The sequence below is a fragment of the Bradyrhizobium sp. STM 3566 genome (assembly GCF_045571445.1).
Lineage (GTDB): Bacteria > Pseudomonadota > Alphaproteobacteria > Rhizobiales > Xanthobacteraceae > Bradyrhizobium > Bradyrhizobium vignae.
Genome location: NZ_CP120692.1, coordinates 1,648,484 through 1,703,108 on the forward strand (window position 1 = coordinate 1,648,484; position 54,625 = coordinate 1,703,108).

At 62.7% G+C, this 54,625-nt stretch carries 62 protein-coding genes and 1 pseudogene (1 of these 63 only partly in view); 35 read left to right on the top strand and 28 right to left on the bottom strand.

What is annotated here, in order from left to right:
• Positions 1-371 precede the first annotated feature (371 nt).
• From P6U27_RS07880 to tnpC, 6 genes are all read left to right on the top strand, one after another.
• Positions 372-1,415 carry an alpha/beta hydrolase gene (locus P6U27_RS07880; RefSeq protein ID WP_407193834.1) on the top strand — a complete coding sequence of 348 codons (1,044 nt, stop codon included), beginning with the start codon at positions 372-374 and terminating at the stop codon, positions 1,413-1,415.
• Between the two features lie 195 nt (positions 1,416-1,610).
• Positions 1,611-1,763: a hypothetical protein gene (locus P6U27_RS07885; RefSeq protein WP_122401587.1), complete on the top strand. Its 153-nt coding sequence runs from the start codon at positions 1,611-1,613 to the stop codon at positions 1,761-1,763.
• Positions 1,764-2,061: 298 nt separating this feature from the next.
• The gene (locus P6U27_RS07890; protein ID WP_407194421.1) at positions 2,062-2,484 is read left to right on the top strand and encodes a helix-turn-helix domain-containing protein; all 423 of its coding nucleotides are present in this window, start codon (positions 2,062-2,064) and stop codon (positions 2,482-2,484) included.
• 248 nt (positions 2,485-2,732) lie between these two features.
• A complete protein-coding gene (tnpA, locus tag P6U27_RS07895; RefSeq protein WP_283809960.1) occupies positions 2,733-3,110 on the top strand; it encodes an IS66-like element accessory protein TnpA in 378 nt (125 codons plus the stop codon).
• Positions 3,111-3,206: 96 nt separating this feature from the next.
• On the top strand, positions 3,207-3,452 hold the full coding sequence (gene tnpB, locus P6U27_RS07900; RefSeq protein WP_407193835.1) for an IS66 family insertion sequence element accessory protein TnpB: 246 nt from the start codon (positions 3,207-3,209) through the stop codon (positions 3,450-3,452).
• Positions 3,453-3,506: 54 nt separating this feature from the next.
• Positions 3,507-5,135, top strand: a complete 1,629-nt coding sequence (gene tnpC / locus P6U27_RS07905; RefSeq protein WP_164937306.1) for an IS66 family transposase — start codon at positions 3,507-3,509, stop codon at positions 5,133-5,135.
• On the opposite strand, the gene P6U27_RS07910 is transcribed toward tnpC, so the two are convergent.
• Both P6U27_RS07910 and P6U27_RS07915 read right to left on the bottom strand, forming a co-directional pair.
• On the bottom strand, positions 5,136-5,573 hold the full coding sequence (locus P6U27_RS07910; protein WP_061882017.1) for a hypothetical protein: 438 nt from the start codon (positions 5,571-5,573) through the stop codon (positions 5,136-5,138).
• Between the two features lie 61 nt (positions 5,574-5,634).
• Positions 5,635-5,862 carry a hypothetical protein gene (locus tag P6U27_RS07915; RefSeq protein ID WP_129144697.1) on the bottom strand — a complete coding sequence of 76 codons (228 nt, stop codon included), beginning with the start codon at positions 5,860-5,862 and terminating at the stop codon, positions 5,635-5,637.
• 74 nt (positions 5,863-5,936) lie between these two features.
• Between P6U27_RS07915 and P6U27_RS07920 the strand changes: the two genes are divergently transcribed.
• Together P6U27_RS07920 and P6U27_RS07925 are read left to right on the top strand one after the other, a co-directional pair.
• The gene (locus P6U27_RS07920; RefSeq protein ID WP_129144696.1) at positions 5,937-6,428 is read left to right on the top strand and encodes an MFS transporter; all 492 of its coding nucleotides are present in this window, start codon (positions 5,937-5,939) and stop codon (positions 6,426-6,428) included.
• A gap of 109 nt (positions 6,429-6,537) precedes the next feature.
• Positions 6,538-7,014 carry an Lrp/AsnC family transcriptional regulator gene (locus P6U27_RS07925; RefSeq protein WP_129144695.1) on the top strand — a complete coding sequence of 159 codons (477 nt, stop codon included), beginning with the start codon at positions 6,538-6,540 and terminating at the stop codon, positions 7,012-7,014.
• A 22-nt stretch (positions 7,015-7,036) separates the two neighbouring features.
• Here P6U27_RS07925 and P6U27_RS07930 read toward each other — a convergent pair whose 3' ends face one another.
• From P6U27_RS07930 to P6U27_RS07955, 6 genes and pseudogenes are all read right to left on the bottom strand, one after another.
• Positions 7,037-8,698 carry an ABC transporter ATP-binding protein gene (locus P6U27_RS07930; protein ID WP_129144694.1) on the bottom strand — a complete coding sequence of 554 codons (1,662 nt, stop codon included), beginning with the start codon at positions 8,696-8,698 and terminating at the stop codon, positions 7,037-7,039.
• Positions 8,695-9,549 (bottom strand): ABC transporter permease, encoded by an 855-nt coding sequence (locus P6U27_RS07935; protein WP_407193836.1) that lies wholly within the window; start codon positions 9,547-9,549, stop codon positions 8,695-8,697. The genes P6U27_RS07930 and P6U27_RS07935 overlap by 4 nt, the downstream gene beginning before the upstream one ends.
• Entirely contained in the window at positions 9,546-10,496 is a 951-nt protein-coding gene (locus P6U27_RS07940; RefSeq protein WP_122401690.1) for an ABC transporter permease, read from the bottom strand. The genes P6U27_RS07935 and P6U27_RS07940 overlap by 4 nt, the downstream gene beginning before the upstream one ends.
• Positions 10,497-10,583: 87 nt before the next feature.
• A complete protein-coding gene (locus tag P6U27_RS07945) occupies positions 10,584-12,191 on the bottom strand; it encodes an ABC transporter substrate-binding protein (protein ID WP_122401691.1) in 1,608 nt (535 codons plus the stop codon).
• 271 nt (positions 12,192-12,462) lie between these two features.
• Positions 12,463-12,738: pseudogene (locus P6U27_RS07950) on the bottom strand (aspartate aminotransferase family protein); the annotation flags it as partial.
• A 168-nt stretch (positions 12,739-12,906) separates the two neighbouring features.
• Positions 12,907-13,746, bottom strand: a complete 840-nt coding sequence (locus tag P6U27_RS07955; protein WP_122401693.1) for a GNAT family N-acetyltransferase — start codon at positions 13,744-13,746, stop codon at positions 12,907-12,909.
• Positions 13,747-13,921: 175 nt separating this feature from the next.
• On the opposite strand from P6U27_RS07955, the gene P6U27_RS07960 reads away from it, so the two are divergent.
• A complete protein-coding gene (locus tag P6U27_RS07960; protein ID WP_407193837.1) occupies positions 13,922-14,590 on the top strand; it encodes a haloacid dehalogenase type II in 669 nt (222 codons plus the stop codon).
• 16 nt (positions 14,591-14,606) lie between these two features.
• On the top strand, positions 14,607-15,881 hold the full coding sequence (locus tag P6U27_RS07965; RefSeq protein ID WP_407193838.1) for an NAD(P)/FAD-dependent oxidoreductase: 1,275 nt from the start codon (positions 14,607-14,609) through the stop codon (positions 15,879-15,881).
• A gap of 50 nt (positions 15,882-15,931) precedes the next feature.
• Here the strand turns inward: P6U27_RS07965 and P6U27_RS07970 are convergent, their stop codons facing one another.
• From P6U27_RS07970 to P6U27_RS07990, 5 genes are read right to left on the bottom strand one after another with little or no spacing between them, the layout of a single operon-like run.
• Positions 15,932-17,389, bottom strand: coding sequence for an NAD-dependent succinate-semialdehyde dehydrogenase (locus tag P6U27_RS07970; RefSeq protein WP_122401695.1), 1,458 nt, complete (start codon positions 17,387-17,389; stop codon positions 15,932-15,934).
• A gap of 17 nt (positions 17,390-17,406) precedes the next feature.
• A complete protein-coding gene (locus tag P6U27_RS07975) occupies positions 17,407-18,450 on the bottom strand; it encodes a tartrate dehydrogenase (RefSeq protein ID WP_122401696.1) in 1,044 nt (347 codons plus the stop codon).
• Positions 18,447-19,922: an aldehyde dehydrogenase gene (locus P6U27_RS07980; RefSeq protein ID WP_122401697.1), complete on the bottom strand. Its 1,476-nt coding sequence runs from the start codon at positions 19,920-19,922 to the stop codon at positions 18,447-18,449. Before P6U27_RS07980 ends, P6U27_RS07975 begins: the two co-directional genes overlap by 4 nt.
• The gene (locus P6U27_RS07985) at positions 19,919-20,212 is read right to left on the bottom strand and encodes a cupin domain-containing protein (RefSeq protein WP_407194422.1); all 294 of its coding nucleotides are present in this window, start codon (positions 20,210-20,212) and stop codon (positions 19,919-19,921) included. The genes P6U27_RS07980 and P6U27_RS07985 overlap by 4 nt, the downstream gene beginning before the upstream one ends.
• A gap of 47 nt (positions 20,213-20,259) precedes the next feature.
• Complete coding sequence (locus tag P6U27_RS07990; RefSeq protein WP_129144689.1) at positions 20,260-21,204, bottom strand: glyoxylate/hydroxypyruvate reductase A; 945 nt, start codon at positions 21,202-21,204, stop codon at positions 20,260-20,262.
• Positions 21,205-21,442: 238 nt separating this feature from the next.
• Between P6U27_RS07990 and P6U27_RS07995 the strand changes: the two genes are divergently transcribed.
• Positions 21,443-21,847 carry a hypothetical protein gene (locus P6U27_RS07995; protein ID WP_209295684.1) on the top strand — a complete coding sequence of 135 codons (405 nt, stop codon included), beginning with the start codon at positions 21,443-21,445 and terminating at the stop codon, positions 21,845-21,847.
• On the opposite strand, the gene P6U27_RS08000 is transcribed toward P6U27_RS07995, so the two are convergent.
• From P6U27_RS08000 to P6U27_RS08040, 9 genes are all read right to left on the bottom strand, one after another.
• Positions 21,818-22,066, bottom strand: a complete 249-nt coding sequence (locus P6U27_RS08000; protein WP_129144687.1) for a hypothetical protein — start codon at positions 22,064-22,066, stop codon at positions 21,818-21,820. The two genes, P6U27_RS07995 and P6U27_RS08000, sit on opposite strands and share 30 nt — an antisense overlap.
• Positions 22,067-22,094: 28 nt before the next feature.
• Positions 22,095-22,883: a 3-hydroxybutyrate dehydrogenase gene (locus P6U27_RS08005; RefSeq protein ID WP_122401701.1), complete on the bottom strand. Its 789-nt coding sequence runs from the start codon at positions 22,881-22,883 to the stop codon at positions 22,095-22,097.
• A gap of 67 nt (positions 22,884-22,950) precedes the next feature.
• The gene (locus tag P6U27_RS08010; protein ID WP_122401702.1) at positions 22,951-23,742 is read right to left on the bottom strand and encodes an acetoacetate decarboxylase; all 792 of its coding nucleotides are present in this window, start codon (positions 23,740-23,742) and stop codon (positions 22,951-22,953) included.
• A 29-nt stretch (positions 23,743-23,771) separates the two neighbouring features.
• Complete coding sequence (locus P6U27_RS08015; RefSeq protein WP_407193839.1) at positions 23,772-24,944, bottom strand: DUF3734 domain-containing protein; 1,173 nt, start codon at positions 24,942-24,944, stop codon at positions 23,772-23,774.
• Positions 24,945-24,983: 39 nt separating this feature from the next.
• Positions 24,984-25,583: a PepSY domain-containing protein gene (locus tag P6U27_RS08020; RefSeq protein ID WP_122406475.1), complete on the bottom strand. Its 600-nt coding sequence runs from the start codon at positions 25,581-25,583 to the stop codon at positions 24,984-24,986.
• Positions 25,584-25,587: 4 nt separating this feature from the next.
• A complete protein-coding gene (locus P6U27_RS08025; RefSeq protein ID WP_129144686.1) occupies positions 25,588-25,902 on the bottom strand; it encodes a hypothetical protein in 315 nt (104 codons plus the stop codon).
• A gap of 40 nt (positions 25,903-25,942) precedes the next feature.
• A complete protein-coding gene (locus tag P6U27_RS08030) occupies positions 25,943-26,161 on the bottom strand; it encodes a hypothetical protein (RefSeq protein ID WP_129144685.1) in 219 nt (72 codons plus the stop codon).
• 21 nt (positions 26,162-26,182) lie between these two features.
• Complete coding sequence (locus P6U27_RS08035) at positions 26,183-26,338, bottom strand: hypothetical protein (protein ID WP_164937056.1); 156 nt, start codon at positions 26,336-26,338, stop codon at positions 26,183-26,185.
• Complete coding sequence (locus P6U27_RS08040; RefSeq protein WP_122401706.1) at positions 26,335-26,535, bottom strand: hypothetical protein; 201 nt, start codon at positions 26,533-26,535, stop codon at positions 26,335-26,337. Before P6U27_RS08040 ends, P6U27_RS08035 begins: the two co-directional genes overlap by 4 nt.
• Positions 26,536-26,685: 150 nt before the next feature.
• Between P6U27_RS08040 and P6U27_RS08045 the strand changes: the two genes are divergently transcribed.
• The 3 genes from P6U27_RS08045 to P6U27_RS08055 all read left to right on the top strand — a co-directional run bounded on the left by P6U27_RS08045 (position 26,686) and on the right by P6U27_RS08055 (position 28,115).
• Positions 26,686-26,940, top strand: a complete 255-nt coding sequence (locus P6U27_RS08045) for a hypothetical protein (RefSeq protein ID WP_122406476.1) — start codon at positions 26,686-26,688, stop codon at positions 26,938-26,940.
• A 79-nt stretch (positions 26,941-27,019) separates the two neighbouring features.
• Positions 27,020-27,457 carry a hypothetical protein gene (locus P6U27_RS08050; protein ID WP_122401707.1) on the top strand — a complete coding sequence of 146 codons (438 nt, stop codon included), beginning with the start codon at positions 27,020-27,022 and terminating at the stop codon, positions 27,455-27,457.
• A 4-nt stretch (positions 27,458-27,461) separates the two neighbouring features.
• Positions 27,462-28,115 (top strand): TetR/AcrR family transcriptional regulator, encoded by a 654-nt coding sequence (locus P6U27_RS08055; RefSeq protein WP_122401708.1) that lies wholly within the window; start codon positions 27,462-27,464, stop codon positions 28,113-28,115.
• Positions 28,116-28,164: 49 nt separating this feature from the next.
• Here the strand turns inward: P6U27_RS08055 and P6U27_RS08060 are convergent, their stop codons facing one another.
• Positions 28,165-28,815, bottom strand: a complete 651-nt coding sequence (locus P6U27_RS08060) for a TetR/AcrR family transcriptional regulator (RefSeq protein ID WP_122401709.1) — start codon at positions 28,813-28,815, stop codon at positions 28,165-28,167.
• A 195-nt stretch (positions 28,816-29,010) separates the two neighbouring features.
• On the opposite strand from P6U27_RS08060, the gene P6U27_RS08065 reads away from it, so the two are divergent.
• From P6U27_RS08065 to P6U27_RS08100, 8 genes are all read left to right on the top strand, one after another.
• Positions 29,011-29,880, top strand: a complete 870-nt coding sequence (locus P6U27_RS08065; RefSeq protein ID WP_244607923.1) for a sensor histidine kinase — start codon at positions 29,011-29,013, stop codon at positions 29,878-29,880.
• Entirely contained in the window at positions 29,877-30,992 is a 1,116-nt protein-coding gene (locus P6U27_RS08070; protein WP_122401711.1) for an efflux RND transporter periplasmic adaptor subunit, read from the top strand. Before P6U27_RS08065 ends, P6U27_RS08070 begins: the two co-directional genes overlap by 4 nt.
• Positions 30,989-32,065, top strand: coding sequence for an efflux RND transporter periplasmic adaptor subunit (locus P6U27_RS08075; protein ID WP_129144682.1), 1,077 nt, complete (start codon positions 30,989-30,991; stop codon positions 32,063-32,065). The genes P6U27_RS08070 and P6U27_RS08075 overlap by 4 nt, the downstream gene beginning before the upstream one ends.
• A complete protein-coding gene (locus P6U27_RS08080; protein ID WP_407193840.1) occupies positions 32,062-35,208 on the top strand; it encodes an efflux RND transporter permease subunit in 3,147 nt (1,048 codons plus the stop codon). The genes P6U27_RS08075 and P6U27_RS08080 overlap by 4 nt, the downstream gene beginning before the upstream one ends.
• Before the next feature lie 50 nt (positions 35,209-35,258).
• On the top strand, positions 35,259-35,549 hold the full coding sequence (locus tag P6U27_RS08085) for a DUF3551 domain-containing protein (RefSeq protein WP_122406477.1): 291 nt from the start codon (positions 35,259-35,261) through the stop codon (positions 35,547-35,549).
• Positions 35,550-35,594: 45 nt separating this feature from the next.
• Entirely contained in the window at positions 35,595-35,825 is a 231-nt protein-coding gene (locus tag P6U27_RS08090) for a hypothetical protein (protein WP_122401714.1), read from the top strand.
• Between the two features lie 544 nt (positions 35,826-36,369).
• Entirely contained in the window at positions 36,370-37,494 is a 1,125-nt protein-coding gene (locus tag P6U27_RS08095) for an AI-2E family transporter (RefSeq protein ID WP_122401715.1), read from the top strand.
• A 242-nt stretch (positions 37,495-37,736) separates the two neighbouring features.
• Positions 37,737-38,057: a potassium channel family protein gene (locus P6U27_RS08100; RefSeq protein ID WP_312016196.1), complete on the top strand. Its 321-nt coding sequence runs from the start codon at positions 37,737-37,739 to the stop codon at positions 38,055-38,057.
• A gap of 58 nt (positions 38,058-38,115) precedes the next feature.
• Here the strand turns inward: P6U27_RS08100 and P6U27_RS08105 are convergent, their stop codons facing one another.
• Positions 38,116-38,799, bottom strand: coding sequence for a helix-turn-helix domain-containing protein (locus P6U27_RS08105; protein ID WP_122406478.1), 684 nt, complete (start codon positions 38,797-38,799; stop codon positions 38,116-38,118).
• A gap of 306 nt (positions 38,800-39,105) precedes the next feature.
• Here P6U27_RS08105 and P6U27_RS08110 point away from each other — a divergent pair, with 306 nt between their 5' ends.
• The gene (locus P6U27_RS08110) at positions 39,106-39,729 is read left to right on the top strand and encodes a response regulator transcription factor (RefSeq protein WP_129144679.1); all 624 of its coding nucleotides are present in this window, start codon (positions 39,106-39,108) and stop codon (positions 39,727-39,729) included.
• Positions 39,730-39,929: 200 nt separating this feature from the next.
• The gene (locus P6U27_RS08115; protein ID WP_312016197.1) at positions 39,930-40,169 is read left to right on the top strand and encodes a response regulator; all 240 of its coding nucleotides are present in this window, start codon (positions 39,930-39,932) and stop codon (positions 40,167-40,169) included.
• Between the two features lie 86 nt (positions 40,170-40,255).
• On the opposite strand, the gene P6U27_RS08120 is transcribed toward P6U27_RS08115, so the two are convergent.
• Positions 40,256-40,837 (bottom strand): invasion associated locus B family protein, encoded by a 582-nt coding sequence (locus P6U27_RS08120; protein ID WP_122401718.1) that lies wholly within the window; start codon positions 40,835-40,837, stop codon positions 40,256-40,258.
• A 24-nt stretch (positions 40,838-40,861) separates the two neighbouring features.
• Positions 40,862-41,746 carry a S9 family peptidase gene (locus P6U27_RS08125; protein ID WP_129144678.1) on the bottom strand — a complete coding sequence of 295 codons (885 nt, stop codon included), beginning with the start codon at positions 41,744-41,746 and terminating at the stop codon, positions 40,862-40,864.
• Between the two features lie 312 nt (positions 41,747-42,058).
• Between P6U27_RS08125 and P6U27_RS08130 the strand changes: the two genes are divergently transcribed.
• The 6 genes from P6U27_RS08130 (at position 42,059) to P6U27_RS08155 (ending at position 50,138) form a co-directional block, all read left to right on the top strand.
• The gene (locus tag P6U27_RS08130; RefSeq protein ID WP_129144700.1) at positions 42,059-42,739 is read left to right on the top strand and encodes a YoaK family protein; all 681 of its coding nucleotides are present in this window, start codon (positions 42,059-42,061) and stop codon (positions 42,737-42,739) included.
• Positions 42,736-44,439: a SulP family inorganic anion transporter gene (locus tag P6U27_RS08135; protein WP_122401720.1), complete on the top strand. Its 1,704-nt coding sequence runs from the start codon at positions 42,736-42,738 to the stop codon at positions 44,437-44,439. Before P6U27_RS08130 ends, P6U27_RS08135 begins: the two co-directional genes overlap by 4 nt.
• A 133-nt stretch (positions 44,440-44,572) precedes the next feature.
• Complete coding sequence (locus P6U27_RS08140; RefSeq protein ID WP_122401721.1) at positions 44,573-47,323, top strand: decarboxylase; 2,751 nt, start codon at positions 44,573-44,575, stop codon at positions 47,321-47,323.
• A gap of 17 nt (positions 47,324-47,340) precedes the next feature.
• Positions 47,341-49,041, top strand: a complete 1,701-nt coding sequence (locus tag P6U27_RS08145; RefSeq protein ID WP_122401722.1) for an aspartate:alanine exchanger family transporter — start codon at positions 47,341-47,343, stop codon at positions 49,039-49,041.
• A 17-nt stretch (positions 49,042-49,058) separates the two neighbouring features.
• Positions 49,059-49,499 carry a hypothetical protein gene (locus P6U27_RS08150; protein ID WP_122401723.1) on the top strand — a complete coding sequence of 147 codons (441 nt, stop codon included), beginning with the start codon at positions 49,059-49,061 and terminating at the stop codon, positions 49,497-49,499.
• Between the two features lie 189 nt (positions 49,500-49,688).
• Positions 49,689-50,138: a hypothetical protein gene (locus P6U27_RS08155; RefSeq protein ID WP_122401724.1), complete on the top strand. Its 450-nt coding sequence runs from the start codon at positions 49,689-49,691 to the stop codon at positions 50,136-50,138.
• Positions 50,139-50,180: 42 nt separating this feature from the next.
• On the opposite strand, the gene ppk2 is transcribed toward P6U27_RS08155, so the two are convergent.
• Complete coding sequence (ppk2, locus tag P6U27_RS08160; protein WP_122401725.1) at positions 50,181-50,981, bottom strand: polyphosphate kinase 2; 801 nt, start codon at positions 50,979-50,981, stop codon at positions 50,181-50,183.
• Between the two features lie 16 nt (positions 50,982-50,997).
• Positions 50,998-51,450: a hypothetical protein gene (locus P6U27_RS08165; RefSeq protein WP_025035470.1), complete on the bottom strand. Its 453-nt coding sequence runs from the start codon at positions 51,448-51,450 to the stop codon at positions 50,998-51,000.
• A gap of 163 nt (positions 51,451-51,613) precedes the next feature.
• Here P6U27_RS08165 and P6U27_RS08170 point away from each other — a divergent pair, with 163 nt between their 5' ends.
• The 5 genes from P6U27_RS08170 to P6U27_RS08190 all read left to right on the top strand — a co-directional run.
• On the top strand, positions 51,614-52,039 hold the full coding sequence (locus P6U27_RS08170) for a hypothetical protein (protein WP_122406479.1): 426 nt from the start codon (positions 51,614-51,616) through the stop codon (positions 52,037-52,039).
• Positions 52,032-53,267 (top strand): HlyD family secretion protein, encoded by a 1,236-nt coding sequence (locus tag P6U27_RS08175; protein ID WP_122401726.1) that lies wholly within the window; start codon positions 52,032-52,034, stop codon positions 53,265-53,267. Before P6U27_RS08170 ends, P6U27_RS08175 begins: the two co-directional genes overlap by 8 nt.
• A 178-nt stretch (positions 53,268-53,445) precedes the next feature.
• Positions 53,446-54,231: a DUF2092 domain-containing protein gene (locus P6U27_RS08180; protein WP_122406480.1), complete on the top strand. Its 786-nt coding sequence runs from the start codon at positions 53,446-53,448 to the stop codon at positions 54,229-54,231.
• Positions 54,228-54,512, top strand: a complete 285-nt coding sequence (locus P6U27_RS08185; RefSeq protein ID WP_122401727.1) for a hypothetical protein — start codon at positions 54,228-54,230, stop codon at positions 54,510-54,512. The genes P6U27_RS08180 and P6U27_RS08185 overlap by 4 nt, the downstream gene beginning before the upstream one ends.
• A 95-nt stretch (positions 54,513-54,607) precedes the next feature.
• Positions 54,608-54,625, top strand: the 5' portion of a protein-coding gene (locus P6U27_RS08190) for a HAMP domain-containing sensor histidine kinase (protein ID WP_129144699.1). The gene runs 1,863 nt beyond the window's last position; 18 of the gene's 1,881 nt are visible here — the first part of the coding sequence; the start codon lies at positions 54,608-54,610; its stop codon lies off the right edge, out of view.

Below are 54,625 nucleotides of genomic sequence, written 5' to 3' on the forward strand. Positions count from 1 at the left end.
GCACCGCAATGCTCTTGGTGGACAGGCAAAACTCAAAAGAACGCATTTGGAAAAAATAGGGACATTCCCAATAGATTGCTACGATTCCGAATTCCGGAACCCCCAGTTCAGCAGACTGCGCAGCCAAAGTCCGGTCCTAACAGATCAGCGGAATGATGCGGCTTTCCGAACCTCTTCGCCTTCGGGCCACAAGGCAACATTGAACCTTGCAACGAGCACGCACGCAGTCCGTCCAGCCGGCCAGTTCGTGTGGATCGCCGCGACAGCAAATTCGGTCAATACAATCGCAGCCACGGGACAAAAAACCGTCGGCGCGGCTCGTAAATAACCTCTGCAAGCCGTCACACGTCACAATCATCCGGACCAATTCCATGAACCGCACTGCCAAACTCGCAGCGTTGACAATCGGAGCAAGCCTCATGACCCACGTTGCCTCAGCGGCCCCGAACGTCGCGACTGATCCCCGGATCGATCCGCAGATCCGGTCATTCCTGGCCAAGATCAACAAGGACAGCAGCCCCTTCTGGGAGCTGCCGCAACCCAAACCGCAGGAAGTCTTCACCGGACTCCAGTCGCAGACACCCGTCGAGATATCGGGCGTCACGACAACCGAGAAGACTGTCACTCAAGATGGTCGAGTGGTCAAATTGTACATTATGAAGCCTGAGCACCTGAGCGGAAAACCAGGTGTACTGCTTTTCATACATGGCGGCGTCTGGATCGTCGGCAATTTCGTAAATCACCAGCGCCTGCTGCGCGATCTTGTCGTCGGCTCTGGGCAGATTGGCGTGTTCGTCGAGTACACGCCCTTGCCGGCGGCCAAATTCCCGACCCAGTTGGACGAGTGCTACGCCGCACTGAAGTGGGTTTCCGAGCACGCCAGCGAGTTTGGCTCCGATGGTAGTCGTATTGCTGTGGCCGGCAACTCGGTCGGTGGCAACATGACCGCCGCCCTTGCTCTCATGACCAAGGACCGCCAGGGGCCGAGGATCACCTACCAGGTGCTGCTCATTCCGGCGACCGACGCCAGTGTCGATACTGCGTCATACCACGAGTACGGGGCTGGCCGTTTCCTGTCGCGTTCTTTCATGAAGTATGGATGGGATCTTTACGCTCCCGACGCAAAGACCCGCGATAACCCCTATGTCTCACCGCTCCGCGCCAGCACTCACGAGCTCGAGGGATTGCCGCCCGCGCTCGTCATCACGGCCGAGAACGATCCGCTGCGCGGTGAGGGCGAAGCCTATGCGCGCAAGCTGAAAGATGCGGGTGTCAGCGTTGATGCCGTTCGCTACAACGGAACGATCCACGACTTCGTGCTGCTGAACGCCCTGCGAAATCTTCCCTCCACCGAGGCGGCGATCGATCAGGTGAGCCGGGGCGTGCGCCGACATCTCGAACTTGCGACGAACTAACCGTCTATGGCGCGGCGGCGATTGCCGCTGCGCCAACTTTCATCGCGCCTTTCAGTGATCGACTCGTAGCAGGAGCCACGGCCGCTCGGGTCACCCCTGGTCCGACAGCGACATGGATATGCACGACGGACAAAAACCAAGATCAACGAGCTATTGCTCTCGTTCGTCGCTCGGTAACCTATCGATCCGCAGGCCATGCTTTCTGAGCTGAGAGAGGACAACCTGAGACTCGAGTCGGCAATGCGCCGCGCCCACAAAATATGCGATGACAGCCATGACATTGCGACGACGAGCCTGCTTGAGACTTGGATCGACGAAGCTGAAGGACGCAGTTGGTTCCTCTACTAGACGGTACGCGGATCATCAGACGCCAACGAGCGTATGTAATGGACGGAGCAGAGGGATAAGAGTGTTAGCTGTCGTAGCACCCAGACGACCTGAGCAGTCGGGAGGCTGGGTATTTTCTGAAGCCTTCGGAAGACAGGGTATACGACAAGTCAGCTCAAACCTAAACTTAAGCCATCATGAGAGTGTGAACTTAGACTATATACAACAGTCAGGCCTGTCCGGCGTCCAAGATAGCGTCATCAACGAGATTGCTCTGTCTGTTCTGCGCGAAATGTCAGATCCAACGCCATCTGGGCGTATGCTGGTCGAAACCGCATCCCTCTTTTTGGCTGCAAGGCTCCTTCACGAGCACTCGGAAAGCCCGCTGCATCGCTTGCAACGCGAGCCAGGATTAGGGCTTGATAACGTAAGACTGCGACGAGTCCTTGCCTACATTGAAGACCACCTCACTGAGGAGATTACGGTAAGCGATCTTGCGAGCATCGCTTGTCTCAGCGTGTTCCATTTTACGCGCGCATTTGCGGCCAGTACCGGGGCACCGCCCCATTGCTATGTTAAAGGACGCCGGCTGGAGCGCGCCAAAAAGCTCCTCACGGCGGGGAAGCTGTCTCTCAGTGAGATCGCCTTCGATTGTCAGTTCTCATCACAATCTAGTTTTACGCGCGCATTTCGACGGGCTACTGGCGTGACGCCGGCTACCTACAAGCGGACCATACGTTAGGATAAAGCAACTATTTGACGTCTACGCGGCCGATGGTTGGTGGACTCACGGCAATCCACGATCAATCCTGCTGTGAACAACGCGATTCAATCGTGAGCGTCATCCAGGGACCACGCACTGAGGGCTGATCTGGTCGGCTAAGAATATCTCGCGGAATGGTTTGTCGCGGGGTCACAATGTCCAAGGATAGTCGTAAGGATAGCGATAAGGATAGGCATACGTCTATCCTTGAAGACGGCGCCGACACGCTGCAGCGCATCGAGATCATCACGGGGACGGGCCGGCGTCGGCGCTGGTCGACCGACGCGAAGGCGGCGATTGTTGCGGAGAGTTTTGCGCCGGGGGCGAGCGTGTCCGCGGTGGCGCGGCGGCACGATATCAGTCCAAGCCTGTTGTTTCTCTGGCGTCGCCAGGCAACGCAGGCGCAAGTCGCGGAGCGCGGGGACAGAGGCATGCTACCTGGCTTTGTGCCGGCCGCGATCATCGGCTGCGGGAGCAAATTGCCGAGTGGGGAGCAGGCGGCGATCGAGATCGAGGTCGGCGCGGTTCGGATCCGTGTCAGGGGGACAATCGACCGGCGGGCACTGTGCGAGGTGCTGGCGGCAGTCGGGGCGATTGGTCGATGATCGGGCTTCGATCTGGGTTGTCGATCTGGATTGCGACGCAGCCGGTCGATTTCCGCCGCGGCATGGACTCATTGGCGATGCTGGTGAGCGAGGCCTTTGGCCGATCCGTTCGACGGCGGACTTTATGTCTTCTCCAAGCGCCGAGATCGCGTGAAGATCCTGACCTGGGATGGGAGCGGCCTTGTCCTTTACTACAAAAGAATCGAGGGACAGTTCACCTGGCCGCCGATCAAGGGAGGCGTCATGCCGCTATCTCATGCTCAGCTCTCGGTGCTGCTCGATGGCTCGGACTGGAAGCGTCTGCCGATGCGAGTTGTGGATCAGCCACTACGAGCTGGTTGATCCTTATTAAGAGTCGTTCGTCACTCATGCGGAGTTGTTGTAGAATCACTCTGCATGAGTGATTTGCCTTTCGATCCAGCATTGCTCCGTCAAACCGTGATAGTGCTATCGTCACGGCTTGCGGCGTTGTCGGCGGAATGCAGCTCGCTTTCGGCCGAGCGTGATGCGGCAATCGCCCAACGCGACGCTGCGATCCAGGAGAACGACAAGCTCCTGATGATCCTGTCCCAGTACAAGCGCACGATCTTCGGTCCCCGCTCCGAGACACTGGATCTCGGACAGCTGTCTCTCTTCACCATCACGGCACAGGCGGTTCGTGCCGCCGCCAACGACGACGTGACCGGAGGCAGGCTGCCCGACGGAGCGGAGGACCGTGGAAAGCGACCGGCGCGACGCAACCGTGGGAAGCTTCCGGAGCATTTGCCGCGCATCGATGTCGTGATCGATATGGAGAGCCAGATCTGCCCCTGCTGCGGCGAGCAGCTGCACAAGATCGGGGAGACCGTCAAGGAAGCCTTCGACGTCATTCCGATGCAGTACCGGGTCAAGCGCATTGTGCGCCCGCGGTACGGCTGCCGGGGATGCCGCCAGGGTGTCCTGCAGGCACCCGCGCCGGCCCAGGCGATCGACGGTGGGATGGTGACGGAAGCGTTGCTGGCCCACATCGCGGTGATGAAATACGGGTACCAGCTGCCGCTGTATCGCCAGGAACAGATGTTTGCCGCCCAAGGCATCACGCTCGACCGGCAAACGCTGGCCTCGTGGATGGGCCGCGCCGCCTGGTGGCTGAAGCCGCTTCACACGTTGTTGCGCGACACAGTGATGTCCTACCCGCGGCTGTTTGCCGACGAGACGCCGCTGCCAGTTCTCGATCCCGGCCGTGGCCGGACCAAAGTCTGCCAGTTCTGGGCGATCGCCACCGATGACCGTCCGTGGGGTGGCCCGGCGCCGCCGGCGGTGGTCTACATGTTTGCCGAGGATCGCAAGGCGATCCGCGCCAAGCAGCTGTTCGGGGACTACCACGGCATCCTGCAGGTCGACGGCTATGCCGCCTACAAGGGCCTGATCAAGAACGGCGGCCATCTGGTGCAGCTCGCGTTCTGCTTTGCGCATGCGCGGCGGAAGTTCTGGGACGTTCACGTCGCGACGAAGTCGCCGATTGCCGCGGAAGCGCTGCAACGGATCGCGATGTTCTACGCCATTGAGGATCGCATCCGCGGTCTGCCAGCGGCGCATCGGGCTGCGGTGCGGCAAACCAACACCAAGCCGCTGATCGAGGACTTCAAACCCTGGCTCGAAGCGCGACTGCTGGAAGTCTCGAAGAAGTCCGGTCTGGGCAAAGCCATCCGCTACACCCTCAACCATTGGGACGGCCTGACGCGCTTCATCGATGACGGACGCATCGAAATAGACAGCAATACGGTCGAGCGCAGCATCAAGCCGATAGGCCTGGGAAAGAAGAACTACTTGTTCGCCGGCAATGAAGGCGGCGCCGAGACATGGGCCATTCTCGCCTCGCTCATCAACTCGGCAAAGCTGCAAGACATCGACCCGCGGCACTATCTGACCGATGTTCTCGAGCGCATCGTCTCTGGACGCACCAAGATCAATCAGCTGAACACGCTGCTGCCGTGGAATTGGAAGGCCGAACGCGACGGTTCGGAGGCAAAGCTCGCCGCTTGATCAGTTCGACGGCAAGGCGTCAGGAACTTCCTGCGCATCGCTGGCGTCGTCGTAGATCTCTTCGCGGATCACGCGCAGCGTCACCTCGTGCAGATACACTTGCAGCGCACCCTCCAGCTCGGTGAACTCCGGCAGCAGGACTCGATCGACGAAGCCTCGTGATGCACGGACCATCACCGTGTTGCGTCGCTGCCGGTGATAACGAAACGGCCGCAGCCCATATCGGCGGCAAAGCGCCAGAAAAAGATGCCGAGACCATTGGTCGGGAAGTGAGAATTGCTGTTCGATCGGTGGATCGTGGCGAGCGAGTTCCTCGACCCTAGCTCGCACCCGCTGCAGCGCGGCTTCCGCCGCAAGGCGCTCACCAGCAGTTCCGGCACCTGCGAACAAGGCCTCGATCTTCCGAAGCTTCTCGCGCAGCTGCGACTCGCTGGTCATTCTGATCTCGTTACCCGCTCCGAACCAGGGTCACCCCATCACCGCGCGCCGGCGGCGTCAATCATCCCGACCGCGCTATCCAAAGCATTCCGCGCAAGTCAAGCCCGGGCACCGGTGATACTATCGTGACGCTCACGGTTGCCATCAGCACCATCTGGGCGATGAAGATCGCCAGCGACGCATGCGTCTCGTCGATCTTGACGAAATTCGTGAGATAGGTCGCGAGGAAGCCGAGCACGAGATAGTTCGACAGCGTGTGGCTCATGAGGATGCTGATGAAGAACAGCATGCGGCGCCACTGGCTGCGGACCACGGCCGAGAGCGGTGGGGCTTCCGTGCGCAGACGCCGGCGTTCTTCTTCCGATGATGATCTACGCGTCGAGCTTCCTGATCCGGCCGCTCGGCGGGATCGTCATGGGACGCGTGGGTGATCGCCTGGGGCGCCGTACCGCCCTCTTCATCTCGGTGAGCGGCATGTGTCTGGTCACTGCGGCGACCGCGTTCCTGCCGAGCTACGCCGTCGCCGGCAGCTTTGCGACCGCGGGTCTCGTGCTCTGCCGCCTGGCGCAGGGCTTCTTCGCCGGCGGCGAGTACACGGCCGCGACCGCCTATATCGTCGAGCAGGGAGACAGCAGGCACCGCGCGCTCCGCGCCTCCTTCTCCCCGGTGGCCGCTTATGCCGGCACCGCGATTGCGGTCGGCATCTTCACGCTCGTCTCGGCCATCATCGGTGCGGAGAGCATGGCGGCCTGGGGCTGGCGCCTGATGTTCGGGCTCGGCGTGCCGCTCGGGCTTCTCGGTCTCTGGATCCGCACCCAGATCGATGAATCGCCGGAGTTTCTGGCGATCGAGTAGAAATCCGAGACCTTTCCGAAAGCAATGGCTGCGGGCTTGGTGAGATTTTGGCTCATCGCACAAAATTTTCTGTTGTGCCTTCTGGCGCGTGTTCGATGGAGAGTCACCCATGAAGCTGGATGGGATCGACATCAAGATCCTCCACGAACTCCAGAAGAACGGTCGCATCACCAATGTCGAGCTTGCCGAGCTGGTGAATTTGTCGCCCACCGCTTGTCTCGTGCGTGTGAAGAGACTGCAGGCCGAGGGCTACATCGAGGGCTACGCTGCCCAGATCAACGCGCGCAAGCTCGGACAGACGCTGACCGTGTTCACCGAGGTGACGTTGAAGAACCATCGACAGGCCGACTTTGCCCGTTTCCAGTCGGCGGTCGACAAGATCGACCAGCTGAGAGAGTGTCATCTGGTCTCCGGAGGTTACGACTACATGCTGAAGTTCGTCACCGCCAGCGTCGGCGAGTACCAGGCGATCATGGAGCGTCTGACCGCCATGGACATCGGTATCGACAAGTATTTCAGTTTCGTCGTCCTCAAATCGCCGATCGTGCGCTCCCAGATGCCGCTGACCAGCCTCTTTCCGGCTTGACCAGCTGCTGCACCAACCGCTTCTACCGTTGGCTATAGGCGCGCAATTCGTCGGCATCCTGTTTCAAATTGTCGAGCCAGTCGGGATCGAGCTTCGGGACCGAGGAGAACAATAGCCGGGTATAAGGGTGCTGTGGCGCCGAGAGCCGGGTCGTCGTGATCTGCTCGACCTTCTGACCGCGATACATCACGATGATTTCGTCGCAGATCGCCTCGACGACCGACAGATCGTGGCTGATGAAGATGTAGGAGATACCAAGCTCGCGCTGAAGCTCCTTGAGAAGCTCGACGACCGCGGCTGCCACGACCGTATCGAGAGCCGACGTGATTTCGTCGCACAGGATGAGCGTGGGCTCGGCGGCGAGTGCCCGGGCAAAATTCACACGCTGCTTTTGGCCGCCTGACAGCTCTCCCGGCAACCGATGGCGCACGGATTTTGGCAGGCGCACGAGATCGAGAAGTTCGTTGACGCGCGCATCGCGCGCCTTGCCCCTCATGCCGTGGTAGAAGGTGAGGGGACGCCTCAGGATGTCTCCCACCGACTTCGCCGGATTGAGCGCGGTGTCCGCGTGCTGGAATACGATCTGGATCTCGCGGAGTTCGTTGCGGGTGCGGTTGCGGCCGGCCTTTCCCAATTCGCGTCCATTGAAGACGATATTGCCCGCATGAGCCGGCAGAATTCCGGCAATCGCCCTGGCGAGGGTCGACTTGCCGCAGCCGGACTCGCCGATGATGCCGAGATTTCGTCCCCGATCCAGCTTGAGGCTGACAGCCTGGACAGCATTGATCAGCGGCTGTCCATCGCGCGAGCGAGGTCCATAGCCGACCGTCAGATTGTCGACCTCGAGCAAGGGGCGCTTCGTCGCGCCGTCGTTGTCAGGCGCCCGCTGCTGTGTCTTCGGCCTGAATGCGGCCAGCAACTGCCTCGTATAGGGGTGCTGAGCGTCTTCCAGGATCTGATCCGTCGTCCCCGTTTCCTGGACCGTGCCGTCCTTGAGGACGACGATCCTGTCGGCGATCTGGGCGACCACGGCCAGATCGTGCGAGACGTAGACACCGGCGATGTTGTGCTGCGCCGTGACGGACTTGAATGCGCGCAGCACCTCGACCTGGGTCGTGACATCGAGCGCCGTGGTGGGCTCGTCGAAGATGACGACCTTCGGCTGGCCGATCAGGGCCATCGCGGCGGCGAGCCGCTGCAACTGGCCACCGGAGACCTGGTGCGGATAGCGGTTGCCGATCGTCTCGGGCTCCGGCAACGATAGCGCTTTGAAGAGTAAGAGCGCTTTCGCCTGCGCCTCGGCTGCGGACATGAGCCTGTGGATCCGCGCCACCCCGGTGACCTGGTCCATGATGGTCAGTGCGGGGTTGAAGGCGGCTGCAGCGCTCTGCGGCACATAGGCCACGCACGTCCCGCGAATCTTGGCGCGTTCGGCTTCCGACAGGCTCACCATGTCCATACCGGCCACGCGCACCTCGCCGCCGGTGATCGCGCAGCCTTGCCGCGCGTAGCCCATGAGCGTCATGGCGATGGTGGTCTTGCCCGAGCCGCTCTCGCCGATGAGAGCGACGATCTCGCCTCTGGCGATGTCGAGGTCGACACCCTTGATGATCTCGACCCGCCTGCCGGCATCGGTCGTTGCCTCAACCCTGAGGTTGCGGATCTCGACGAGATTTACTGTCATTCGGCGCCCCGGTCGCGGATCCTGCGTGGCAAATTGTCGATCAGGAGGTTGACGCTGATCGTGAGGCTCGCGATGGCGAGCGAAGGAAAGATGACGGCCGGTGCGCCAAAGGGCAGGCCGGCGATGTTCTCGCGAACAAGCGCGCCCCAGTCCGCGTAGGGCGGTTGCACGCCGAGGCCGAGAAAGGACAGGCTGGAGAGCAGCAGCACAATGAAGACGAAGCGCAGGCCAAGATCGGCAAGCACGGGCCCGAGAATGTTGGGAAGAATCTCGGAGGCGATGAGATAGGGCAGGCGTTCGCCCCGGATGCGGGCGACGACGATGAAATCCATCGTATTGACGTTGACGGCAAGCGCACGGGCGAAGCGATAGGCGCCTGGCGTGTAGATCACCGACAGCGTCCCGATCAGTGCCGGGATCGACGAGCCGACGGCGGCGACCACGACGAGGCCGAACAGCTTGCTCGGTATCGAGTTGAGCGCATCGAGAAAGCGGCTCAGCATGCTGTCGTACCATCCCCCGGCGACGGCTGCGGTCATGCCGAGCGCGACGCCGCTGAAGCAGGCGATGGTGACGGCGGCGAGGGAGATGCCGAGCGTGTAGCGGGCGCCCATCAGGATGCGCGAGAAGATATCCCGGCCGAGATAGTCCGAGCCGAACCACAGGTCCCGGCTCATGGGTCCAAAATAGTCGGTATCGACGATCTCGCCGACGGAATGCGGGATGATGCGCGGAGCGAACAGGGCGATGCCGGTCCAGAGAAGGATGATGCCGAGGGCCGACATGCCCACGAGGTTGAAGCGATAGCCCAATCGCATGCCCAGCCGCTCAGTCGAGGTTGAATCCGTCATCGCAGCCTCGGATTGGACAGGACGGCGACGATGTCGGCAGCCGTGATCAATGCCAGGTAACCCAGGCAGAAGATCATCGCGCATGTCTGGATCAGCGGGAGGTCGCGGGTCGAAACGGCATCGACCATCAGTTTTGCGACGCCGGGATAGTTGAAGACGGTCTCCACGATGATCACGCCGCCGAGCAGATAAGACAGCGAGAGCGCGACCGCGTTGACGATCGGACCGAGCGCATTGGGCAATGCATGTCTCAGCACGATCCGGGGACGCGAGGCGCCCTTGAGGAGCGCCATCTCGACGTAAGGGGTGTTCAATGTCTCGACTACCGCGGCGCGGGTCATGCGGATCATCTGCGCCGAAACGCCGAATGTCAGCGTCATAACCGGCATGGCGTAGATCCGAACCAGGTCATGGACCGACTTGACCTCGTTGGTGAGCGACAGGGCCGGGAGCCATTTGAGATAGACCGCGAAGAGTAGCACCGCGAGCGTCGCGATCATGAACTCCGGCACCGAGATGATGCCGATGGTCCCGACGGTCACGATGCGGTCGTACAGCGTGCCGCGCCATATCGCAGCAGTGATGCCGAGCGTGAGCGCGAGGGGCACCGCGATCGAGGCGGTCAGCCCTGCAAGCTTCATCGTGTTGACGAACCGGCCGCGTATCAGAGTGGCGACCGGGACATTGTTCGCGTAGGACGTGCCGAAATCGCTCTGGAAGAGGCCGGCCATCCATTTCAGGAAGCGAATGATTGCGGGATCGTTGAGATGCATTGCCTTGCGCAGGCCCTCGACGGCTTCCGGAGTCGCGGACTGCCCGAGCAGGATCGTGGCGGTATCGCCGGGCAGGAGCGCGGTCGCAAAGAAGACAGCAAAGGAAACGATCACGAGCGTGATCAAGGCGATGAGAAGTCGTCTCACCACGAGGAAGGAAACCTGTTTTTTCACATTCGTGCTCCGATGCCACACCGATCATTCCTGTCAGCTCGGGCTGCCACCCCGGCATACCGAGCGGTGATCTCGCCTTTGCGCCGCTCAGGCGGTCAGCCAGACGTATTCGGCGAAGGCGTAGCCCATCATGCCGCCGAGCGGATTGGGCTCGAGTCCCTTCAGCTTGGCGGTGATGGCATCCACGTTGGAGATGTAGGCTGGGATGATGGTGCCGGCTTGTTCCGACACCAGGACCTGCATCTCGTTGTAGATCTCGTGACGCTTGGCCTGATCGAGCGAGCCGCGAGCCTCGACCAGCATCTTGTCGAATTTTTCCGAGGTGAAGCGGCTCTCGTTCCACGGCGCATCCGACTTGTAGAGCAGGGAGAACAGGATGTCGGGTGTCGGACGCGGGTTGATGTTGCCGAAATGGATCGGCGCCTTCAGCCAGTAATTGCTCCAGTAGCCATCGGGGGGCACGCGCTTCATATCGAGCTTCATGCCGATCTGGGCGGCGCTGGCCTGGATGATCATGGCCATGTCGATCGCCGAACCGGGTGCATCCGAGGTGATGACCTCGACGGTCTGACCGAGCACACCGGCCTTCTGGAAATGGAATTTGGCCTTGTCCGGGTCGAACGATTTCGGCTTGAGTGCGGCATTGTGGTAGACGTTGGCGGGCGACACGGGTTGGTCGTTGCCGACGACGCCAAAGCCGCGCAGCGCCGATTTGACAATCTGCTCGCGGTTGACGACGTATTTCATGCCCTCCACGAAATCCCTGTTGTTGCCGGGCGCCATGTCCATGCGGATGTTCAGGTTGGTGTAGGTGCCCGACGTGGTCGCGGACAGCGCGAAGCCGCTCTGGCCGTCGAGGAGGCGCACCGATCGCGGGTTGATCGAGGCGGCGAGGTGAATGTCGCCGGACAGCAGGGCATTGATCCGGGCGTTTTCATCGGGAATCGCGAAGAACTCGAATGAATCGACGTTCGGGCCACCTTTGAAGTAGTTCGGGTTCCGCACGCCGATCGAGCGCTCGCCGGGAGTAAACTGCTTGCACTTGAACGCGCCGGTCCCGTTGCCCGAGGAGAAATCGGTCGTGCCGTCGGCCACGATCATGAAGTGATGCATGGACAGGATCGTCGGCAGGTCCGCGTTGGGGCTCGCCAGCGTGACCTCGATGGTCGTCTTGTCGACGGCCTTGAAGTCGGTCATCTGGGACGCGATCGCAGCCACCTTCGATCCGGTGGCCTTGTCCAGATGGCGCTTCAGCGAGAAGATGACGTCGTCGGCGCTGAGGTCCTTACCATTATGGAAGGTGACACCTTTCTTCAGCTTGATCGTCCAGGTCTTGGCATCGCCGCTCTCGATTGACTCGGCGAGCTCCATCTGGGGCACGCCGCTCTGGTCGAGAAACGTCAGGCGGTTGTAGAACGAGCAGCAGCGAACATAGTCGGTCGAGAGCGAGGCCTTGGCCGGGTCGAGCGTGTCCGCGGTCGATGACGACCAGGCCGCGGCTTTCAGGGCGCCGCCCTTCACGGGTGTTGCCGCCACCGCCTCCGATGCGCGGCCGAAGATGGTGCCGGCGGCAGCCACGGCCACACCATTTGCGAGCATCATCTTCAGCAGGTCGCGACGCGAGGCTCCGCGGCGGATCGCGTTCTCGATCGTGGCATCGTCTGAACCAGACCAGTTTGTCGTCGTATCGCTCATGTCAATCCCTCGTCGCTGGCTAAGGCTACGGCTCGTACTGCGGTGAGCGGCAGATTGTTCTGTCGCGCATTGTGGTGGATGCCGGCGCGGTCCCTTAAAACGACCGTGCCGCGCCTTCACTCAGGATTGCATTCTTTCCCGCGATCGAAGTCTCGCAGGATAGTTCCGCGGCTTTGGCCGAAAAAATCGCGAGCCGCGGCACAAAATTGCGAAGTTGCCGCTGTTTCTAGTATTTCGGACCTGCGTCCAGCCGGCTCATTGTGCATGCCTATTAATGTTGCAGCGAGGCGCGAACTTCGGCATCGGCCAGCGTATCGTCGAGCGTCCTAGCGGTGCGCTCGACGATGGCGTCGATCTCGGACTCGGAGCAGCAGAGGGGCGGAGCACAGCCCAGTACGCCCGTCGGGAAAGCGCGGATGACGAGACCCTGCTTCCAGGCGCGGTCGAGGATGCGTTTTGCCGGCTCGGCCGCAGCGGGAAACGACGTCTTGCGTTGCTTGTCGGTGACGAGTTTGACCGCGGCCAGCATGCCGCGCCCGCGGACGTTGGCTCGGCATAGAATGCGGCGACGCGGAGGCGTCCGTCACGGTCGCTCCCTTGGCTGATCTCAGCACCTTGACGCCGGCCGCTTCGTGACCCCGGTACGAGGCGATCGGGTGGATGGGATGGGCACGATCGCGTTCAATGAGCGAATTGCTGAGCATCAAGTCACCGTTCATCCGAAAGCCTGGCTGGCGAGGGCGAAGGTGGTCAATGGCCCGCAGGATCGCGCAACGATGGGACGCTGCATGGCAATCCCTTCGTCAACCCGGGCCAGTCCCTGGTCCGCGAGCCAGGCGCTCAGTTGAGGGCGTTCAGCCGTATCCACGCGGACGAAGCGTCCTTCGCTTTGGGCCATGAAGAATTCAATCAGCGCTTTCGCGTCATCGACGTTTGCGGCGACCACGGGGCCGATCACCTCACCTCTGCCGAAGGCGCGTGAGGCTGCAAATCCGGCGATTCCCTGGCCGCGATCGAGCACGGCCAGCTGGCCGACCTTCGCAATTGCACGCAGCAGATCTCTTCGATCGGCGGCGTAGGCACTCTTGTCCAGCTCGATGATCCCGAAGATATCGTGCGCCTCGGCCGGCCGAACTTTGGCGGGCGACGCAACATGCCGCACCTGACCCTGGTGCTGGACAATTGCTCCGGTCTGCCAAAAACCGAGCTTCCGATAGAGCGGGGTGCCCTCACGCGTTGCGATCAGCCTCAGCGTACGCGGCCCCGCCAATGAGATGACCGCTTCCATGAGCTGTCGGCCCAATCCGCGCCCGCGGGCTGCTTCATCGACAATGACCATGTTGACGGTCGCGACGTCCCGCTTGTAGGGCGTCATCAGGATCGTTCCGACCACGCTTCTGCTATCGGCGTCGAGCGCGACGAACCCAGCGCTCAGGTCGAGCGCCAATTGCCAGTCCTCGAGGCGGTGCGGCCAGCTGGCCTGACGCGAAAGGCGCAATGCGCCTTCGAGATGCTCAGGCTGGAAAGCGGTGAGCGAGATGGTGCTCTGGGTCATCGACTGGTTTTCCTGTCGGGAGCCAGTGTCGTATCTCGGCGATGGGTAAATCGGCTGAAGGCCGCAGCGCGAACGACATCTTCCACCGCAGCCGGTGGAAAAGCCGCATCTTATGCCGCCTTGGCGCTCTATTGTTGCCGCCCTGACATTGCGCGAGCGCACCAGGACAGGGATGATGAGCCAGTTTCGCCCGAAATACGTAACCTTCGACTGCTACGGCACACTGACCAATTTCCAGATGGCGGAAGCTGCGCAGGATCTCTATCGCGCGCATCTCCCCGAGGCGCAGATGGCTGCCCTCGTCAGGGATTTCGCGGCCTATCGGCTCGACGAGATTCTCGGTGACTGGAAGCCCTATGCGGACGTGATCCACAACGCGCTGGTGCGCGCCTGCAGGCGGAATCACGTCGCCTTCAAGGCCGAGCATGCGCAGATGGTCTACGACCGCGTGCCGAGTTGGGGACCGCATCCCGACGTTCCTGCCGGCCTTGCCAAGGTCGCCAAGGAGATTCCGCTCGTCATCCTCTCCAACGCGATGAATGCGCAGCTGCCGTCCAATGTGGCCAAGCTTGGGGCGCCCTTTCACGCCGCGCTCACCGCCGAACAGGCCCAATCCTACAAGCCGCGCATGAAAGGCTTCGAGTTCATGTTCGATACGCTGGGCTGCGGTCCGGAGGACGTGGTGCACTGCTCCTCGTCCTTCCGGTACGACCTGATGACGGCGCACGACCTCGGCATCAAGAACAAGGTGTGGGTCAATCGGGGGCACGAGCCCGCGAATCCCTATTACGGCTATGTCGAGATCAAGGACATCGGCGGGCTCCCGGCCGTGTTCGGGCTCTGAGCCGGCGGGACCTGCGGTGAAATACGTCTCCTATTGGCACGATACCGCACCAGGCTTCTCAGGTGGCGCCGAAGGTCCGGTCGAGGGGCACTATGACGTTGCGGTGATCGGCGGCGGCTTCACTGGCCTCGGAGCTGCGCGCCAGCTCGCGAAGGCGGGAACGAAGGTCATCGTTCTCGAAGCAGACCGGGTGATCGGCGGCGCTTCGGGCCGGAACGGCGGGCATCTCAACAATGGTCTGGCCCACAGCTATCTCGCTGCCAAGGCGGAATTGGGCAAGGAGCGCGCCATCGCCCTCTACCGTGCGCTCGACGCCTCGATCGACACGCTCGAGGCGCTGATTGCGGAGGAAGGGATCGATTGCAATTTCCGCCGGGCCGGCAAGCTGAAGCTCGCCTCCAAGCCGAAGCACTTCGATGCCATCGCTCGGAACTTTGACGCGGTCCATCGTGAAGTCGATCCGGACACCGCCTTGCTGTCTCCCAAGGGTCTGAGCGGGGAGATCGGCTCGCCGTTCTTCGGCGCGATGCTGTCGAAGAAGAGCGCGATGATGCATATGGGCCGCTATGGCGTCGGGCTCGCCGAGGCGGCCAAGCGCCGCGGTGCGGTCATCTTCGAGAAGGCACCGGTCACGTCGCAAGCGCGAGAAGGATCGCGCCATCACCTGACGACGCCGCGCGGCAGCGTCACCGCCGATCAGGTGCTGCTGGCGACCGGCGCCTACACCACGCCGAACTTCGGCTATTTCCGTCGGCGCATCGTTACCGTCGGCAGCTTCATCATCGCGACCCGTCCGTTGGACGCGGCCGAAATCGCGGCCACCATGCCGGGCAACCGCACCTGCGTTACCTCGATGAATGTCGGAAATTATTTCCGGCTGGCTCCCGACAATCGCCTCATCTTTGGCGGACGGGCGCGCTTCTCGGCGACATCCGATCAGCGTTCCGACGCCAAGAGCGGCGCCATTCTCGCCAATGGTCTCACGCGGCTCTTCCCGCAACTCGCCGGCATACCGATCGACTATTGCTGGGGCGGGCTCGTCGACATGACCAGCGACCGCTTCCCGCGCGCCGGCTATCGGGACGGGCTCTGGTATGCGATGGGCTATTCGGGTCATGGCGCGCAGCTCTCGACCCATCTCGGCATGACCATCGCCGACGCGATGCTCGGACGTGAAGATCAAAATCCGATGAAGGGCCTCGATTGGCCGGCCGTGCCCGGCCATTTCGGCAAGCCATGGTTCCTGCCGCTGGTCGGAATGAACTACAAGATGCTGGATCACGTGCGATAGTTCGAAGCTGGCAAGAGCGCGGTCAGGCGCTCTTGCCGCTCAGTCATCGCTCAGCCCAATCCACCGATATGGAAGGTCTTCATTTCGAGGTATTCCTCGATGCCGACCTGCGCCCCTTCGCGCCCCACGCCGGATTGCTTGACGCCGCCGAAGGGGGCCACTTCCGTCGACACCATGCCGGTGTTGAGGCCGACCATGCCGGCCTCGAGCGCCTCGGCAACGCGCCACGACCGTTTGAGGTTCGCGGTGTAGAAATAGGCCGCAAGTCCAAAGGGCGTCGCATTGGCGATGGCAATCGCCTCCGCGTCGGTCTCGAAGCGGAACAGAGGCGCGACGGGACCGAAGGTTTCTTCGTGGGCCAGCACCATGTCGGTGGTTGCGTTGGTCAGAACGAGCGGAGCGGTAAACTGCGCCCCCTTGGGCAGCGCAACCGTCCGGGTCGCGATACGGCCGCCCTTGGACAGGGCGTCGGCGACATGGCGGTTGATCTTGCTGATCGCCGCCTCGTTGATCATCGGTCCAATCGCCACACCGGGCTCGAGGCCCGAGCCCACCTTCATGTCGTTGACACGGGCGACAAGCTTCTCTGCGAAGGCATCATAAACGCCGGCCTGGACCAGGATCCGGTTGGCGCAAACGCAGGTCTGGCCGCCATTGCGGAACTTTGACGCGATCGCCCCCTCAACCGCGAGATCGAGATCGGCGTCATCAAAGACGATGAAGGGCGCGTTGCCGCCAAGTTCGAGGCTGACGCGCTTGACGCTGTCGGCCGCGCCGCGCATCAGCAGCGAGCCGACCCGGGTCGAGCCCGTGAACGAGATCTTGCGCACCGTCTCGTTGGCCAAGATCTCGGCGCCGATCTCGGTCGGCATGCCCGTGACGACGTTGATCACGCCCGGCGGAATTCCGGCGCGCTCGGCCAGCACCGCAAGCGCCAGTGCCGAATAGGGCGTGAAATCCGACGGCTTGATCACGACGGTGCATCCTGCCGCGAGGGCGGGAGCGACCTTGCGCGTGATCATCGCGTTCGGAAAATTCCAGGGGGTGATGATTGCGCAGACGCCGACCGGCTCCTTGAGGACGACGATGCGCCGATCGGCCGTTGGTGAAGGGATTGTGGTGCCGCCGATCCGCCGGGCCTCCTCCGCGAACCATTTGACGAAGGAGGCGCCATACCGGATCTCACCCTTGGCCTCGTCCAGCGGCTTGCCCTGCTCGAGCGTCAGGATGCGCGCCAGGTCGTCCAAATGCGCAATCATGAGGCCATGCCAGGCTTCCAGAAGCGCAGCGCGCTCGGCATTGGTTTTGGCGCGCCAGGCGGGGTAGGCAATCGCGGCGGCGGCAATGGCGGCGCGGGTGTCGTTCCGTCCCATATCCGGTACGGTGCCGAGACTGGCCTGTGTCGCCGGGTCGATCACGTCGATCGTCGCGCCCGAGAGGGCGCCGCACCATTGGCCGCCGATCAGGCCCTGTTGCCGGAAGAGATCCTTGTCACTCAGCTTCTGCATTTGATGCTCCTTGTCGATCAGGAGAGACGGGAAAGTACGGCTGCGGTGATCGCCTCGGTGCGCTCCTTGCCAGGAACCGTACCGATGCCGTGGGACGTGGTGGCCTCGAGAGCCGCCATGACGCGTGCCGCTGCTTTGGTCTCGCCGAGATGCTCGAGCATCATGGCGCCGGACCAGATGGCCGCGATCGGATTGGCGGTGCCGAGATGGGCGATATCGGGTGCCGAGCCGTGGACGGGCTCGAACATCGACGGAGCCTTGCGCTCGGGATTGATGTTGGCGGAGGCGGCAAAGCCGAGCCCGCCCTGGATGGCGGCGCCGAGATCGGTCAGGATGTCGCCGAACAGGTTGGAGGCGACGACGACGTCGAGGCTCTCCGGCGCCATCACCATGCGGGCGGCGAGCGCATCGACGTGATAGCTCGTGCATTCGACATCGGGATAGTCGGCGGCCACGAGTCGCGTCACCTCGTCCCAGAACACCATCGAGTATTTCTGCGCATTCGACTTGGTGACCGAGGCAAGCTTCTTGCGCCGCTTGCACGCCTGCTCGAAGGCGAACCGCAGGATCCGTTCGACGCCGGCGCGCGTGAACACGGAGGTCTCGACCGCGATTTCGGCGGAGGTGCCCTGATGCACGCGGCCGCCGGCGCCTGAATATTCGCCTTCGGTGTTCTCGCGGATGCAGAGGATGTCGAATGCGGTCGTCTTCAGCGGACCGTTGACGCCGGGAAGCAGCCGATGCGGCCTGACATTCGCATACTGCGTGAACCCCTTGCGGATCGGCAGCAGCAGGCCATGCAGCGACACGGCGTCGGGCACTTCGGCCGGCCAGCCGACGGCGCCGAGCAGAATCGCGTCGAACCTTTCGAGCATCTTGATGCCGTCGGCAGGCATCATCGCGCCGGTCTCCTTGTAGTGCGCGCAGGACCACGGAAATGTCGTGCCGCTGAGCGCAAAGCCGGACTGCTTGGCAGTTGCTTCCAGCACGGTCCATGCGGCGTCGGTCACGTCGCGGCCGATGCCGTCGCCGGGGATGAGTGCGATTGCGTAAGTCTTCATGAGAGCCCTCCGATGTGGATGAGCACGCTCTTCGAGCGGCGGTTGGCGTGATAGGCTTCGCGGCCGAGATCCTTGCCGATGCCGGAGTGCTTGTAGCCTCCCGTCGGCAGGATGTGATCGCGCGAGCGGCCGTAGCGGTTGACCCAGACGGTGCCGGCAGGAAGAGCGCGCGTCATCCGCATGGCGCGCGAGACATCGCGAGTGAAGAGGCCGGCGGCAAGACCGTAGGTCGGGTGATCGGCAAGCGCCATGGCTTCGTCTTCAGTGGTGAATGTCTGAAGCGTCAGCACCGGCCCGAAGATCTCCTCGGTGATGGCGACAGAAGATCGATCCACCTTTGCAAGAAGAGTGGGCGCATAGAAATAGCCCTTGGCCTCGATCGGCTCGCCGCCGGTCAGACACTCGGCGCCCTCAGCGCGGGCTGCCTGCACGATCCTGTGGATCCGCGATCGTTGCTTTTCGGAGATGATCGGGGAGTAGGTCGTCGCAGTATCCCAGGTCGGACCGGCCTGGACGGCCTGCATGCGGACGATGATGGCGTCGACCAGCTGCTCGGCCACCGAGGCGTGAGCGATCAGCCGCGATCCGGCGACACAGGCCTGGCCGGCATTTGCGAGGATGCCGCCGGCAATCGCGGCGGCGGCTTGATCCAGATCGGCATCGGGCAAGACGATCTGCGGGCTCTTGCCGCCGAGCTCGAGCGTCATGGGTTTGATGCCGGTGCGGGCGATGTTCGCCATGATGGCAGCGCCCGCGCCGGTCGATCCGGTGAAGCTCACTTTCGCAATGTCGGGATGTCCGGTGATGGCAGCGCCGGTCGTCGGTCCATCGCCGAGTACGATGTTGATGAGCCCGGCAGGCAGGCCCGCCTTCACCGCCGATTGGGCGAGGAGGATGGAGGAGAACGGGGTCATTTCGGACGGCTTCAGCACGACCGCGTTGCCCGCGGCGAGGGGCGGTCCGAGCTTCCATCCCGCCATGTTCACCGGAAAATTCCAGGGTGTAATGGCGCCGACGACCCCGTAAGGCTCGGTCATGATCATGCCGAGGTGCGCGTCATCGGTGGGCACGAGGTCGCCGCCCTCCTTGTCGGCGAATTCGGCGAAGAAGCGGATCTGCTCGGCGGTGACCGCGATGTCTCCCGCGACGAGCTGACCGACCGGGCGGGTGGATGAAATCGCCTCGACCCTGGCGAGCGTCTCGGCTTCACTCTCGATGAGATCGGCCCAGCGCTTCAGGACGTTGGCTCGCTCGCGTGGACGCGCGCCGCCCCAATTGCTCGTCTTCAACGCCTTTCTGGCGGTTTGAGCGGCCTCGTCCACGGTCTCGGCGGAGGCGACCGGACATGCGGCGTAGTGCGCGCCGTCGGACGGCCGGTGCAGCGGAAGCAGACCGGGCGACTCCAGCAGCCGATCGCCGATGAAATGGCCGATCGGCAGCTGAATCTGATCGGGATCGAAGCTCTGGCTCATGACACCGTGACGTAGATCTTGCGAACGGTCTCGATCGTCTTCCACAGGCCCGTGAATCCGGGCTTCATGACGAAGCTGTCGCCGGCTCTGAACGTGATCGGGGCGCCGCCCTCCGGCGTGATTTCGATCGTGCCGGCGAGGATGTGACAGAACTCGAAGGTCTCTCCCTTGATCGAGCGCGTCTCGCCGGGCGTTGCTTCCCAGACGCCTGTGTGCACGAGTTCGCCCTTGGACTCGTCCTGCGCCCAGGTCTTGAAGTGGGGCGCGCCGGCAACGAGCCGCTCCGGCATCGGGCCGGATTCTTTCGGGGCGAAAGTCGGATTGGGGTCGATCCGTTTCAGCAGCAAGTTGGGCTCCTCTCAGTAACCACGGGTCGATCGACGAGCCCGACGAGGTCGAGGCCCGCTTCATACCGCTTGATGTTGTCGATGACCGCGCGAGCGGCGGTATCCGCCTGGGTCACGCCGGCAACATGCGGGGTCAGCAGCACCTTCGGGTGGGCCCACAAGGCATGATCGCCGGGCAGAGGCTCCGGTTCGGTCACGTCGATGACCGCGCCGGAGAGCTGACCCGCATCGAGAGCAGTGAGGAGCGCATCGGAATCGAGCTGCGCGCCGCGCCCTGCATGGACGAGGCTCGCGCCTTGAGGCAATTGCGCAAGGAGTTCGCGGTTCAGGATTCCGCGCGTGGCTTCGGTGAGGGGCAGCAGGCACACGAGGATGTCCGTTTCGCCGAGCATCTGGCCGAGACCTGCATCGCCGCTATATGTTGCAACGCCATCGATCGTCTTGCCCGACCGGCTCCAGCCGCTCAGGCGGAAGCCGAAGGGCCTCAGGCTTTCCAGCACGGCGCGGCCGAGCACGCCAAGTCCAAGGACCCCGATCCGCCGGTCGGCGGCCTGCTTCTGCGGCAGAGCCCGCCATTCGCGGCGTCGCTGCAAATCGAGGTAGGCGGGAAAGTTGCGGTGAAGCGCCAGCACGGCGAGAGTGACATATTCCTGCATCATCCGGGTGATGCCGTCTTCCACCATTCGTATCACCTTCACCTGCGGCGGGATCGCTGTCAGCCGAAGTTGATCGACGCCGGCGCCGACCGAAAACAGGATCTCGAGGTTACGGTATTGTTCCAGCGCCTCCGGGACGGACCAGGTGATGATGTAGCGTATGTCGACTGGAGAGACCGTGGCCGGACCGATGGCGAAGGGCAGGTGTGGGAGGTCGCGCGTGAAGGCCTCACGAAAAACAGCCCCGCGCTGTGCGTCGGAATTGAAGAGAAAGGTCATTGTCGAATTCGGACGCGCTGGGAATGGCGAGCTTGCCGGATTGAACCAAGCTATCGGAACCGCAATTTCGCCCGGTGCCGAATGTGGTTGCGATTTGGTGCAATGTTTTGTTGGGCGGCTGTTCCGGAACGCAATCTGCGGCGGAGCCCGGTATATGCTGGGCCTGGCCGAACTCGCATTGCACGTCGTACCGTGCCTCGCGAGATATACTTTCGGGCGCCGGGAGGAGTTGTGCGGCGTGGATGTCGATGACGTTCTCGAAGAGGATGGAATTCCTTACATCTTCATTCGGCCGAACGAGCACCGAACGCTAAAGAATCCTCAATCGATGCGCCGAGTGCCGCTCATAGGTGACGTTGTCCGGCTTGGGTTTCTTCAATATCACGCCCTCAAAAAGCTGGGACACAAGCTCTTATTTCCGAAGCTTCGAGCGGCCAGCGATCGGACACCACTTGGCGACACGTTTTACGGTGACTGGACCAAGGTACAGAGCGTCGCAGGCCCAACGCCGCCGAGCAGAAGAAGGTTTTCCATTCGTTTCGCAAGAGCGGAGGCGCCCGGCATCGTTCGTGTTGAATTGGGTCAACCGCCGGGTCGTTTTCTGTCACGTCCATCAGGCCGCGAGATGGAAGAACAGTCTTAACCTTTCATCCCGGGTCGTTGGCCATGTGCGCGACGGTCTGGAAGCAATCGCCGCATAGAAGTCGCTCGGAGCCATCAGCTCGGCATCGCGTGGCAGCACATCATCATTGAAGACCTCCTCGCTCATGCGCAGGGCGTTGGCTAGGTGGTCATCTTCGGCGAGATCGAGCTGGAAAGGGCGGTTTGTTTTAATTTGAGTGGCTTCTTTGCGAGAAGACATGATCGAAGGCTCCGGGAATTGAAACCGGCTACGCAGCAGTCCAGCCCCCATCCATCGAGAGGTTGGCGCCCGTCATCTGAGCGGCGTCGTCGCTGCACAGGAACAGCGCGAGGGAGGCAACCTGCTCGACCGTGACGAACTCCTTGGTCGGCTGGGCGGCGAGCAGGACATCGTTGATGACCTCATCCCTCCGCATGCGACGGGCTGCCATCGTGTTCGGAATTTGCTTCTCGACGAGCGGCGTCCAGACGTAACCGGGGCTGATGCAGTTGCACGTAATTTTCGAGCGGGCGAGCTCCAGCGCCACCGTCTTGGTGAGGCCCGCGATGCCGTGCTTCGCTGCGACATAGGCGGATTTGAATGGGGAGGCGACCATCGAATGGGCCGATGCCGTGTTGATGATGCGACCCCAACCGCGCTTCTTCATGCCTGGCACCACCGCGCGGATGGCATGGAAGGCGGCAGACAGATTGATGGCGATGACCGCATCCCATTTCTCGGCGGTAAAGTCCTCGATCGGCGAAACGTGCTGGATGCCGGCGTTGTTCACGAGAATGTCGACGCTGCCGAAGCTCGCCTCTCCGAGCGCGATGAGCGCGGCGATCTCGCTCGGCTTCGTCATATCCGCAGGCGAATAGATCGCCTCGACTGCGAAGTCGCGCTTGATCGCAGCGCGCGCCGTCTCGATATCGGCTGGGACGCCCATGCCATTGATCACCACGTTGGCACCGGCGCCGGCGAAGGCTCGCGCGCACGCGAGACCAATGCCGCTGGTCGAGCCGGTGACAACTGCCGTCTTACCGTTCAGAATTCCCATCTCGTACACTTTCCTTATAAATGCGAACAATTGTCGCCGCGCCGCTGATCGCGATGCGGATTTGAAGTCAAAAGACCAGAGCTCGCTCGCCGGCTCGAATCGAGCCGCGCGTCGGCTGTTGTAGATAGTCGTGCACCACCGTCCCGAGGCCGAGCGTGAGGTCGGCGAGGATGTGGACGGCGGAGATGATTTCGAGTACCGGCAGTTCGGCAACCGGCGCCAAGGCGTGCGGCGTCAGGGCCAGGGCTGCCGGTCCGGTCCATGCACCTTTCAGCACGATGTCCTCGAGACGATATTGAACGAGTTCGCAGATCCGTGGGTTGCCGTCCACGTGCGGGATAATCTTGAGCAGGAAGTTCGGCTCGTTAAGCGCAGCCTTGATCTTGGTCAGATCGGCCTCGCGGTGCTTGTAGCCCATCGTCCCCGTCGCGACGCGCAGCGGGCCGTAATCCAGTGTGCCGATCAGCGTATCGATCTCGGTTCTCAAGGTCGGCTGTGCAAGCTTCTTCGGAAAGCCCCATAGCTCGCGGCCGCCCGCAATAGGTCCCTCGTCATTGAGGAACATGCAGTGTGTGTAGCCTCCCTTGCGTCCGCGAAAGGAGACGGGAATGACCTGACCGCTTTCCGTGTAGTCGCCAAAGCCATTGGAATCGGGCATGCGGATGAACTCGTATTTGACGAGAGCCTCTCGTTCGTCGACCTCCAACGGCTCCGGCACCACGGCCCGCAGCTTGGCTGGATCGGTACGATAGGTGATGATCAGGTATTCGCGATCGACGAACCGATAGGGCCCGGGAGGATAGGCCGGGCTCGTCAGCGGCATGGCAAAGGCTCGTCGTTTCACGTCAGCCTCACGCATAAGCGTTCTCCTTGTCGTCAGGGTGACCGCTACTCGCGGCCGTCGTGTTCGAGATCGAAAGTGAAGACCCCGTCGGGGCTCGAAGGCCGGGTAAGCACCTCGGGATGGCGTAGGGTGCGCAATGCATCGTGGTAGCCGGCCTGCCAATGGTCTTGCATGGATAGCCGCGAGAACTCGTAGTCCTTGGAGTGGCCCTCGTGATTGCGCGCACGATAGATCAGATGGACGATGTTGTAGACGTTGCGGGAGACCGCCGTGCTGAGTAGCTTCACGTCCTCGTGCTGGCTGAGATCGTCGGGCAGCCGGCTGAGCAGATCGGTGAGTGCGCGCCGCAGGCGCTGCACATGCTTGAACTGGTCCGTGCTGGCGCGCGTGCGGCTCGAATACTGGATTTCCTTATGCCGCGTGACGACCTCAGCCATGTTGCGGGGAAGTTGACCGCGCGCACTCCAGAGGTCGACCTGAAATGCAAGCATGTCCTGCGGGGCATCCGATTCGATCACCCATTGCAGCGGCGTATTGGAGACGAGACCGCCGTCCCAATAGTGCTCGCCCTCAATCTCCACCGCGGGAAAGCCCGGCGGCAGCGCGCCGCTGGGCATGATGTGCTCCGGCCGGATCGTATGGGTCGTGTTGTCGAAATAGACGAAATTTCCGGTTCGGACGTTGACCGCGCCGGCGCTGAAGCGCGTCAACCCGGCATTGATACGATCGAAGTCGACCAGGCGCTCTAGCGTGATCTTGAGCGCGCGTGTGTCATAGATGCTGGTCGCATCGCTGGCTCCGCCAGGCTGCAGCCAGGGCAGGACGGGGCGGGCGGAGAAAAATCCTGTGGCGCCACAGGTGGCCGCCAGACCGGCGCTCATCTGGTTGATGAGGTTGCGCGTATTGTCGCTCCGCGTCCAGTCCAGGAAAGGATTGCCGGACCAATCCCAGGGCGCGGTCGAGGTCACCTGGGTCCAGAAATCGCGCAGGCGGTCGACACGAGACTCGGGCGGATTGCCGGCGATAATGGCGGCATTGATGGCTCCGATCGAAATGCCGGCGACCCAGTCGGGATGAATGCTGGCTTCGGCCAAAGCTTCGTACACGCCCGCCTGGTAGGCGCCGAGCGCACCGCCCCCTTGCAACAGCAGCGCGATGCAGTCGAAGGGAAGCTGCCGTTGTGCGGATGAGAGTTGTGATCGAGGCTGGAAGTTCATGGCGAGTGTGCTCTTTGATTGCTGATGAACATGTTCGTGTTAATCGCGGCTCGTGCCTTGCTTTCCGACGTTGGGCGGCTCGAGCAGCACTTCCTTCAGATGATCGCCGGCGGCGACGACGATCACGAAATTGAGCTTGCCGTCCTGTCGGATCAGTCCGCCGGCCAGCGCGCTGCCGGCCGCAGCCCTCTCGGCGACCTGCACCGCGTCCGACAATTCCTGCTTGATCCACTTCAGGGCAAGCATCTTGGCGAGGTCTTCCCGATCGAGCTCCTTCAGCGACGACGTCAGCTCCTTGCCGGTGACGTTTCCGGTGTTGGCATCGATGGCGTTTTCCCACACGTGTTCGTTTCGGATGGTACGGACGCGGTAGAGAGGTGCGTTGTCGACCTCGAAGCTGATGTCGGCGGTCTTCGAGCCGTCATGCAGGTGCTCCGCGATTGCCATGGCACGGCTGAGCGGGACGCGTATGGTGCGGAATTCAGAGAGCACGCGGCGGATAGCGACGTCCTCGGTCTCGCTTTGCGCGCTCGCGCTGCGGCTGTCCGTCTCGGTGGAATTTTGGACGTCCGCCACGGCGCCGGTGGCGGCGAGCGTGGCGGACCACATGATCAGGGCGAACAAATGCTGTCTGGACATCGGATCAGTCTCGGTCTGGCTGGTCGCCTGCAACGGGTGAGTGGGCGACGACGATCTCCTTGTCGGAGGGCGCGGGCAGCGACTGATTGGTATCGATTACCACGCGCTCCGGTGGCTTGACGTCGGAGTGGATGCGGATCGGAGGCCGCGCAGGATCCGGCTCGGAAAAGCGACCCGACAATTGCGCCGGCAGCGACCAGTTCGCCAGCCAAAGCAAGCAGACCAGCATTCCACCCACCGACAGGAAGTAGCCGCGCAACGGAAGGGCGCTATCGATCGGCTGCCTCGCGCGCATGAACATTGCGGATCGTCGGCTCATGGCGCCTCGCTCCCGGCAACGAAATGAATCCGTCTCATCATCAGATACTCCAGGGGCGCGGGTGCCGGCGGGCGAGCTCGGCGTCGAGATAGCCGCGCTCGTCGAGCCACTCCGCCGGACAATAGGCGCCAGCTTTCGGATGGATCATAAATCCGTCGCGCTCGAGCGCCGTCCGTGTTCCGGTGACGCCGGTCCACAGGGTCTCTCCGCTGGACGGATTCACTTCCATTACGTCAAAGACTTCGACGAAGTTCAGCATGTCAGGATACTCGTCGTCGCCTCACGCCGCCTGCGACAGGCGGTCGAATTCCTCAAGCGCAAAGCCTCTGCGGGCGAGCTCGGACTCGATCATGTCGAACACGCATTCGACCCGCGCGATCCAGACGTTGACCCAGTAGATGATGCAGTTACGGGCGATCAGCAGGGCGGGCGTCATGCGATCGTCCTCCGCTCCAGCCGGACTGGGCTGGGCCGGCGTTCGCTGAGCGCATGAGCCCAGGCCATCATCGCGATCGTGATCCCCAGCAGCAGGCTCAAGGCCACGAGGCACAGGGCGACGACGACATTCAGCGTTGCGACAGCGAGCCCGGATATCGGGTTTTCGCGCATCAAGGCGAACAGCAGGCTTGACATTCCGCGCCTCCTTAATAAAATACACCGTATAGTTCATATAAATCATGCGCCGTGACCGAAGTCAAGACGAAGGCCTCACAAGCGCGTGTGCGGATCGGGCGGTCAGCGTCCGCCAGCAAACCAGAGTTTCACGCAGAGAAAGGAACGGACATGACGAGATTGATGGCGGCGCTGTTCGCAGCGGTCGTGGTGGCGTTTGGCAGCACAGCTGCATCCGCGCAGGAAAACCAGGGCACAGCAGAGCAGAGGGCTGCGTGTACGCCCGACGCCTTTCGTCTGTGCAGTGCCTACATTCCCGATCCGTCGGGAGTCGAAGCCTGTTTGCGACAGCGCAAATCGGACCTGAGCAAAGCGTGCAAGGCGGTGTTCGAGCAGGCCAGCACCGGATCCGTGCGGAGCCGATAAGGCGCGACGTCGCGGCGGGCGCCACCTGCGCAGTTCCGTCCTGATGCCTCCGCACCGTGACCGGCGAAAGGAAAGATCGATGACCACGATGTATATCCCGGCCCTTGCCGCCTTCGGCGGCTCCGCGTTCGGAGCGGTCTCGACTATCATGAGTGGATGGTTCAGCCGCCGCCGAAAACTTCGAGAGCGTCATCACGCCCGCTCGTTCGAAAAGCGCGAACGATTGTACAAGAGCTTTATCGAGGAGGCTTCGCGGCTGTATGCCGACGCGCTCGTCAGCGACAGGGTGGAAATCCCGCAACTCGTCGGTCTCCATACGCTTGTCGGTCGCATGCGGATCCTATCCAGTGACGACGTCGTTCACGCCGCCGAGCGGACCGGTCGGCTGATCATCGAGACTTATCTGTCGCCAAACCGGTCGTTCGTCGACCTCCCGGACTTCATCGAGGAGATGGATCCCTTGCGCGATTTCGGCGAAGCCTGCCGCAGCGAGTTGCTTAACCTTCCGGCGCGGTGAGAACATGAAGCGAGAACATGCTCCTCACCTTGGAAGGCACGCAGATGTCCGGGACAGAATCGTCCAGGCCGCGGTCGAGCTTTATTGCGAGATCGGTCACAACAAGACCACTGTGGCGGATGTTGCGCGGCGCCTGTCGATGTCCTCAGCCAATATCTATCGCTTCTTTCCGTCAAAGCGCGCGATCGAGGAAGCCGTCGTTGAACGCCTCCTCGACGAAATGGTCGGCGCGGCAGCCGATGCGGCGCGCGGCGGTGGGCCGGCGCTGGGGCGCATCGCCGCAGTCCTCAAGGCGATGGCCGATTGCAATGAATCCCGGCCGGCGAAGCACCGAAGGCTCCAGGATCTGGTGGCCCTGGCCGTTCGTCAGAACTGGCCCGTCGTTCTCGTTTACAGCGATAGGATCAGAGGACTGGTGCGGCCGATGATCGGTGCCGGGCAAGCACGTGGTGAAGTGCAGGGCGGCAGCCCGATGGCGCTGACCTGCTGCCTGCTTGATGCCATGGACATCCATCTCAATCCCTCGCGAATGGGCGCTGCGACGCTGCGGCCGAGCTTCGAGGAGATGTCGAAATTTTGTATGGGCGCCCTGAGCCGCATGCCATCGCGGCAGCCGGTCGAGATGACATCGCAGGTGCATTTGAAGGCCGCCGGCTGACGCTGACGCCTCCAGCCCAATCGCCCAGGGGGGGCAGGCCGCGATGCGCCTATGACCAGTCCGTCTCGCACGCCGCCAGGAAAAAGCCCACGCGCTCGCGCACGAAGCCGGGAAGCTCCTTCTTCAGGTCCTTCGGTGTTTCGCCGACGAGCGACCGGAACAGCATCGGCAGCAGGATCAGGTCGAGGAAGATCTGGGCAGTGGCGCGGCTTCGTTTGGCGCTGAACGGCCCCCTTGCAGTGCGGGCAAGCTTTTGCGTGGCTTCGTCCAGCAGCTGCGACACCGCGTTCACGGAGCGATCGCGCGCAGCGTCGTGGACGTTGCGGCTCAGTTCGGGGAACCGCTGCGATTCCGCGATCGTCGCGCGCACCATGCCCAGTGACTCCTCGATAACCCTGTCGACGATGGCTGTGCCGAGGCTCATCAACTTGTCCTCGATGGTGCGGCCTTCAGGCGAGAAACCCTCGAAGTCAGTCAAGCCGTCGATGGTGCGGGCCACCACCGCCGCGAACAGCGCTTCCTTGCCAGGGAAGTGGGCATAGATCGTCGGCTTGCTCGCCGGCGCGAGCTCGGAAATGTCGTCGATGCTGGCGCTGCGAAAGCCCTTCTCCAGAAACAGCTGCTGGGCTGCATCGAGAATGCGCGCCTGCGCGTCGCCGGCCAGATCCTTGGGCGGTCTACCTCGCTTCGTCTTCTTCATTCTTGCCTCCGAGTTCACGAGTCTGTGCGTTTCGCTTTCCCGCTTGACACGGTCCGCCAAGAAAGGCAAGAAAAAGAAAATATACGGTATAGTTTATTAAGTGCCTGGCGGGGCCTGGCGAGAGCTCCGGACGAATCTGGACCGCAAAGGTGGGGTGTCCGGCCCCGATCGTTCGAGCCAAATGAGGAGAATGTCGTGACTCCGTTGAACCGAGAACCACCCGGCTTGCAGGAAGGCACGTTGCTGCGCGAGCTGCATCACAGGGTCACCAATGGCGTCGCCTTCGCCATCGACCTGGTCTCTGCCGCGGCCATCCGCGTCGAGGGGACAGAAGCCAAGGGCGCCCTCAGCGATGTCGTCGAGCTGCTGCATGGCTATGCCGACGTGCACCGAGCGCTGTCCATGCCCACGGGCGACACGCTGATCCACGCCGGGACCTACATTCGCAAACTGGGCTGTGGCATGCGCCGGGCGCTTCTGGACCGGATGAACATCCAACTGGCATTCGCGACGCAGTCTCTCGCGCTTCAGCCGGAGCGCTGCTGGCACCTTGGGCTGATCGTCCATGAACTCGTGATGCACGCGGCAAGGCACGCATATTTCGACGCGCGGTCCGGGCAAATCAGGATCAAGCTGACGCGCACGGGCGCGCTGGCGAACTGCGTGATCCTGGACAACGGCTCGCGTCCCGAGAGGGAGACTTCCGACCGCGAATTGCGAATTGCCAGGGATATCGCGCGGGCGCTCGGCGGCCGGATCGAGCAGGGTTTCGGCGCCGACTTCACCTCGATTGTCCTCTCGTTCCCGCTGACCGAGCGCGAACGGGGCGCAAACTGGTCGATCGCAACGCGCCAGATGAGGGCTCCGCGCCGCACGAGAGCCACCGCTTCAAACGAAGCGGCGCTCACGGCAAGCGCAGCGGCCAATCAACGCGGGCCCACCGCCGAGACCGGTCCCTTCGCGGGACTCCTGCGCCAGCAAGAACGCGAAATGGTCGTCCCCCGCCAATCCGCCGATGCGCTTGGCGGGCTGTTGTCACCCTCCCATCGTGTGGACGCGCCATGACAAATCAACCTTCCGACCCGGTTCGAACGCCACATGTGGGCAAGGCCTTCGCCACAGCGGCCGTGCTTGCGAGCATGGTGTTGTCCGGCTGCAACGATCACGCGGCGCAGACGACCACACGGGCGACGCTGGTCCGGACCACGGTCGTGCAGCCACGCGACCGGCAAGCCGCCATCACGTTGACTGGCGAGGTTCAGGCGCGCTTCCGCGCCGATCTTTCGTTCCGTGTGAGCGGACGTGTGATCGCTCGCACCGTGGACGTCGGTGCTCACGTCAACAAGGGCGCAGTCCTCGCCCGGCTCGATCCCGCCGAGCAACAGGCCGATGTCGACGCTGCGACCGCGGCAGTAGCCTCCGCCGAAGCCCAGCTGCGCGTGGCGAAGGCTACGTTCGAGCGGCAGAAGGCGCTGATAGCAAGCGGCTTCACCACCCGGACCGTTTATGACCAGGCCCAGGAGGGCCTGCGAACGGCGGAGGGCGTGCTGGAAGCTGCCCGGGCGCAGCTCGGCACCTCGCAGGATGCGCTCGGCTATACCGTGCTTCGCGCCGAAGCCGACGGCGTCGTGACCGCGCGAAATCTCGAGGTCGGCCAGGTCGTGCCGGCCGCGCAACCCGTGTTCTCGCTCGCGCAGGACGGAGAGCGTGATGCCGTCTTCGAGGTCTATGAATCCGCCTTCCTTGGCCAGACCGACAGCCGCCGCGTCACCCTGGCGCTGGTCTCCGATCCCGGCGTGACTGCAACGGGCGAGGTGGGAGAGATTTCACCTGTTATCGATGCGAAGAGCTCCACGATCCGCGTCAAGGTGTCCATCGAAAATCCGCCCGCCGCGATGACGCTGGGCAGCGCCGTCGCCGGAACGGTCAAGGCGAAGCCTCAGAGCGAGATCGCCCTGCCGTGGAGCGCACTGATGGCTGCGGGCAGGAAAGCCGCCGTCTGGACCGTCGATCCCAGGACGCAGACGGCCTCGCTGAAGCCGGTCACGGTCGGCGCCTATGAGGCCGGACAGGTACTGATCAAGGCAGGCCTCGAGCCCGGCGAGCGCGTCGTTGTCGAAGGCGGCAAGCTTTTGAGTGTCGGCCAGTCGGTCGCTGAGGAAGGAGGCCGGTCATGAAGCGACAGGTCATGATGATTGCCGGCACGCTCGCGGCGGCCTCGTTGCTGACAGGGTGCCAGCAGGAGGCGAACGCGCCGGAGCCGGTGCGCCCTGTGCTCTCACTGGTGGCCAAGCCGAACAGCGGTGACAGCACGATTGCCGTGGGCGTCGTCGAGCCGCGCTACAAGACCAACCTTGGCTTTCGCGTGCTCGGACGGCTGACTTCGCGTCCGGTCGACGTTGGCGACATCGTCAGCAAAGGCCAAATCATCGGCACGATCGATCCCACTGCACTCGATCTCTCCGTTCGCGCGGCCAAAGCCCAGCTTGCGAAGGCCGAGGCGCAGCTTGCGACGGCCAAGGCGACGGAGGCGCGGCAACGGACGCTGATCACCAGCGACGCGACCACGAAACAGACACTCGACAATGCCGAGCAGGCGCGCGCCGGTGCCGAAGCGAGCGTCGCGCAGGAGCAGGCGAGCCTGACCAAGGCAATCGAGCAACTCGGCTATGCCCAGATCAAGGCGGATTTCGGCGGCGTCGTCACCGCCGTTGGCGCGGAAGTGGGCCAGGTGGTTTCGCCCGGCCAAACCGTGGTGACGGTTGCGCGGCCGGACATTCGCGAGGCGGTCGTCGATATCGGGGAGGATCTGCCTGTGCCGCTCGAAGTTGGTCTGCCGTTCACCGTCAGCCTGCAGCTCCTTCCCGCTGTTCAGGTCGAGGGCAGGGTCCGTGAAGTCGCGCCGCAAGCGGACGCACTGACGCGGCTGCGACGTATCCGGATTGCGCTCGACAATCCGCCCGAGGGCTTCCGTCTCGGCGCGACCGTCACGGCAAAGCTCGGCAAGGACCAGGGCGAGGTCTTGCGCCTGCCCGCATCAGCGGTGCTCGCCAAGGACGGCGCCAATTTCGTCTGGGTGGTCGATCAAGCCGCCGGCACCGTCTCGCTGCAAAAGATCGATGGCGTCGCCGAACCGGCGGGCATCCGCGTCACCAGCGGGCTTGCCGCAGGCGCCCGCGTCGTCACCGCCGGAATTCACAGCCTCAAGCCCGGACAGCACGTCCGCATCGAACAGGATCAAGAGCCATGAAGTCGTTCAACCTCTCCGACTGGGCGCTCGGCCATCGCTCGCTCGTCTGGTATTTCATGATCGCCTTCATGGCGGCCGGCCTGTTTGCCTATCTTCAGCTGGGGCGACAGGAGGACCCTGACTTCACCATCAAGACCATGGTGATCGGGGCGCAGTGGCCGGGGGCTTCGCCCGAGGAGATGACGCGTCAGGTCACCGACCGGATCGAGAAGAAGCTCGAGGAGCTCGAATCGCTCGACTACACCAAGAGCGTGACGGTCGCGGGCCAGACCACCGTCTTCGTCTACTTGCGCGATTCAACCAAGGCGGCCGACGTCAAGCCGACCTGGCTGCGCGTCCGCAACATGATCGCTGACATCAAGGGCGATTTCCCGCAAGGCGTGATCGGACCCGGCTTCAACGATCGCTTCGGCGACGTCTTCGGCAACGTCTATGCCTTCACCAGCGACGGCCTCAGCCAGCGGCAGCTCCGCGATCAGGTCGAGGATATCAGGGCCAAGGTGCTCACGGTGCCCGATGTCGGCAAGGTCGATATTCTCGGCGCGCGGGACGAGGTCATCTACCTCGAATTCTCCACCCGCAAGGTCGCGGCCCTCGGCCTCGACGTTCACGCCATCATGAACTCGCTCCAGGGCCAGAACGCGGTGGCGCCCTCCGGCGTGTTCCAGGAAGGGCCGGAGCGGATCAGCGTTCGCGTCAACGGTCAGTTCACCTCGGAAGCCAGCCTGAAGGCGGTCAATCTGCGCATCAACGACCGCTTCTTCCCGCTGACCGATGTTGCGACCATCACGCGCGGCTACGCCGATCCGCCGTCGACCCTGTTCCGATACAACGGTCAGCCCGCCATCGCGCTCGCGATCGGCATGAAGTCCGGTGCCAATCTGCTCCAGTTCGGCGAGGCGCTGAAGAAGGAGATGAGCGGAATCATCGCCGACCTGCCGATCGGCGTTGGCGTCCACCTCGTTGCCGACCAGCCCGTCGTTGTCGAACATGCCGTTTCCGGCTTCACCGAAGCGCTGTTCGAGGCCGTGATCATAGTGCTCGGCATCAGCTTCCTGAGCCTCGGCATGCGGGCGGGCCTCGTGGTGGCCATTGCCATTCCGCTCGTGCTTGCGATCACCTTCGTCGTGATGGCCTATTGCGGCATCTCGCTGCAACGCATTTCGCTGGGAGCCCTGATCATCGCGCTCGGCCTCTTGGTCGACGATGCCATGATCGCGGTCGAAATGATGGTGGCGCGGCTGGAGATCGGCGACCCCCTCGAGAAGGCGGCGACCCACGTCTATACCTCAACGGCGTTCCCGATGCTGACGGGAACGCTGGTCACCGTGGCCGGCTTCATCCCGATCGGGCTCAACAGCAGCAATGCCGGCGAGTTCACCTTCACGCTGTTCGTGGTGATCGCGGTGTCGTTGATCGTCTCGTGGATCGTCGCCGTCTTGTTCACGCCGCTGCTCGGCGTCACCATTCTGCCCGCGAAGATGAAGGGACATTACGAGCAGAAGGGCCGCGTCGCGCAGATGTTCGCGCGCCTCCTGCTGTTCTGCATGCATCATCGCTGGAGCACCGTCGCCGTGACCGCCGGCGCCTTCCTGCTCGCCTTGTTCGGCTTGCAGTTCGTGCAGCAGCAGTTCTTCCCCTCCTCCGACCGTGCCGAGCTCGTGATCGACTGGAACCTGCCGCAGAATGCTTCGATCACCGAGACCAACACTCAGATGGCGCGCTTCGAGCGCGAGCAGCTGCAAGGCAACGATTCGGTCGAGCACTGGTCCACCTATGTCGGCACCGGCGCGCCGCGCTTCGTGCTGTCGTTCGACGTGCAGACCGCCAACACCTGGTTCGGCCAGCAAGTGATCGTGACCAAGGGCGGCATCGCCGCACGCGACAAGCTCAAGTCGCAGTTCGAGGATTACTTGCGGAAGACGTTCCCGGGCACCCACACCTACGTCAAGCTGCTCGAGGTCGGCCCTCCCGTCGGACGTCCGGTGCAATACCGCCTGAGCGGCCCCGACATCGCCAAAGTCCGTGACCTCTCGCAGAAGCTTGCCGCCGTCATCCGCAGCAGTCCTGATCTCGGCAACGTGGTGTTCGACTGGATGGAGCCGGCGCGCGTCGTCAAGGTCGATGTGCTCCAGGACAAGGCGCGCCAGCTCGGCGTGACCTCGGAAGACATCGCCACCACCCTGAACTCGGTGCTTCAGGGCTCGGCGATCACACAGGTGCGCGACAGCATTTATCTCGTCAACGTCACGGGACGTGCGACCGCGCCGGAGCGCGCCTCGATCGACACGTTGCGTGACCTGCAACTGACCGGGCTCGGCGGCAAATCGGTGCCGCTCGGGGCCGTCGCCAATCTGCGCTACGAGCTGGAGCAGCCCACGATCTGGCGCCGCGCCAGGATCCCGACGATCACCCTGAAGGCCGCCGTGGTCGGCAACGTTCAGCCCAAGACGGTGGTCGACCAGCTCGCGCCGAAGGTGGCGGAATTTGCCAAGCAGTTGCCCGCGGGCTACGCGATTAAGATCGGTGGCTCGGTGGAGGAGAGCGCCAAGAGCCAGGGGCCGATCATCGCGGTGGTACCGCTGATGCTGTTCGTCATGGCCACTGTGCTGATGGTGCAGCTGCAGAGCTTCTCGCGCCTGTTCCTGGTGTTCGCGGTCGCTCCCCTCGCGCTGATCGGCGTCGTCATGGCGATGCTGCCAAGCGGCGCGCCGCTGGGTTTCGTCGCCATTCTCGGCGTGCTGGCCCTGATCGGCATCCTGGTCCGCAACTCCGTGATCCTGATCGTGCAGATCGAGGATCTCAAAAAGGAGGGCAGACCCGCCTGGGATGCGGTGGTGGAAGCAACCGAGCATCGCATGCGGCCCATCCTGCTCACAGCCGCCGCCGCGAGCCTCGCGCTGATTCCGATCGCGCGCGAGATTTTCTGGGGCCCGATGGCCTATGCCATGATGGGCGGCATCATCGTCGGCACGCTGCTGACGCTGCTGTTCCTGCCGGCGCTGTATGTCGCCTGGTTCAGAATTCATCCTGATTGTAGCGATGGACACGCTGCGCAAGAGACCAGCGCTCCGGAGTCCGCATCGGTTGAACCGACGCCGGCGCACGACGTGCCGGAGCTCGCTCTCGAATCGCAGCATTAGCTGCGCTCCGGTTAGCTATGCGTCGGTTTCACAAATTATGGAAGGCAGACATGACCAAGATTATCGCATCAAGTTCCATCGCAGCGGCGGCGCTGGCTGCTGCAACGTTCTGGGGCACTGCAGAGCCAGCAATCGCAAACAACTATGAGTACTGTCGCGTGGACTACGCGTTGATGACGACGCGGATCTGCAGCTTCGATACCATGGAGCAGTGTCTTGCTACGATTTCCGGACGCGGTGGAAGCTGCACGCGCGATCCATTCTACGAGACCGAGTCTTTTGCGTACGCTCCGAAAAGCACCGGCCGTCGACACAAGCACAGGCAAGCCAGCAGAAGTTGATGGCTTCAAGCATGTGAATGACACGAATGGTCATGCCGAGATGCGTTGCTCCAGCAGTTACTTCAAAACTCACCTCTCGGACCCGAAGAGATCACGCGGCTTTCCACCGCTTATAAGCAGGCCCTCCGCACGATTGGCGTACAGGATCGAAACGATCCCCTCACCGAATTGATAGCCAGGAAGATCATTGAGATCGGGCAGACCGGCCTCAAGGACCCCGTCAAGATCTGCGTCCGAGCCATCGAGGAATTGCGCCTGTCCAACGGACAGCTTTGAGCCAGCAGGTCGTTTGTTCGTCCAGTAGAGCGCAACTTGGACCGAATGTCGGTATCGGTGGTTGCGCCTGCCCGCAACAAGTTGGCAAATAACCTCAGCAGTCCGAAGGACTTGCTGGGGTTATTTTTTTGCCGAATTCGTACAAACGTGTGCAATTTCGGTTAGTTTGGAGTGCGTACGTTGGCTTTTTCTGTGGCTCCGATGATGGATTGGACCGAGAGTTTTAAGTCTTTCAATCGGTTAGAAGGCCTTGTGTGAACGACGTGCATACCGGGAGATAAATCTGTAGCGTCCGACATCAATTGATTCAAGTGGGAGGAACGGTTCATCGCGCCGTAAGTGCGTAGCGCGAGAAGGTGCGCTCCCGAGAAAGGCACAAAGTGCTTGAGACCAGCACCGAGTGATCTTCGCCGGTGGTGGTGCGCCGTGCGATCTGCGCCGACCTGCAATCGGCTGCGCCCGGCTTGATCTGGATCAAGCCTCCGAAGCGAGCGGCCCCCCAGCTACTCTGCAGCGTACGTCCGTCGATCAGAGGGCAACGGCCTTGAAGACGCTTCGCCAGCTTCTGTCCGCAGAGGACATTGTCCAGTTTGTGATTCGGCTCGGCCTGCTCGGGCTGCTGATCCTGTGGACCTTCATCGTGATCCGCCCCTTCGTGCCGATCTTGTGCTGGAGCGCAGTGCTGGCAGTGGCGTTTCATCCCGTCTTCGCCTGGCTCGCCGGACGCCTCGGCGGCCGTCCCCGGACGGCCTCGGCCGTTCTCACCCTGGTCACGCTGGGCATTGTCATCGGTCCCGCCGCCTGGCTGGGCCTGAGTGCCGTTGAAGGGATTCGCGACCTTGCGGGCCAGATCGGCAGCGGCGATCTCGTACTTCAGGCGGCGCCGGAGCAGGTCAGGAATTGGCCGTTGATCGGTCCTCAGCTCTACGCGATCTGGAACGAGGCCTACACGAACATCCGCGCGGCGTTGCGCGAGGTGGCACCGTACTTGAAGCCGCTTGCCGGGATGATGTTGTCGTTTGCCGGTAACACCGGAATTGGCATGCTGCAATTCCTGCTCTCGGTGATCGTCGCGGGCTTTCTGCTTCCGCACGGCGCGCAGCTTGTTGCCGCGCTCCGCGGCTTCCTGTTGCGCATCGTGCCCGACCAAAGCGAGCAGTTCCTCGAGCTCGCCGGCGCCACCATACGCGCGGTCTCACAGGGCGTCATCGGTGTCGCCATCGTGCAGGCCCTGCTGGCGGGCATTGGTTTTAAGCTCGCTGGCATCGCAAGTGCGGGGCTGCTCGCCATCATCGTGCTCTTGCTATCGATCGTTCAGATCGGCGGGGCTATCGTTCTTCTTCCCGTGATTATCTGGATATGGATGGACAAGGACGTGACCGTAGCCCTGCTCCTGACCATTTATCTCGTCGTCGTTGGTCTTCTCGACAACATTCTGAAGCCGCTTCTCATGGGGCGAGGCTTGACCACGCCGACGCTCGTGATCCTGATCGGGGTCATTGGTGGCACGCTCGCGCATGGGATCATCGGCCTGTTCATTGGGCCGATTATCCTGTCGGTGGCTTGGGAACTTGCCACGGCATGGATGGGGATTGACCGCGCTGCGTCAGCGCGGGTTGATCAGGCGATGATTGTGGCAAAAGAAGGCGTCGAGGCACGGGTGACCTAGATCAACCGTCAACTGCGGCGATTGACGCGACATCACTGCCGTCCATGCGTGCCGCGTCGTCGATCATAAGGGGCTGAGGCCATCGAAATGAGGTTTGATTCACTCCGATGATGCTCCAATTCCTTGTCGGCACGTTGGTCAGCTTGATCAATACCGGGATCCACGCGCTTGTGACAGTGGTTGCAGTGGCCGTTGCCCGCAGTGCCGTCCCGCGCCATACCATTTGGCCGAGGCTGCACCTCATGAGCGTCATGATCGCGATTGCCGTCGTGTTGAAGTTCGCCCACATGCTCGAAATTCTGGTGTGGGCGGCGACCTATCTCGTCGTCGGGGTCGCTGCCGCCGACGGCGACGTGCTCTACTTTGCTTTCGTCAACTACACCACGCTTGGCTACGGCGATATCACGCCGGTGCGCGAATGGCGGCTGATCGGCCCGTTGACCGCCATGAATGGTGTGCTTCTGTTCGGCTGGTCCGCCGCCATTCTGTTCGAAGTCTTGCTCAAGACGCTCGAACATCTCGGGCTCGCGGAAACACCTGGCCCGCGTCTACCACGCAACTGATGCTGTCGCCTCCGTCAAGCGCGACCATGTGGATGGTGAAAAGCGGCCTTTCGCCGGTTCACGCCTGCAGATCGAGGCTGGCGAGCCGGTGTCGGTCGAGCAGCATGATCTGGCGTTGGGTGTTGCCGACAAAGCCGAGAACGCCGAGTTCATGGAGCCGCGACAGAGCGCGCGAGACGGTCTCCAGCGTCAGGCCGAGATAATCGGCAATGTCGCGCCGCGACATTGGAAGCGCCATGACGCCGGCGGCTGTCAGGCGCTTGTCCATTTCGATCAGGAATGCGGCGACGCGCTCCAGGGAGGTCTTGCGGCCGAGGAGCAGCATGTGGTCTTCCGCATGCTGGAGGTTGCTCGTGGTCATGCTGAGCAGGTTTCTGGCTACCATGGCATCGCTCTCGGCCACGGTTTCAAGGCTTTGTCGCTTGATCAGCCGCACCGTTGTGTCGACGATCGCTTCGGTCGTGAACCGGTGCTCGCAGCCGTTCTCAAGCCCGAAAATGTCACCAACGAGGTGAAATGCCCCGATCTGCCTGCGGCCATCCGACAGCAGCTTGTAACTTCGTACCGCGCCGGACTTGACCTGGTAAACATACTCGGCCGGCTCTTTCTCGCCGTAAATCTCAGATCCCTTGCGGTAGGAGAATTCGCTTAAATTGACCAGCGCATTTGAATGGCCGGTCATGCCGAGGTCGCGGAGGGTGTTGGGGCGCAGGGCGGAATCCGTTGTGATGCGAACAAACATAGGCCAACTCCTCAGCTTGTCGCCGAATTGGTCGGTCGGATGAAAATATCTCAGCCGGAAATGCGCCGCGCTATCCCACTCCCGCCACGGTTGATTTTCGATCAAGTTGGTAGTTCAATCCATTGTCCCAAGGTGCATTGTACCAAAGGACAGCACTGGCGATTGCTGCGCGGGATGAGAAGCTTGCCGCGATGAAAGGTGCGGCATATTGCGAAGCAGACTTTCCCATTTTCGAACGTGAAATGATTTTGAGAATGAGAGCGCCGTTCGAGCGCTGCCTATCAATAGTTCGGTAACAGGTAAAAGGTGCCAGGCCTCGTTCACGTTGTTGACGACGACAAGTCCTTTCGGACCGCGATTGAGCGCCGGCTGAAGCTCGCGGGATATGAGGTCGTGACCTATGCCTCGGCACTGGAACTCCTGGATTCGGCGCCGGATGACGAGCAGGCGGGTTGTATCCTGCTCGACGTCCGGATCCCGGGGCTGAGCGGTCCGGACCTGCAGGCCCGCTTGATCGCGTCCGGTTCGATGCTGCCCATCATCTTCCTGACGGGTCATGCCGACACGCCAACCACCGTCCGCGCGATCAAGGCGGGTGCGGAAGACTTCCTGACCAAACCGATTTCCTCCGAGCAGCTGCTCGACGCGATCGAGCGCGCGTTGGCCCGCCAGAAAATGGCCCGCGCCGAACGCAGCAGGCTTGATGCGTTTCGGGGTCATCTCGCCACGCTGACGCAGCGCGAGCGGCAGGTGTTTGATCTCATCGTGCGCGGCCGGATCAACAAGCAGATTGCACGTGAACTCGGAACCACCGAACGCACAGTGAAGGCGCACCGCCATCAAGTGATGGAGAAGATGCAGGTTCATTCGCTGGCGGAACTCGTTTCGATTGCAGAGCGACTCGGAATACTCGACCCGAACGACCAGTAGCCGCATCGTCACAGCGGTGCGGTTCCCGTTGTGACTGCCCCAAAGGATAATGCTGAGGCCATGTCCGCCCGGAAATGCGGAGCAATCGTATCCAGTATCCCACCCTCGTAATAGTTTCGAATCTTAGGGAAAGGCAGATCTCCTTGCCTTTACGCGAGTCCATCTTTGTCGTCGACGACGATGCGTCCATGCGCGCCAGCATGGACGGACTTCTGCGAGGACACGGTTTCGACACCACGCTGTTCGACACTGCGAGTGCCTTGCTCGAACATGGCAAGTTCTACACCGCGATTTGCATCATTCTCGACATCAATCTTGGCGCAAAGTCCGGCCTCGAGCTGCGGCGAAGACTGGCTGAGAAAGGCGTCATCGCGCCCGTAATCTATGTAACCGGTAATGATTGCGTTGCGAACCGTGCCGCTGCGCTTGCGTCCGGCTGAATTGCCTACTTGATCAAACCCTTTGCGGCGCAGTCGTTGATCGAATCCGTCGAGCGCGCCCGTATTTCGTAACTCCACTCTGGTCATCATTCGTCGATATACTGCTCGAGCGTTCTGGTTGGTGCACCTTTGTGGACGGAGCCGAATTGCGCCAACGGAATCGAAGTCGTAACGGCAAGAAGATTCGAATCGATGAGTTCGAGCACAAGCGCCTTTCCGGTTTCCATCTCTTTGATAACTTGGGGCGCCGCTACGTCGGCGGCGACGCATAGATTGGTGAGACACCAAGTATAGGGCACGCGGAAGGCGTCGCCATGGTCGACGCTCAATTTCGGCGGCTGTTGCAAGTACATCCCCACAGGTACGAAAATTTGCAGGCGGGCCGTGGGAGCGTCCTCCCGCTCGATCAGATCGAGGCGCACGGCCGTCTGTCCGGTTGCGAATTGGCCGGTGATCGAGGTTCGGCACAGGGTGGACGCACCGCCGGCCTTGAAGCAGAGTTTCTGCCAGTCGCCATAGCGGATATCCTTTGCTTCGCGCTGGCCGCGCGTTGCGACCTCGGCAGGCCTGTCGGCTCGCGATGCCTCCGGCGCGGCCAGGGTTGAGCTTGTGGCGGTCCCGACTGCAATCATCAACAGCCCAGAGAGGCAATCAAGAGGGCGAGGCATCGTCGCGGTCTCCGAGATATGAGCTCATTTCTGCGCATCGAGGAATTTCGTAACCAGGGGTGACCAGAGCGGAATCGCGTCCGGCGAACCGATGAAGAAATGTCCCTCATTGCCGAAGGGCGGCATCAGATGATACTCGGCCCGGCCGCCGGCGGCGGTGAAGGCGGCATGCATGCGCTTCGACAGATCGGGTCCGAAGAACGTGTCATTCTCGATGTAGATCCACAGCATCGGCAGTCGCGATGTGCGGCCGAAATCCGCGGTGGCCTCGATCAGCTTGTGGGGCGCGCAATTGTTGTTCGGCTTGCCTCCGACACGGCCGCCGCGGCCGGCAGCAAACGTGATGATCGCCTTCACCTGCGGCGGGTTCACGCTCGATAAGGCGATGGAAGCCCAGCCGCCGGCGGACTGCCCGACCACGATTACGTCCTTTGGGATGATCCGCTTTTCGGCGGCCAAAAAGTCGATGATCCAAAGATCGACCTGGGCGACCGCAAGGCCCGCATCATGAAAGTTAGGATTGGTGCACTTGCCGACTTTGGAGAAGAACGGGCCAAACAGTGCGCGCTCGGGAATGTCGATTGCGGCTGCGCCATAGCCGGTGCCGACTGGAGCCACCACGAGGTAGCCCCGTGTCGCGAACCATTTGGCGGCATCGCGGAATTCGACCAAGGGAAAGAAGCTCCGATCGGTCGGCTTGAGCGAGACGCCATGATTCATGATGACGAGCGGGAAGGGACCATCGCCGACCGGGCGTACCAGATAGGCGAACATGGGCAGCGGCAGCGGGAGGGCCCAGATCTCCTCCTGAATGCGAACCTCGACCTCCGTGCGGGCAGACGATGCGAAGACAAGAAGGATGAGGAGGGTGGTCGCGAAAGAGCGGAGGATCGCAGGCAAACAACGCATCGCAACCTCCCTCAACCTTCAAAAGTTGCGGCGACCACGATCGGACCGAGCACCGTCAGCACGACATTGCCGACCGCATAGGGCACGGCGAGCACCGGCGTCTGACTCTCGGCCACGTCGCAGGCGCCGGTGCAGGAAAATTTCCGGTGCGGTGGCGATGATCCACCCGACGGTTTCCATGGCATTTCCCCGGCGCTTTGGCGTGATTTGATTGCCGACGGCGGGATGTTGCTTGATCCAGATCAAGCCTCAGCGGGGATGAGGCGATGCCTATGGCGCGATGAAATGTTTGCGACAGCCCGTAATGCCGACATGAGTACCTTGGACGTCGCAGCCGGCGCGATCCGCCGCGACGAGACGGTCGGGATCGTCTTGCTGCTCGCCTTCGCGGGCGGCTACATCGACGCCTATACCTGGATCATCCACGGTGTGATGGCGAATGCCCAGACCGCCAATCTGATCTTCCTCTGGGTCTATGGGATGGCCGGCAACTGGGCTAAGGCCTTGCAGTTCGTGCCGCCAATCCTGGCTTTCGCGATCGGAATCGTGATCGCGGCCTGGCTGCGCCGCGTGGCGGGCGAGCGGGCCAGCGCGATCAGCACGCTGATCGAGATCCTGCTCTTGGTAGCGATCGGCATCCTGCACAATCGGTTGCCCGATCTGGCCGGAACGCTCGGTATTTCCGTCGTGGCGGCGATGCAGGCTACAATGTTCATCAAGGTCGAAGGCACGGTATGCAGCACGGTGATGATCACCGGCAATATGCGTCAGGCCATCGAGAACGTCTTCGCGGTCGCGGCAGGGAGCGCCCCACTGGGAACGCTGCGCCGCTCGGGCATTTTCTTCGCATTGTGTGCCGTGTTCGGCTTCGGTGCCGCGGCCGGCGCTTTTGCCGCCAAGAACATTCCCGATCTCGCGTTGGGCCTGCCCGTGGTCGCGCTGTTGATTGTGTTGCTGCGCTGCGAAGCGTCCCGTTCGGAGGACCGTCGATGAACCGGCCACCCGCTCCGACCTGGACGCGATTCTTTCCACCGGCCGAATGGCTTGCGGCCTATCGACGCGAATGGCTGCCATCCGACGCGATCGCCGGCATCACGCTCGCCGCCTACGCCATCCCGGTCTCGCTCGCCTATGCCGCGCTCGCCGGCTTGCCGCCGCAGATCGGCGTCTATGGTTACATGCTCGGAGGCATCGGTTATGCCTTGCTCGGAACGTCGCGCCAACTCGCGATAGGTCCGACCTCGGCAATCTCCCTGATGATCGCCGGGACCGTCGGCGCCCTCGACGGGGGCGATGCGGTCCGCTATGCGCAGGTCGCAAGCCTTGCGGCCTTTGCGGTGGCGGTGTTGTGCTTCATCGCCTGGCTGTTCAAGCTCAGCGTGTTGGTTCGCCTTGTCAGCGACAGCATCCTGGTCGGCTTCAAGGCCGGGGCAGGGCTCACTATCATCATGAGTCAGTTGCCGAGCCTGCTCGGCATCGCCGGGGGCGGGCACAATTTCTTCGATCGCGTCATCAAGCTGTCCGGGCAGCTCGGCGGCATCGATCTGCTTGTGCTGGGCATCGGCGCGGTCGCGCTCCTGTTGCTTCTGCTCGGCGAACGGCTTTTGCCGGGAAAACCCGTTGGCATCACCGTCGTGGCACTCGCGATCGCTCTGGCAACGCTCCTGGGCTTGCCAGCCCTCGGCGTGCCCGTCACCGGGAAGATACCGGAAGGGCTGCCGGCACTGGCGATCCCGACATTCGGCCTGCTGGAATTCGACGACCTGTTCCCGCTCGCCGCAGGCTGTGTGCTGCTGGCCTATATCGAAGGCGTATCGGCGGCCCGCAGCTTTGCCGCCAAGCATGGCTATCCGCTCGATGTCCGCCAAGAGTTCCTGGGACTGGGCGCGGCGAACCTCGCCGCTGCCTTTGGCCATGGCTATCCCGTCGCGGGGGGCCTGTCGCAATCGGCCGTCAACGACAATGCCGGTGCGCGGACGCCGCTGGCGCTGATGATCTGCTCGGTGGCGCTCGGGCTGTGCCTGCTGTTCTTCACGGGGCTGCTGACCAACCTGCCGAAGGCGGTGCTCGCGGCGATCGTCATCGCTGCCGTCTACAGGCTGGTCGACGTTCGAGCGCTGCTGCGAATGTGGCAGGTCAGCCGCATCGATTTCTACGCGGCGGCGATTGCGCTGATCTCCGTTTTGTTGCTCGGCATCCTCCAGGGCGTTCTGCTGGCGTCGATCGCCTCGATCTTCCTGCTGCTGGCGCGGGCCTCGCAGCCCAATGTCGCGTTCCTCGGCCGCTTGCCCGGCAGCGGCCGTTATTCGGATAGCGCGAGACATGAGGGCATCGAGCCGCTGGTCGGGATCATCGCTTTCCGGCCCGAAGCGTCGCTGCTCTACATCAATGCCGAGACGATCCTGGAAACCGTCCTGACCGCGCTCCGGAGGTCGCCCGGCGTCCGGCTGGTGGCCTGCGACCTCTCGGCCTCGCCCTATATCGATCTGGCGGGCGCACGCATGCTGCACGAGCTGCATGACGAACTTGCGTCACGCAGGGTGACCTTCTGCATCGTCGGCGCGCACGCGCAGCTCCGCGATCTTCTGCGTGCCGAAGGGCTCGCGGATAAGACCGACAGCGCCCAGTGGCTGCGGTCGCTCGATAGCCTGCTCGGCGATGATCAGGCGAACGTCGCACAACGAACGGCCTGATGTCTTCGTGTTGCGCTGCGAACGGCACGGCATCGGCTCGCATAATGCACGCGACCGTTGACTTGGATCAATGGCACGACCCGCGCCGCTCCCACGATCCGCATCACCTTCGGTAAAGGATCGGGAGAGAGAGATGTCCAAAGACACCAAGCCCGCACAGAAGCGTATCGACCAGTTCTTTTCCGGCCCGGGCGCGCGGGCAGACGACTGGCGCGACCTTGTGGAGGCAGCAAAGACCTGGGCGCGCGTGGGCAATCGCGCGGCCTATGATGCGGCACTGGCCGATCTTTCGATCACCGAGGAATTTCACGGCTATCCCGGTCCGCACCTCATGGCGGCGCTGCGGGAAGCTGCGGCCGCCGGCGACGGTGCGTCATCGTTCGCCCTTGCGACGCGAATTGCCCAGGCGCTGGCGACGCGATCCTTCCGCCAGCATGCCGGCGACTGGAACGCCAAGGACGACGGCAATGCTGACGCGCCGGAGCTGGTGCCGCCGGCCTTTGGCGCGCACAGCGCGCGTAGGCCGTATTTCGAGACCCTGATCGTCACCGGCGCATCATCGAGCCAGTGGCCGGCCCTGGCCGCCGAATGGCGCAAGCTGCGGCGCCCGGTCGATGCCTTCGTCTACGAACCTGTCATCGTCGGCAGCCTGGAGGACGCCTTCTGCGCGACGATGCTCAATCCGAACATCGGAGCAGTCATCATCAACGAGGGCTTCGGCCTGCGCTCGCGCCACGATGCGCCGGTGTTGCGCTCGATCATGGCCTCGGCCGGTCTCATCGACGAAACCGACACCTCGGCGCTCCGGCTCGCCCAGATCATCAAGCGCGTCAGGCCCGAGCTCGACCTTTACATGATCTCGAACCGGGACGTGGAAGAGTTGGCAGGCAATCCCGAGGCGGATGTGGTCCGCCGCATCTTCTATTCCGTTGAAGAACTGCTGGAACTGCATCTGTCGATCCTCGAAGGCATCCAGGATCGCTACGACACGCCGTTCTTCGACAATCTCAAGAAATATGCGCAGCGTCCGATCGGCACGTTCCACGCGCTGCCGATCGCCCGAGGCAAGTCGATCTTCAAGTCCGACTGGATCCGGGACATGGGCGAGTTCTACGGCCCGAACCTGTTCCTGGCCGAGAGCAGCGCCACCACCGGCGGCCTCGACAGCATGCTGGAGCCGACCGGCACCATCAAGAAGGCGCAGGAGAAGGCGGCGAGGGCGCTCGGCGCCGACCGCGTCTTCTTCGTCACCAACGGCACCTCGACGTCGAACAAGATGGCGGTGCAGGCCCTGCTCGCGCCCGGCGACATCGCGATCGTCGATCGCAATTGCCACAAGTCGCATCACTACGGCATGGTGCTTGCCGGTGCGCAGCCGCTCTATGTCGAAGCCTTCCCGATGACGGAATATTCGATGTATGGCGCGGTGCCGCTGAAGACGATCAAGCAGGCGCTGCTGGGCGCCAAGGCCGACGGCCGGCTCGACCGCGTCAAGATGGTCGACCTGACGAACTGTACCTTCGACGGCCATATCTACAACACTAGACGGGTGATGGAGGAATGCCTCGCCATCAAGCCCGATCTGATCTTTCTCTGGGATGAAGCCTGGTTCGGCTTCGCGCGCTTCTCGCCGTTCCTGCGCCGCCGGACCGGACTTGGCGCCGCCAACGAGATCGAGGCATGGATGCGCGATCCCAGGTCGGTCGCGGTCTATGAGAAGCAGCAGGCCGAGCTCGGCAAGAACCCGTCCGACGAGGTGCTGCTCAAGACCCGGCTGATCCCGGACCCCAGACAGATCCGGCTGCGCGTCTACCAGACCAACTCGACCCACAAGTCGATGTCGGCGATCCGCCAGGGCTCGATGCTTTCGGTCAAGGACGTCGAATTCCACACCGTCGAGCAGCAGTTCAAGGAGGCGGTGTTCACCCATGCCTCGACCAGTCCGAACCAGCAGCTCATCGCCAGCCTCGACATCTCGCGGCGGCAGATGGAGTTGGAGGGCTATGGCCTCGTCGCCAACGCGATCGAGATCGCGTTCGCGATCCGCCAGGCGGTCAACAACAATCCGCTGATCTCGAAATATTTCCGCATCCTTGGCGCCGACGCCATGGTGCCGGCGCAGTACCGCCAGAGCGGCTTCACCGACTTCCTCGCCCCCGGCGTCAATTGGGCGAATACGCTGAGGAGTCTGGACGAGGACGAGTTCTGCCTCGACCCGACCCGCATGACGCTGGTGTGCGGCATGGCCGGCTATGACGGCACGCAGTTCAAGGGCATTCTCGCCAACGAGTACAACATCCAGGTCAACAAGACCTCACGCAACTCGGTCCTGGTCCAGTCCAACATCAACAACACCCGCAGCGATGTCGCGCATCTCGTCCGCGTGCTCGCCGAGATCGCGGGCGAGATCGACCGCGGCCTCGCCAGCGGCGCCAATGCGCGGAAGACCTTCGAGGCACGGGTGACGAGCCTCATGAAGGACGTGCCCGACCTGCCGAACTTCTCGCATTTCCACCCGAGCTTCCGCGGCGATGCCGGCACCAGGACTAATGAAGGCGATATCCGCAGCGGCTTCTACGCGGCCTATGACGTCGCCGGCTGCGAGCACATTCGCCTCAACGACCCCGAGATCGACCGGCGGCTGAAGGCCGGTCCCGAGCTCGTCTCGGCCAACTTCGTGATCCCGTATCCGCCGGGCTTCCCGATCATGGTGCCCGGCCAGGTCATCACCCAGGAGACCATCGACTTCATGCGCAAGCTCGATGTGAAGGAGATCCATGGCTACGACGCCAAGGAAGGGCTGAAACTCGTACGGACGGAAGCCTTGGCCAAGCTCGGCAGGCCGAAGCCCAGCGCGCAGCCGAAGCTCAAGGCCGCGTCATAGGGCGGGAGGGGACGAACATGCAGGCATTTTTTCAGTTCTTGCAGCAGTACCCGTATTTGCTGCTGTTCTTCGTGGTCGGTCTCGCCGTCTATATCGGCCGGGCCAGCATCAAGGGTTATGGTCTCGGCATGGTCGCTGGCGCCATCGTGGTCGGCGCGGGCATCTCGGTCTGGGCATCCAGCTATGGCGTGAAGCTGGAGCTGAACAATTTCGCCAAGAGCCTCTTTTACTATCTCTTCATGTACGGTGTAGGTCTGCGCGTCGGTCCGTCCTTCATCAACAGCCTCAGGGGAGATGGCGTCAAGTTCCTGTTCCTCGCGGTCGTGTCCAGCATTCTGGGCCTGACACTGGTCGTGCTTGGTGCGAAGCTCTTCGCGTTGCCGCCCGGTGCGGCCGGCGGCATGCTGGCGGGGTCGCAGACCATGTCGGCGGCGATCGGCTCGGCCGAGCAGGCGGTAACCTCAGGTGTCGTCAAGCTGCCTGAGGGTATGAAGCCCGAGGAAGCGTCCGGCATGATCGCTCTGTCCTACGGCATCACCTATATCTGGGGCACCGTCGGCATCATCCTGATCTGCAAATATTTGCCGCGCTGGTGGGGCGTCGATGCCAAGGCCGCTGCGAAGAAGTACGAGCAGGAGTTCGGCGTCAAGGATCTCGAAGGCGGCGCCCTGACCGGCTACCGTCAGTTCGGTCTGCGCGCCTACCGGCTGGAGAATCCAGCGACGGTGGGGTTGAGCATTGCCAAATTCCGCGCAATGAATCCGGAATACCGGATCGTCAATGTGGGGCGTAAGGGCGAGCCGCAGGGCGCTGATCCTGATCTCGTGCTGCAGAAGGGCGATATCGTCGCGCTGGGCGGATCGACCGAGCATCTGACCGAGAAGATGGGCCTGATTGGTCCGGAAGTCGTCGATGCCAAGACGCTCGGTATACCCATGGACCAGGCTGAAATCGTCGTCTTCAACAAGGACGTCGTCGGGCGTACCTTCGAATCCTTCCGCGACACGGCTATCGCCGGCCAGCTGCAGGTCACCAAGGTCGAACGGGGCGGCGTGCAGATCCCGGCCGGTCTCAAGACCAAGCTGGAACGCATGGACATCGTCTCGGTGGTCGGCCTGAAGTCGGCGGTCAACGAGCTCGGCGAGATGTGGGGGCGCATCGCGCGCGCCAACACCTCGACCGACCTGCTGACTCTGTCTGTCGGCATGATCCTTGGCTTCCTGATCGGCATGGTCGAATTCCCCGCGTTCGGGGCCAAGGTCGGCCTCGGCAATGCCGGCGGCCTCTTGCTGTCCGGCGTGATTGTGTCCTCGATCGTGTCGCGTCTGCGCTTCTTCGGCAATACGCCGAATGCGGCGCGAAACGTACTCGAGGATCTCGGCCTCGTCGTGTTCGTCGCGATCGTCGGCGTCAATGCCGGCGCAGGCCTGTTGGCCCAGCTCACCGGCGCGGTCGCCCTGAAGATCTTCATCGTCGGCTTCATCGCGTGCACGATCCCGCCGTTCATCGTCTGGGCGATCGGATTCCACGTCTTCAAGATCAATCCGGCGGTGCTGATGGGCGGCGTTGCCGGCGCGCGCTCGCATTCCGGCCCGTGCCGCGAGGCTGCGGTCGAGATCCAGAGCTCCGTGCCCTGGATCGGATTCCCGGTCGGCTATGCCGTTTCGGGCATCCTTCTCACCATCTTCGGTTACTTCGCGATGATCCTGGCTCAATAATAAGGGGAAGACACGTCATGAGAAAACTGACCTTCGGCGCCGTCCTGGTCGCCTCGCTCGCAACCGTTGCCGGCTTCAACACGCCGGCCCGTGCCGATACCGGCCAGGTTGCGGTCGTCTTCACCAAGGGTGGCTTCATCATCGGCGCCGGTGGCGGAGAGGGCGTTCTGCTCTACCGGGGCAAGAAATATCCGTTCACGGTGTCTGGCATGAGCGTAGGCCTCACCATCGGGGCGTCGACCACGAAGTTCGTCGGCCGCGCCCTCAATTTGAAGGGGCCGGCATCCATTGAAGGCACTTATGCCGTGGGAGGAGCAGGTGGGGCAGTCGCCGCAGGTGCTGGCGCGGTTCAGTTGCAGAACAGCAATGGCGTGATCCTCCAGCTCAGCGGCCCGCGGGTCGGCGCGGAAGTATCGGCTGCCGTCGGCGGCGTCACAATCCGCCTGAAATCGAGTTGAAGGGGCCACGCAGCGCGCGTGTTCACGCGCGCGCTGCAGGAGCCCACCTCACAAAGCCGTCGTCTTGTTGATTTAAGTCAAGCTCAAATTCGGATCGGTACCCGACCTTACCATCGGGTGCCTATCGCGGTCGTGCGGCGGCATCATCCAAGACCGAGTGATGGCACCCCGATCATAGGAGGAGATGCCATGCTTCGTTATCTTCTGGCTGCTCTTGCGGTCTTTGTCCTGCTCACCGTCAGCCTCGTTCCCGACGATGCTTTCGCTCGTCGCGGTGGTGGCGGCTTTCATGGCGGCGGAGCGCGTGCAGGCGGCTTTCATGGCGGAGGTTTCCGCGGTGGTGCTGTTCATGCTGGCCGCATCCATGGCGGGCATCGCGTCGCCAGAGGTGCGCGCCCTGCTCATCCGATAGCCGGTCGTCCCGGCCGCTATCCAGTCGCAGGTCGCCCGGGCCGTCCCGTCGCCGGTTATCCGGGATATCGTCCTGGTTACGGCTGGGGCCGCGCGGCCTATGGCGCCGCCGCGGTTGGGGCCGCAGCAGCGGGCGCTTACGGCGCTTACGGCTACTACAACAATGGCTGTTATCAGGACACCTACGGCAATTGGGTCTGCCCGCACCAAAACCCGTATCGCTATTGAGCGATCGGCGGCAGCATCAGGCCCCTAGCGGCCTGATGCTGCTCAATAGCGCTGCGCGACGAAATTCATTTCCTTGAGGCTGACCTGGTCGTTGTAGCGTCCCTTGTCGGAGCGGTTCGGCAGCTTGATCTTGTCCTTCTTGATGCGCTTGTAGGGGATGGCGCCGAGAAGGTGGGCGATGCAGTTCAGCCGCGCCCTTCGTTTGTCGTCAGAGCGGACGATGTACCAGGGCGCATCCTTCGTGCTGGTCTTCTTCAGCATCAGGTCGCGCGCGCGCGAATAGTCGTACCATCGGCGGAAGGATTCCAGGTCCATCGGACTGAGCTTCCACTGCCGGACCGGGTCGTCGATGCGGGCCTTGAAGCGGCGCTCCTGCTCGTCCATCCCGACCTCGAGCCAGATCTTGATCAGGATGATGCCGCCGTCGATGACGTATTTCTCCATCTGCGGGCACAGGTTGAGGAAGCGCTCGTGCTCGGCAGGGGTGCAGAAGCCCATGACGTATTCGACGCCGGCGCGGTTGTACCAGCTCCGGTCGAAGATCACGATCTCGCCGCCGGCCGGAAATCGCTCCATATAGCGCTGGAAGAACAATTGCGTCTTCTCGCGGTCGGATGGCGCAGGGAGGGCGACGACCCGGAACACGCGCGGGCTGACCTTCTCGGTGATCGCCTTGATGGTCCCGCCCTTGCCGGCGGCGTCCCGGCCCTCGAACAGGATGATGACCCGGAGCTTGTTTTCCCGCACGTAGTCCTGGAGGTGGCACAGTTCGACCTGAAGCTTCTCGAGCTCCTTCTCGTAATCCTTCCGCTTCATCCGCTCCGCAGCTGCGTCCTTGGCCATCCCGATCCTTCCGTTGCTAATCGTCCCAGGATATGGTCACCCCGATGTCGCCGGGCACGCCGCCGGGAAAATCGATGATCTGATAGGCGATGCGATAGCCGCGCGGTTTCAGGTAATCGGTCCAGAGCTGGAAGATTTCCTTGGGGATGCCGGTCAGGGTGTTCTCCCAGCCCTTCTCCATCTGATTGATGGCGCGGCCCTTGTCAGTGCACAGCGAATTCGGGAAGCGATAGACCAGCACTTCCGTGAGGCCGTTGCGCACCGCGCGCTGGATAATGGTCGAGGCGAGCTTGATCTTCTCCTCCTCGGTCTTGCCCGACGGCTTGCTCAAGCGCTCGATCAGGGCGCGCTTCTCGGCCTCGGCCGCAGCGGCAAGGCGCACATATTCATCCGCCTTTTCGGCCTCCTTGAGGGCTGCTTCCTTACGAATCTGGGCGGCGCTGGGGATGAGATCGTCTAGGCCGGGCATGGCGGGCGGCTCCTCATGATTATGCGATCGGCATGCAGCAGACGCTAGGTCGCCCCAAACGCGCTCCCTTGACTCAAATCAAACAAACGCGAACATACCCGAACACAGTGCTGCACATGCACGTTTTGACCGGGAGAGACCTTTGAGCGAGCAGCTTCATCCGATGGCACCTCATCATCTGCCGTTCTATCTCGCACCGGGGAGCGGGACCGATACGCTGATGGTGGTGATGGGCGTATTCCTGATCGGGGCCGTGCTCTGGGTCGGCACGCTCTATTGGAAACTGCACAGCCTGCCCGAGCGGATGGCGCACAAATCGCAGAAATTGCAGTTCGAGCTCGTTGCGGTGCTCGGCCTGATCTCGCTGTTCACGCACATGCACATCTTCTGGGTCGCCGGCCTGCTCCTCGCGCTGATCGATCTTCCGGATTTTGGCACGCCGCTGCGCAGCATCGCCGGATCCGTCGAGAAGATCGCCGACGCCACGCCGTCCGCCGATGCGAGAGAAATCCAGCCAGAGGCAGCAGCCGCGCCATCTCCTTCTGACAAGCCGGGACCTGCCAAGGAGAGGGAGCACAGTCATGCTTGAGCTGCTGATCTGCTCCCTGGTCACGATCCTCCCGGACTACCTCTACCGTCGCTACGCTCAGGGCAAGCGCTTCGGCAAGGAAATCACCTTCTTTTCAGTCTGGTACGAGCTGCGCTGGGGCATCACCGCCTGCCTGATGCTGACGGTCTCGCTCATCACCATGATCTTCTACTTCCATCCGGCGACGTCGTCGGCGACGCTGTACTTCCGCACAGTGCCGATTCTGCCTGAAGGCTCGGGCCGTGTCGCCGAGGTAAAGATCGGCTTCAGCGCGCCGGTCAAGAAGGGCGACGTGCTGTTCACGCTCGACAGCTCCAAGCAGCAGGCCGCCGTCGAAACGGCCAAGCGCAAAGTCGCGGAGGTCGATGCCGCCATGCAGACCGCGCAGGCTGACGTGGTCAAGGCCGAGGCGCAGCTCGGGGAGGCGAAAGCGAACCACCAGCAGGCGAAGGACGAGCTCGAGGTCAAGACCGAGCTCCAGCGTCGCAACCCCGGCATTGTTCCGCAGCGTGACATCGACAAGCTCCAGGTGCTGGTCGATCAGCGACAGTCCGGCATCGACGCCGCGACGGCGGCGAAGCAGTCGGCCTCCCTGCAGGTCTCAGTTCTGCTGCCGGCCCAAAAGGCCAGCGCCGAAGCCGCGCTCGACCAGGCACAGGTCGAGCTCGACAAGACGTTTGTGCGTGCCGGCGTCGATGGCCGGGTCGAGCAGTTCCTGGTTCGCCCCGGCGACGTCGTCAACCAGCTGATGCGCCCCGCCGGCGTTCTCGTTCCGGAGGGAGCGGGCCGCAAGGCGCTTCAGGCCGGTTTCGGCCAGATCGAGGCGCAGGTCATGAAGGAGGGCATGATAGCGGAAGCGACCTGCATCTCGAAGCCCTGGGTGATCATCCCGATGGTGATCACGACGGTGCAGGACTACATCGCGGCGGGGCAGTTTCGCTCCGGCGAGCAGCTAATCGATCCGCAGAATGTCGTCCGCCCCGGCACGATCCTGGTCTTTCTGGAGCCGCTTTACAAAGGCGGCCTCGACGGTGTCACACCGGGCTCGAGCTGCATCGTCAATGCCTACACCAGCAACCACGAGGAGATCTCGGCCAAGGACACCCCGACCAGCCGGAAGATCGCGCTGCACGTCGTGGACGCCGTCGGCCTCGTCCATGCGCTGCTGCTGCGCATTCAGGCCTTGTTGCTGCCGATCCAGACACTCGTGCTGAGCGGCGGCCATTGAATCGCAAGAGGAGGACGGACAAGGCGAGTTCGCCGAAATTCGTCCTCGCCTGCCGTTTCGGTCGCCTGCGCTGGTCCGCGCGGTCGGAATTCTCGCGGCGAGTGTGCAAGCATTGACGCATGTCAAGCAAGACGATCGCCGGCGCATCTCAATGTCCTTCATCCGAGGAGGATATGAGATGAGATCAACACCAACCCTTCGTACCACATTGTCTGGCTTCGGCACGGCTCTGTTGCTGGCGGCGGCCTCGCCCGCGCACGCCGATGATCCGGCCAAGATCCTGAAATCGATGACGGACTATCTGACCAGCCAGAACACCCTGTCCGCCTCGTTCGACAGCGACATCGAGATCATCACGCCCGAACTTCAGAAGATCCAGTTCGCGAGCTCCGGACAGGTCAAGCTGGGCAGGCCCGACAAGCTCCGCGTCAGGCGCACCGGCGGCTATGCGGATGTCGAGCTGGTTTATGACGGCAAGACGCTCTCGCTCTACGGCAACGACGCCAAATCCTACATGCAGGCCGAGATGGCGGGCACGGTGGACCAGATGATCGGCGAGATGCAGGCCCATTCCGGGCTCGGCATGCCCGGCACCGATCTGCTGCTCACCAACGCATTCGAGGAACTGATGGGTACGGCCACCGACGGGAAGCATATCGGGCAGGGTGTGGTCGACGGCGTCGAGTGCGAGCATCTCGCATTTCGCACGCCCGACACCGATTGGCAGATCTGGATCGAGACGGGCGCCAAGCCGGTGCCGCGCAAATACGTGATCACCAGCAAGACGGTGACGGGCGCACCGCAGTACACGTTGCGGATCAGGGACTGGAAGACCGACGCATTTGCCGAGGACACCTTCGTGTTCAAGCCACCGGCCGGCGCCACCAGGATCGACATCAACTCGGTCGCGATGGCGGAATTCGACGAACTTCCCCCGGGCACACCGACAGGAGCCAAGAAATGATCATGCTGCGAAAGACTTTGATCGGCGCGGCCGCGATGGTCGCCTTTGCCGCCGGACTGTCCTGGAATGGTGCACCTGGCATCGGCGAGAGCAGCTTCCTTTCGGAAGCGCAGGCGAGGGTTGGACGCCCGCTCACGCCCATGAGCTATGCCGGCGTCGCGCGTCGAACAACACGCCGAGCGGTTGCGGTTGGCGCCGCGGCGGGAGCCGCCGGCGCCTATTATGCGCCCTCCTGCGCGCAGGTCGTGGACGCCTATGGCCGCGTCGTCACGCGCTGCTGAGGCTTCCCGGGGGCTGTCCGTTTGGTGCGATCCCGGCTAAAATTGTCGGAGGTCGCAGTCGGCGAAAGCTGCGGGGAGTGGAGCTGAGCGGGCGCATGTCCACAGATGCGGTC

Bases quoted from the DNA above. Each gene is read 5' to 3' on its own strand.
- P6U27_RS07880 (WP_407193834.1), top strand. From the start codon at position 372: ATGAACCGCACTGCCAAACTCGCAGCGTTGACAATCGGAGCAAGCCTC.
- P6U27_RS07885 (WP_122401587.1), top strand. From the start codon at position 1,611: ATGCTTTCTGAGCTGAGAGAGGACAACCTGAGACTCGAGTCGGCAATG.
- P6U27_RS07890 (WP_407194421.1), top strand. From the start codon at position 2,062: ATGCTGGTCGAAACCGCATCCCTCTTTTTGGCTGCAAGGCTCCTTCAC.
- tnpC (WP_164937306.1), top strand. From the start codon at position 3,507: ATGAGTGATTTGCCTTTCGATCCAGCATTGCTCCGTCAAACCGTGATA.
- P6U27_RS07910 (WP_061882017.1), bottom strand. From the start codon at position 5,573: ATGACCAGCGAGTCGCAGCTGCGCGAGAAGCTTCGGAAGATCGAGGCC.
- P6U27_RS07915 (WP_129144697.1), bottom strand. From the start codon at position 5,862: ATGCTGTTCTTCATCAGCATCCTCATGAGCCACACGCTGTCGAACTAT.
- P6U27_RS07920 (WP_129144696.1), top strand. From the start codon at position 5,937: ATGATGATCTACGCGTCGAGCTTCCTGATCCGGCCGCTCGGCGGGATC.
- P6U27_RS07925 (WP_129144695.1), top strand. From the start codon at position 6,538: ATGAAGCTGGATGGGATCGACATCAAGATCCTCCACGAACTCCAGAAG.
- P6U27_RS07930 (WP_129144694.1), bottom strand. From the start codon at position 8,698: ATGACAGTAAATCTCGTCGAGATCCGCAACCTCAGGGTTGAGGCAACG.
- P6U27_RS07935 (WP_407193836.1), bottom strand. From the start codon at position 9,549: ATGACGGATTCAACCTCGACTGAGCGGCTGGGCATGCGATTGGGCTAT.
- P6U27_RS07945 (WP_122401691.1), bottom strand. From the start codon at position 12,191: ATGAGCGATACGACGACAAACTGGTCTGGTTCAGACGATGCCACGATC.
- P6U27_RS07955 (WP_122401693.1), bottom strand. From the start codon at position 13,746: ATGACCCAGAGCACCATCTCGCTCACCGCTTTCCAGCCTGAGCATCTC.
- P6U27_RS07960 (WP_407193837.1), top strand. From the start codon at position 13,922: ATGAGCCAGTTTCGCCCGAAATACGTAACCTTCGACTGCTACGGCACA.
- P6U27_RS07970 (WP_122401695.1), bottom strand. From the start codon at position 17,389: ATGCAGAAGCTGAGTGACAAGGATCTCTTCCGGCAACAGGGCCTGATC.
- P6U27_RS07975 (WP_122401696.1), bottom strand. From the start codon at position 18,450: ATGAAGACTTACGCAATCGCACTCATCCCCGGCGACGGCATCGGCCGC.
- P6U27_RS07980 (WP_122401697.1), bottom strand. From the start codon at position 19,922: ATGAGCCAGAGCTTCGATCCCGATCAGATTCAGCTGCCGATCGGCCAT.
- P6U27_RS07985 (WP_407194422.1), bottom strand. From the start codon at position 20,212: ATGCCGGAGCGGCTCGTTGCCGGCGCGCCCCACTTCAAGACCTGGGCG.
- P6U27_RS07990 (WP_129144689.1), bottom strand. From the start codon at position 21,204: ATGACCTTTCTCTTCAATTCCGACGCACAGCGCGGGGCTGTTTTTCGT.
- P6U27_RS08000 (WP_129144687.1), bottom strand. From the start codon at position 22,066: ATGTCTTCTCGCAAAGAAGCCACTCAAATTAAAACAAACCGCCCTTTC.
- P6U27_RS08005 (WP_122401701.1), bottom strand. From the start codon at position 22,883: ATGGGAATTCTGAACGGTAAGACGGCAGTTGTCACCGGCTCGACCAGC.
- P6U27_RS08010 (WP_122401702.1), bottom strand. From the start codon at position 23,742: ATGCGTGAGGCTGACGTGAAACGACGAGCCTTTGCCATGCCGCTGACG.
- P6U27_RS08015 (WP_407193839.1), bottom strand. From the start codon at position 24,944: ATGAACTTCCAGCCTCGATCACAACTCTCATCCGCACAACGGCAGCTT.
- P6U27_RS08020 (WP_122406475.1), bottom strand. From the start codon at position 25,583: ATGTCCAGACAGCATTTGTTCGCCCTGATCATGTGGTCCGCCACGCTC.
- P6U27_RS08025 (WP_129144686.1), bottom strand. From the start codon at position 25,902: ATGAGCCGACGATCCGCAATGTTCATGCGCGCGAGGCAGCCGATCGAT.
- P6U27_RS08030 (WP_129144685.1), bottom strand. From the start codon at position 26,161: ATGCTGAACTTCGTCGAAGTCTTTGACGTAATGGAAGTGAATCCGTCC.
- P6U27_RS08035 (WP_164937056.1), bottom strand. From the start codon at position 26,338: ATGACGCCCGCCCTGCTGATCGCCCGTAACTGCATCATCTACTGGGTC.
- P6U27_RS08040 (WP_122401706.1), bottom strand. From the start codon at position 26,535: ATGTCAAGCCTGCTGTTCGCCTTGATGCGCGAAAACCCGATATCCGGG.
- P6U27_RS08045 (WP_122406476.1), top strand. From the start codon at position 26,686: ATGACGAGATTGATGGCGGCGCTGTTCGCAGCGGTCGTGGTGGCGTTT.
- P6U27_RS08050 (WP_122401707.1), top strand. From the start codon at position 27,020: ATGACCACGATGTATATCCCGGCCCTTGCCGCCTTCGGCGGCTCCGCG.
- P6U27_RS08055 (WP_122401708.1), top strand. From the start codon at position 27,462: ATGAAGCGAGAACATGCTCCTCACCTTGGAAGGCACGCAGATGTCCGG.
- P6U27_RS08060 (WP_122401709.1), bottom strand. From the start codon at position 28,815: ATGAAGAAGACGAAGCGAGGTAGACCGCCCAAGGATCTGGCCGGCGAC.
- P6U27_RS08070 (WP_122401711.1), top strand. From the start codon at position 29,877: ATGACAAATCAACCTTCCGACCCGGTTCGAACGCCACATGTGGGCAAG.
- P6U27_RS08075 (WP_129144682.1), top strand. From the start codon at position 30,989: ATGAAGCGACAGGTCATGATGATTGCCGGCACGCTCGCGGCGGCCTCG.
- P6U27_RS08080 (WP_407193840.1), top strand. From the start codon at position 32,062: ATGAAGTCGTTCAACCTCTCCGACTGGGCGCTCGGCCATCGCTCGCTC.
- P6U27_RS08085 (WP_122406477.1), top strand. From the start codon at position 35,259: ATGACCAAGATTATCGCATCAAGTTCCATCGCAGCGGCGGCGCTGGCT.
- P6U27_RS08100 (WP_312016196.1), top strand. From the start codon at position 37,737: ATGAGCGTCATGATCGCGATTGCCGTCGTGTTGAAGTTCGCCCACATG.
- P6U27_RS08105 (WP_122406478.1), bottom strand. From the start codon at position 38,799: ATGTTTGTTCGCATCACAACGGATTCCGCCCTGCGCCCCAACACCCTC.
- P6U27_RS08115 (WP_312016197.1), top strand. From the start codon at position 39,930: ATGGACGGACTTCTGCGAGGACACGGTTTCGACACCACGCTGTTCGAC.
- P6U27_RS08120 (WP_122401718.1), bottom strand. From the start codon at position 40,837: ATGCCTCGCCCTCTTGATTGCCTCTCTGGGCTGTTGATGATTGCAGTC.
- P6U27_RS08125 (WP_129144678.1), bottom strand. From the start codon at position 41,746: ATGCGTTGTTTGCCTGCGATCCTCCGCTCTTTCGCGACCACCCTCCTC.
- P6U27_RS08130 (WP_129144700.1), top strand. From the start codon at position 42,059: ATGAGTACCTTGGACGTCGCAGCCGGCGCGATCCGCCGCGACGAGACG.
- P6U27_RS08135 (WP_122401720.1), top strand. From the start codon at position 42,736: ATGAACCGGCCACCCGCTCCGACCTGGACGCGATTCTTTCCACCGGCC.
- P6U27_RS08140 (WP_122401721.1), top strand. From the start codon at position 44,573: ATGTCCAAAGACACCAAGCCCGCACAGAAGCGTATCGACCAGTTCTTT.
- P6U27_RS08145 (WP_122401722.1), top strand. From the start codon at position 47,341: ATGCAGGCATTTTTTCAGTTCTTGCAGCAGTACCCGTATTTGCTGCTG.
- P6U27_RS08150 (WP_122401723.1), top strand. From the start codon at position 49,059: ATGAGAAAACTGACCTTCGGCGCCGTCCTGGTCGCCTCGCTCGCAACC.
- P6U27_RS08155 (WP_122401724.1), top strand. From the start codon at position 49,689: ATGCTTCGTTATCTTCTGGCTGCTCTTGCGGTCTTTGTCCTGCTCACC.
- ppk2 (WP_122401725.1), bottom strand. From the start codon at position 50,981: ATGGCCAAGGACGCAGCTGCGGAGCGGATGAAGCGGAAGGATTACGAG.
- P6U27_RS08165 (WP_025035470.1), bottom strand. From the start codon at position 51,450: ATGCCCGGCCTAGACGATCTCATCCCCAGCGCCGCCCAGATTCGTAAG.
- P6U27_RS08170 (WP_122406479.1), top strand. From the start codon at position 51,614: ATGGCACCTCATCATCTGCCGTTCTATCTCGCACCGGGGAGCGGGACC.
- P6U27_RS08175 (WP_122401726.1), top strand. From the start codon at position 52,032: ATGCTTGAGCTGCTGATCTGCTCCCTGGTCACGATCCTCCCGGACTAC.
- P6U27_RS08180 (WP_122406480.1), top strand. From the start codon at position 53,446: ATGAGATCAACACCAACCCTTCGTACCACATTGTCTGGCTTCGGCACG.
- P6U27_RS08185 (WP_122401727.1), top strand. From the start codon at position 54,228: ATGATCATGCTGCGAAAGACTTTGATCGGCGCGGCCGCGATGGTCGCC.